The sequence below is a fragment of the Rhodovulum sp. PH10 genome, assembly GCF_000293785.1.
Taxonomy (GTDB): domain Bacteria; phylum Pseudomonadota; class Alphaproteobacteria; order Rhizobiales; family Xanthobacteraceae; genus Rhodoplanes.
In genome coordinates this window covers 1-52,246 of sequence record NZ_AKZI01000063.1, presented here as the reverse complement: position 1 = coordinate 52,246, position 52,246 = coordinate 1, and the positions used below count along the sequence as shown (strand labels likewise).

At 68.9% G+C, this 52,246-nt stretch carries 43 protein-coding genes; 33 read left to right on the top strand and 10 right to left on the bottom strand.

The window, feature by feature from the left end; all coding sequences use genetic code 11:
* Positions 1 to 184: 184 nt before the first annotated feature.
* The 6 genes from A33M_RS22940 (at position 185) to A33M_RS11550 (ending at position 6,714) form a co-directional block, all read left to right on the top strand.
* Positions 185 to 1,251 (top strand): IS630 family transposase gene (locus A33M_RS22940; protein ID WP_085977071.1). Its coding sequence is split into 2 segments (ribosomal slippage): positions 185 to 671 and positions 671 to 1,251, totalling 1,068 coding nucleotides; the frame shifts between segments, so codons are not numbered across the junction.
* Between the two features lie 934 nt (positions 1,252 to 2,185).
* Complete coding sequence (locus A33M_RS11570; RefSeq protein ID WP_008387236.1) at positions 2,186 to 3,046, top strand: fumarylacetoacetate hydrolase family protein; 861 nt, start codon at positions 2,186 to 2,188, stop codon at positions 3,044 to 3,046.
* Between the two features lie 6 nt (positions 3,047 to 3,052).
* Entirely contained in the window at positions 3,053 to 3,856 is an 804-nt protein-coding gene (gene hpaH / locus A33M_RS11565) for a 2-oxo-hept-4-ene-1,7-dioate hydratase (protein WP_008387234.1), read from the top strand.
* Positions 3,857 to 4,051: 195 nt separating this feature from the next.
* Positions 4,052 to 4,267: a hypothetical protein gene (locus A33M_RS11560; protein ID WP_008387229.1), complete on the top strand. Its 216-nt coding sequence runs from the start codon at positions 4,052 to 4,054 to the stop codon at positions 4,265 to 4,267.
* 5 nt (positions 4,268 to 4,272) lie between these two features.
* Positions 4,273 to 5,046 (top strand): HpcH/HpaI aldolase family protein, encoded by a 774-nt coding sequence (locus A33M_RS11555; RefSeq protein ID WP_008387227.1) that lies wholly within the window; start codon positions 4,273 to 4,275, stop codon positions 5,044 to 5,046.
* Positions 5,047 to 5,271: 225 nt separating this feature from the next.
* Complete coding sequence (locus A33M_RS11550; protein WP_008387225.1) at positions 5,272 to 6,714, top strand: aldehyde dehydrogenase family protein; 1,443 nt, start codon at positions 5,272 to 5,274, stop codon at positions 6,712 to 6,714.
* A gap of 125 nt (positions 6,715 to 6,839) precedes the next feature.
* On the opposite strand, the gene A33M_RS11545 is transcribed toward A33M_RS11550, so the two are convergent.
* Positions 6,840 to 7,667 carry an IclR family transcriptional regulator gene (locus A33M_RS11545; RefSeq protein WP_008387223.1) on the bottom strand — a complete coding sequence of 276 codons (828 nt, stop codon included), beginning with the start codon at positions 7,665 to 7,667 and terminating at the stop codon, positions 6,840 to 6,842.
* 232 nt (positions 7,668 to 7,899) lie between these two features.
* On the opposite strand from A33M_RS11545, the gene A33M_RS11540 reads away from it, so the two are divergent.
* From A33M_RS11540 to A33M_RS11525, 4 genes are all read left to right on the top strand, one after another.
* Positions 7,900 to 8,283: a RidA family protein gene (locus tag A33M_RS11540; protein WP_008387219.1), complete on the top strand. Its 384-nt coding sequence runs from the start codon at positions 7,900 to 7,902 to the stop codon at positions 8,281 to 8,283.
* 15 nt (positions 8,284 to 8,298) lie between these two features.
* Positions 8,299 to 9,174, top strand: coding sequence for an amidohydrolase family protein (locus tag A33M_RS11535; protein WP_008387217.1), 876 nt, complete (start codon positions 8,299 to 8,301; stop codon positions 9,172 to 9,174).
* Positions 9,175 to 9,400: 226 nt separating this feature from the next.
* Positions 9,401 to 10,702, top strand: a complete 1,302-nt coding sequence (locus tag A33M_RS11530; RefSeq protein WP_040620269.1) for an MFS transporter — start codon at positions 9,401 to 9,403, stop codon at positions 10,700 to 10,702.
* A 48-nt stretch (positions 10,703 to 10,750) separates the two neighbouring features.
* On the top strand, positions 10,751 to 12,748 hold the full coding sequence (locus A33M_RS11525; RefSeq protein ID WP_040620284.1) for an oxidoreductase: 1,998 nt from the start codon (positions 10,751 to 10,753) through the stop codon (positions 12,746 to 12,748).
* A 296-nt stretch (positions 12,749 to 13,044) separates the two neighbouring features.
* Here the strand turns inward: A33M_RS11525 and A33M_RS11520 are convergent, their stop codons facing one another.
* Both A33M_RS11520 and A33M_RS11515 read right to left on the bottom strand, forming a co-directional pair.
* Positions 13,045 to 14,313: an iron-containing alcohol dehydrogenase gene (locus A33M_RS11520; protein ID WP_202801863.1), complete on the bottom strand. Its 1,269-nt coding sequence runs from the start codon at positions 14,311 to 14,313 to the stop codon at positions 13,045 to 13,047.
* A gap of 140 nt (positions 14,314 to 14,453) precedes the next feature.
* Positions 14,454 to 15,323 (bottom strand): IclR family transcriptional regulator, encoded by an 870-nt coding sequence (locus A33M_RS11515; RefSeq protein WP_008387208.1) that lies wholly within the window; start codon positions 15,321 to 15,323, stop codon positions 14,454 to 14,456.
* 309 nt (positions 15,324 to 15,632) lie between these two features.
* On the opposite strand from A33M_RS11515, the gene A33M_RS11510 reads away from it, so the two are divergent.
* The 3 genes from A33M_RS11510 to A33M_RS11500 all read left to right on the top strand — a co-directional run bounded on the left by A33M_RS11510 (position 15,633) and on the right by A33M_RS11500 (position 19,735).
* Positions 15,633 to 17,807 carry a molybdopterin-containing oxidoreductase family protein gene (locus A33M_RS11510; protein WP_008387206.1) on the top strand — a complete coding sequence of 725 codons (2,175 nt, stop codon included), beginning with the start codon at positions 15,633 to 15,635 and terminating at the stop codon, positions 17,805 to 17,807.
* Positions 17,804 to 18,334, top strand: a complete 531-nt coding sequence (locus A33M_RS11505) for a 4Fe-4S dicluster domain-containing protein (protein ID WP_008387203.1) — start codon at positions 17,804 to 17,806, stop codon at positions 18,332 to 18,334. The genes A33M_RS11510 and A33M_RS11505 overlap by 4 nt, the downstream gene beginning before the upstream one ends.
* 81 nt (positions 18,335 to 18,415) lie before the next feature.
* Complete coding sequence (locus A33M_RS11500; RefSeq protein WP_202801862.1) at positions 18,416 to 19,735, top strand: cation:dicarboxylate symporter family transporter; 1,320 nt, start codon at positions 18,416 to 18,418, stop codon at positions 19,733 to 19,735.
* A gap of 258 nt (positions 19,736 to 19,993) precedes the next feature.
* On the opposite strand, the gene A33M_RS11495 is transcribed toward A33M_RS11500, so the two are convergent.
* Positions 19,994 to 20,812, bottom strand: coding sequence for an IclR family transcriptional regulator domain-containing protein (locus A33M_RS11495; RefSeq protein ID WP_008387199.1), 819 nt, complete (start codon positions 20,810 to 20,812; stop codon positions 19,994 to 19,996).
* A 302-nt stretch (positions 20,813 to 21,114) separates the two neighbouring features.
* Between A33M_RS11495 and A33M_RS11490 the strand changes: the two genes are divergently transcribed.
* The 16 genes from A33M_RS11490 to A33M_RS11415 all read left to right on the top strand — a co-directional run bounded on the left by A33M_RS11490 (position 21,115) and on the right by A33M_RS11415 (position 38,840).
* Complete coding sequence (locus A33M_RS11490; RefSeq protein WP_008387197.1) at positions 21,115 to 21,807, top strand: 3-oxoacid CoA-transferase subunit A; 693 nt, start codon at positions 21,115 to 21,117, stop codon at positions 21,805 to 21,807.
* On the top strand, positions 21,804 to 22,451 hold the full coding sequence (locus tag A33M_RS11485) for a 3-oxoacid CoA-transferase subunit B (RefSeq protein ID WP_008387195.1): 648 nt from the start codon (positions 21,804 to 21,806) through the stop codon (positions 22,449 to 22,451). The genes A33M_RS11490 and A33M_RS11485 overlap by 4 nt, the downstream gene beginning before the upstream one ends.
* Before the next feature lie 114 nt (positions 22,452 to 22,565).
* Complete coding sequence (locus A33M_RS11480) at positions 22,566 to 23,618, top strand: cyclase family protein (protein ID WP_008387193.1); 1,053 nt, start codon at positions 22,566 to 22,568, stop codon at positions 23,616 to 23,618.
* Between the two features lie 170 nt (positions 23,619 to 23,788).
* Positions 23,789 to 24,493 (top strand): SDR family NAD(P)-dependent oxidoreductase, encoded by a 705-nt coding sequence (locus tag A33M_RS11475; RefSeq protein ID WP_040620278.1) that lies wholly within the window; start codon positions 23,789 to 23,791, stop codon positions 24,491 to 24,493.
* 1 nt (position 24,494) lies between these two features.
* A complete protein-coding gene (locus A33M_RS11470; RefSeq protein WP_008387189.1) occupies positions 24,495 to 25,451 on the top strand; it encodes a 3-hydroxyacyl-CoA dehydrogenase in 957 nt (318 codons plus the stop codon).
* Between the two features lie 152 nt (positions 25,452 to 25,603).
* Positions 25,604 to 26,944, top strand: coding sequence for a short-chain fatty acid transporter (locus tag A33M_RS11465; RefSeq protein WP_008387187.1), 1,341 nt, complete (start codon positions 25,604 to 25,606; stop codon positions 26,942 to 26,944).
* A gap of 57 nt (positions 26,945 to 27,001) precedes the next feature.
* The gene (pcaF, locus tag A33M_RS11460; RefSeq protein ID WP_008387184.1) at positions 27,002 to 28,210 is read left to right on the top strand and encodes a 3-oxoadipyl-CoA thiolase; all 1,209 of its coding nucleotides are present in this window, start codon (positions 27,002 to 27,004) and stop codon (positions 28,208 to 28,210) included.
* A gap of 41 nt (positions 28,211 to 28,251) precedes the next feature.
* Positions 28,252 to 28,527, top strand: a complete 276-nt coding sequence (catC, locus tag A33M_RS11455; protein WP_008387182.1) for a muconolactone Delta-isomerase — start codon at positions 28,252 to 28,254, stop codon at positions 28,525 to 28,527.
* Positions 28,528 to 28,707: 180 nt separating this feature from the next.
* A complete protein-coding gene (locus tag A33M_RS11450; protein ID WP_008387180.1) occupies positions 28,708 to 29,004 on the top strand; it encodes a YciI family protein in 297 nt (98 codons plus the stop codon).
* Between the two features lie 19 nt (positions 29,005 to 29,023).
* On the top strand, positions 29,024 to 29,806 hold the full coding sequence (gene pcaD / locus A33M_RS11445; RefSeq protein WP_008387179.1) for a 3-oxoadipate enol-lactonase: 783 nt from the start codon (positions 29,024 to 29,026) through the stop codon (positions 29,804 to 29,806).
* A 278-nt stretch (positions 29,807 to 30,084) separates the two neighbouring features.
* Positions 30,085 to 31,170 (top strand): alpha/beta hydrolase, encoded by a 1,086-nt coding sequence (locus A33M_RS11440; RefSeq protein WP_157223442.1) that lies wholly within the window; start codon positions 30,085 to 30,087, stop codon positions 31,168 to 31,170.
* 135 nt (positions 31,171 to 31,305) lie between these two features.
* Positions 31,306 to 31,641 carry a hypothetical protein gene (locus tag A33M_RS11435; RefSeq protein ID WP_008387175.1) on the top strand — a complete coding sequence of 112 codons (336 nt, stop codon included), beginning with the start codon at positions 31,306 to 31,308 and terminating at the stop codon, positions 31,639 to 31,641.
* Positions 31,642 to 31,800: 159 nt separating this feature from the next.
* Positions 31,801 to 33,162 (top strand): nicotinate phosphoribosyltransferase, encoded by a 1,362-nt coding sequence (locus A33M_RS11430; protein ID WP_008387172.1) that lies wholly within the window; start codon positions 31,801 to 31,803, stop codon positions 33,160 to 33,162.
* A 335-nt stretch (positions 33,163 to 33,497) separates the two neighbouring features.
* Positions 33,498 to 36,611, top strand: coding sequence for a penicillin-binding protein 1A (locus A33M_RS11425; protein WP_040620277.1), 3,114 nt, complete (start codon positions 33,498 to 33,500; stop codon positions 36,609 to 36,611).
* Positions 36,612 to 36,615: 4 nt separating this feature from the next.
* Positions 36,616 to 37,668, top strand: coding sequence for a hypothetical protein (locus tag A33M_RS11420; protein WP_052027018.1), 1,053 nt, complete (start codon positions 36,616 to 36,618; stop codon positions 37,666 to 37,668).
* Between the two features lie 194 nt (positions 37,669 to 37,862).
* Positions 37,863 to 38,840: a S1C family serine protease gene (locus tag A33M_RS11415; RefSeq protein WP_008387166.1), complete on the top strand. Its 978-nt coding sequence runs from the start codon at positions 37,863 to 37,865 to the stop codon at positions 38,838 to 38,840.
* A 35-nt stretch (positions 38,841 to 38,875) separates the two neighbouring features.
* On the opposite strand, the gene pncA is transcribed toward A33M_RS11415, so the two are convergent.
* From pncA to hrpB, 4 genes are all read right to left on the bottom strand, one after another.
* The gene (gene pncA, locus A33M_RS11410) at positions 38,876 to 39,499 is read right to left on the bottom strand and encodes a bifunctional nicotinamidase/pyrazinamidase (RefSeq protein ID WP_008387163.1); all 624 of its coding nucleotides are present in this window, start codon (positions 39,497 to 39,499) and stop codon (positions 38,876 to 38,878) included.
* 156 nt (positions 39,500 to 39,655) lie between these two features.
* Positions 39,656 to 42,472 (bottom strand): [protein-PII] uridylyltransferase, encoded by a 2,817-nt coding sequence (locus A33M_RS11405; protein ID WP_008387158.1) that lies wholly within the window; start codon positions 42,470 to 42,472, stop codon positions 39,656 to 39,658.
* Between the two features lie 141 nt (positions 42,473 to 42,613).
* Positions 42,614 to 43,156, bottom strand: a complete 543-nt coding sequence (locus tag A33M_RS11400) for a retropepsin-like aspartic protease family protein (protein ID WP_008387157.1) — start codon at positions 43,154 to 43,156, stop codon at positions 42,614 to 42,616.
* A 173-nt stretch (positions 43,157 to 43,329) separates the two neighbouring features.
* On the bottom strand, positions 43,330 to 45,858 hold the full coding sequence (hrpB, locus tag A33M_RS11395) for an ATP-dependent helicase HrpB (RefSeq protein WP_008387152.1): 2,529 nt from the start codon (positions 45,856 to 45,858) through the stop codon (positions 43,330 to 43,332).
* A gap of 145 nt (positions 45,859 to 46,003) precedes the next feature.
* On the opposite strand from hrpB, the gene A33M_RS11390 reads away from it, so the two are divergent.
* The gene (locus tag A33M_RS11390) at positions 46,004 to 47,062 is read left to right on the top strand and encodes an acyltransferase family protein (protein ID WP_008387148.1); all 1,059 of its coding nucleotides are present in this window, start codon (positions 46,004 to 46,006) and stop codon (positions 47,060 to 47,062) included.
* 56 nt (positions 47,063 to 47,118) lie between these two features.
* On the opposite strand, the gene A33M_RS11385 is transcribed toward A33M_RS11390, so the two are convergent.
* Complete coding sequence (locus tag A33M_RS11385; protein ID WP_008387146.1) at positions 47,119 to 47,547, bottom strand: SufE family protein; 429 nt, start codon at positions 47,545 to 47,547, stop codon at positions 47,119 to 47,121.
* 198 nt (positions 47,548 to 47,745) lie between these two features.
* Positions 47,746 to 48,177 carry a DUF5330 domain-containing protein gene (locus A33M_RS11380; protein WP_008387144.1) on the bottom strand — a complete coding sequence of 144 codons (432 nt, stop codon included), beginning with the start codon at positions 48,175 to 48,177 and terminating at the stop codon, positions 47,746 to 47,748.
* Positions 48,178 to 48,799: 622 nt separating this feature from the next.
* Here A33M_RS11380 and A33M_RS11375 point away from each other — a divergent pair.
* From A33M_RS11375 to A33M_RS11365, 3 genes are read left to right on the top strand one after another with little or no spacing between them, the layout of a single operon-like run.
* On the top strand, positions 48,800 to 50,611 hold the full coding sequence (locus tag A33M_RS11375; protein ID WP_008387140.1) for a sensor histidine kinase: 1,812 nt from the start codon (positions 48,800 to 48,802) through the stop codon (positions 50,609 to 50,611).
* Entirely contained in the window at positions 50,604 to 51,656 is a 1,053-nt protein-coding gene (locus A33M_RS11370) for a peptidoglycan-binding domain-containing protein (RefSeq protein WP_008387139.1), read from the top strand. The genes A33M_RS11375 and A33M_RS11370 overlap by 8 nt, the downstream gene beginning before the upstream one ends.
* Positions 51,657 to 51,716: 60 nt before the next feature.
* A complete protein-coding gene (locus tag A33M_RS11365; RefSeq protein ID WP_008387137.1) occupies positions 51,717 to 52,064 on the top strand; it encodes a DUF1491 family protein in 348 nt (115 codons plus the stop codon).
* Positions 52,065 to 52,246: the final 182 nt, after the last annotated feature.

The following is a 52,246-nucleotide window of genomic DNA, read 5'->3' as shown; positions in this document are numbered from 1 at the left end:
CCGCCCTCACGACCATCCGCAGAAGGTGGGGCCAAAACGACGCTTACAAAACCGCCAAGAATCAGTCGATTCAACAACCCGCGCACAGGTCTCTTGATACCAAAGGCGTGAAACTGTGCCTCGGGTTTGCGCGGATCGCGCGGCGTGATTCCCTGAAGGCTTCCTGATTTGCGAGGAGGCTGGGATGGCAGGCGTCGCGATCACGCGGATGGACCTGACGGCGGGGCAACTGCGGCAGGCTTCGGTGCGCAGCCGCGACAGCAACGCGGCGCGGCGGATGCTCGCGCTGGCCCTGGTGATGGAGGGCAAGTCGCGCAGCGAGGCGGCGGCCTCGTGCGGGATGGACCGGCAGACGCTGCGCGACTGGGTGCATCGGTACAACGCCTTCGGGCTCGATGGGCTGATCGACCGCAAGGCGCCCGGCGCAGCGCCGCTGCTGTCGCCGTCGCAGATGCAGGAGGTGGCCGAGCTGGTCCGGCAAGGCCCCGATCCTACCGTCCACGGTGTGGTGCGTTGGCGTCGGATCGACCTGTCGCGCCTGATCGAGGAGCGCTGGGGCGTGCGGCTGGCCGAGCGCTCGGTCGGCGACCTGTTGCGGCGTCTCGGCTTCCGGCGGATGTCGGTGCGGCCGCGCTGTCCCGAGCAGGACGTCGCGGCCCAGGAGGCGCATAAAAAAACTTCGCCGACCTGGTCGCCGCCTGCCTGCCGGCCCGGGCGCGCGGCAAGTCGATCGAGCTCTGGTGGCAGGACGAAGCACGCGTCGGCCAGCAGGGCACGCTGACCCGCATCTGGGCCGAGCGCGGAACGGGGCCGCGTGCCCCACGCGACCAGCGCTACGACTGGGCCTATCTGTTCGGCGCGGTCTGCCCCGCCCGCGATTGCGGCGTCGCTCTCGTGCTGCCCAAGGCCGATGCCGAGACCATGACCCTGCACCTCGCCGAGATCGGCCGCGCCGTCACGCCCGGCTGCCACGCCGTCGTCGTCCTCGACGGCGCCGGCTTGCACAGGACCGGCGGACGCCTCCGCGTCCCCGACAATGTCAGCCTGCTGAAGCTGCCGCCTTACTCGCCCGAGCTGAACCCGGTCGAGAACGTCTGGCAGTTCCTGCGCCAGAACAAGCTCTCCAATCGCGTCTTCGAGAACTATCGCGCCATCGTCGATGCCTGCTGTGACGCCTGGAACGCCCTCCTCACCGAGCCCGGCCGTATCCACTCGATTGCCACACGAGCCTGGGCAGAGGTCAGTCTCTGACGCTGGTGGTACTATCGTGTTCCCATTCCGGGAACAAGAACGCTTGCGGTTCGTGCCTCCTTCGGAGAGCCGGCGGCGCGTCTCGAACGTAGTCGTCGGGTTTCGCTTGCGACGAAGCACCGCATCATAGCGGCATGGCGAAGCAATATTGCCCATCTTCGTCGACCGTGGCGCGCCACTTACACGTCCACCCCAGCTTCATTCGGTGCTCTCGTCGGGGCAGAGCGCGGTCGTGGCAGCCGCCGCGTGTAATTGGCGGTGTGATCGCAATTTCGGCTACACCTTCATAGCGCCACGGCGAAGCGACAGTGCCCCTCGTCGTCGACCGTGGCGGGCCAGGAAACCTCACGAAAATCAGTGGTTCGTGGTGCGCTGCCGGTACGGCGGGAAGCGCCTCGTTCCACCTGAGTCCCACGCGGCCGGCGCGCCTCGAGGGACGGGGCCGGCGAAGCTGCGCGGGCGATTCTCCGTAGCCGGCATATCGGTCCCGAAGCGGCCGTTCATGGAGGTGGAGGCCAGGTGGTCCGCCAGCGACCTCCGGGAGCGACGTCCGGGAGCGACGTCCGCGAAGGGTGCCCGCGAATTGCGTCCGCGAGCGGCGGCCGCGCCGGCGGCCCGTGGTGAATGTCCACATCGTGGACAGCGGGCGCGCGATTCGATCGACCCTGTGATCACGAAGGGCGACTATCCCCCCACGATCGAACGAGGCCGAAGTGAAGCTCGAACACCGAACAGGAGCGTCACGCTTCGTGTCTCCCGAGTCGACCTCGAGACGATCCCTAGGTGGCGCACCCGGAACCGACGTTCGACGTCCGATCGCCGGGGAGCGGGCGATCCGCGAACGGGATCGTCGATCCGACGCACGGCAAGCGTTTCCCGCGTCGGATCGGCGGCACGACTCTCTGCTCGATTCGATCGGACACGGGGGCATGGCATGCGACTGGCGAGTTATCTCGAGAATGGACGTGAGCGGTACGGCGCGGTCGTCGAGGGCGGCGTCGTCGACCTCGTCGCGCGGATCGGCGGCGACTATCCCGATCTGAAGACGCTGATCGCCCGTGGCGGGCTCGGCGTGGCGCAGGGAGCGGTGGCCGGTCGGTCGCCCGATCGCGAGCTGGCGTCCCTGACACTGCTTCCGCCGGTGACGGCGCCCGAAAAACTGTGGTGCATCGGCGTCAACTATCGCGACCGCAATGCCGAGTACAAGGACGGATCGGCGCTGCCGAAATATCCGAGCCTGTTCGCGCGCAGCGCCTCGTCCGTGGTCGGGGCCGGGCAGACGATCGAGAAGCCGAAAGTGTCCGAGCAGCTCGATTACGAAGGCGAGCTGGTGATCGTGATCGGCGAGAAGGGGCGTCACATCCCGCGCGAGCAGGCATGGCGGCACATCTTCGGCATGACGCTGTGCAACGAGGGCACGGTTCGCGACTGGCTGCACCACGGCAAGTTCAACGTCACGCAGGGCAAGAACTTCGATCGGTCGGGCAGCATCGGGCCGTGGATCGTCACCGCCGATCAGCTCGATCCGCGCGGGCCGCACGACATCGTCACCCGCGTCAACGGCGAGATCCGCCAGCAGGAAACGACGGAGCGCATGATGTTCCCGTTCGATTTCCTGATCTCCTATCTGTCGACCTTCGCGACCCTGATGCCGGGCGACATGATTGCCACCGGCACGCCGACCGGCGCCGGAGCGCGGTTCGACCCGCCGCGCTGGTTGAAGGCGGGCGACGTCGTCGAGGTCGAATCCAGTGGAATCGGTGTTCTCCGCAACACCGTCGTCGACGAGAAGTGACACGCGATGCTCGACAACGAGACGATTGAAGGCTTGGCACGCAAGCTCGACGAGGCGCAGCGGACCAAGTCGCTGTTGCGCGCGTTCACGCTGGAGCATCCCGGTCTCGCGATCGAGGATGCCTATGCGATCCAGCGCGCGTGGACCCGCCTCCAGATCGCCGGCGGACGCGTCGTCCGCGGGCACAAGATCGGCCTCACCTCGAGAGCGATGCAGAGCGCCGTCGGAATCGACGAGCCGGATTACGGTGTTCTGTTCGCGGACATGTTCTATCCGGAAGCGAGCGAGATTCCGTTCGACCGCTTCAACGGAGTGCGCATCGAGGTGGAGCTCGCCTTCGTGCTCGAGACGCCGCTCGCGGGCCCGGACTGCACGATCTTCGACGTTCTGAAGGCGACCGGCTACGTGACGCCGGCGCTGGAGATCCTGGAATCGCGCATGCACCGGATCGATCCCGAGACCAAGAAGACGCGCAAGGTGATGGACACGATCTCGGACAATGCGGCGAACGCCGCGCTGGTGCTGGGCGGCCGTCCGTTCCTGCCGAACCAGGCGGACCTGCGCTGGATCGGCGCGCTGCTGTTCCGCAACGGGCAGATCGAGGAGACGGGCGTCGCCGCCGGTGTCCTCAATCATCCCGCCAACGGCATCGCCTGGCTCGCCAACCGCCTCGCGCTGCACGGCGAGCATCTCGCCGCCGGGGAGGTGGTTCTGGCCGGCTCCTTCACGCGGCCGGTCGACGTCCACAAGGGCGACGTGATCCACGCCGACTACCGGGATTACGGCTCCGTGAGCTGCCGGTTCGTTTGAACGACGAGACCGGCGACGAGACGTGCCAGCATTCGGGTCGGCGGCGTCGAGCCCGCCGACCCGATCGCGAGCCGGATCGGCAATCCGGACGAGCGCCGTCGCCCGGCGCGGCACGCGCTGCAGATGAACATGGACGGCGGGGCGCTGGTTCGATGCGACTTCACCGCCGTGATCGGTCGAGGAGAGTGTGACATCATGCCCGACTATCTGGCGTTCGATCCGAACCCGCGGAGCCCGTCCGAGCCGCCGCCGCACACCTGCGACGCCCGGCTTCACGTGCTCGGCCCGCTGTCCGAATATCCGGTGCGGCCGGAAGCGGCTCATCGGGTGCCGACGGCGACGCCGGACGCCGAGGAGCGGCAGCGCATCCTCGTCACCAACCCCGCAAAATTCTTCGGCTTCGACGAGTGAGTGCGATGGAACTTCCGATCAATCATTTCAAGCGCGCGTTGACCGAACGTCAGCAGATCGGTCTGTGGTCGACGCTGCGGAGCAACATGCTCGCGGAGCTGTTCGCCTGCTGTGGGTACGACTGGATCCTGATCGACACCGAGCACTCTCCGAACGAGGTGCCGGACATCGTCGCCCAGCTGCAGGCGATGTCGGCATACCCGACGAGCGCGGTCGTCCGTCCGGCCTGGTCCGACATGATCCTGGTGAAGAGGCTGCTCGACGCCGGCGCGCAGACCTTGCTGTTCCCGTGCATCCAGTCGGCGCAGGAAGCGCGTGAAGCGGTGAGCTTCGTGCGCTACCCGCCGCGGGGTGTCCGCGGTGTGGCGGCCGGGACGCGCGCCGGATCGTTCGGCACCAACCCGCACTATCTGGCGAACGCCGAGAAGGAGCTGTGCGTGCTGGTGCAGATCGAGACGGGGGAGGGGTTGAAGAACCTCGAGGAGATCGCCGCCGTCGACGGCGTCGACGGGGTGTTCATCGGGCCGGCCGACCTCGGCGCCTCGCTCGGTCATCTCGGCGATTCTCAGCATCCCGACGTGCAGAGCGCGGTCGACGATGCGTTCGCGCGCCTGCGCCGGCTGAACAAGCCGGCCGGGTATCTCACGACGAACGCGCAGGAAGCCGCCCGCCGGGTCGCCGCGGGGGTCGAGTTCATCGCGGTCGCGACCGACACTTCGATCATCACCAAGGGCGCGGTGTCGGCCCTCGCCCAGGCCCGCGAGGCCGCTCGCGGCTAGATGATTGCCGGGCCGGTGGCGTGATCGGCGGGTGGTCGTGCGGCCGTGCGGTCTCGCCTCGATCGGCGATGCCGGTCCGTCGAACCCGGCGTCGCCATCGGCGGCGCGCGCAGCCGCAGCCGGGCCGGCGCTCGCCCCGAGCGTCGGCCCGGTGTCCCGCGATCGTCGCGCTCTTCGCGCGCCGTCACCGCGGCGGGGTCTCCCGCGTTCTCACGAGCGGGCGTCATGACGATCCATCGAAATTACATCGCCGGCGCGTGGGTGGAGGCGACCGACGCCGCCCCCGACCTCGATCCGTCCGATCTCGACGACGTGGTCGGCGACTATGCTCTCGCCTCGCGGCACGAGGCAGAGCAGGCGATCGCCGCGGCAAAGGCCGCGCTGATCGGCTGGGCGTGCGCGACGCCCGCAACGCGCGTCGACGTGTTGATGCGGATCGCGACCGAGCTCGTCGCCCGTCGGGCCGAACTCGGTCGGCTGCTGTCCCGGGAGCACGGCAAGCCGCTCCGCGACGGCGTTTGGGAGGTCGCGCATGCGGGGCGCATCTTCGCCTGGTTCGCCGGCGAGATCGTTCGGCCGCCGGGCGAGGGGACGGCGTGGCCCGGCGTCGGGAGCGGACGCGTTCACGGGCCGGCCGGCGTCGTGGCGCTGGTCACGCCGACGAGCTGTCCGATGTCGGTCGCGGCGTGGAAGATCGCCGGTGCGCTCGCCTGCGGCGACACGGTGGTGTTCAAGCCGGCCGGTCTCGTGCCGGGCTCCGCCTGGGCACTCACCGAGATCGTCGCCCGGGCGGGTCTGCCCCCCGGCGTGTTCAATTTGGTGATGGGCTCCGCCGCCGACATCGGGCCGACATTGCTCACCCATCGCGATGTCGACACGGTGTCCTTCACCGGGTCGGTCGCGACCGGACGTCGGGTGGCGAAGGCGGCGTCGGGTGCCTCGGTGATGAAGGCGGTCCGGATGGATTTGGGCGGCAACAGCCCGCTGGTCGTGGTCGACGACGCCGATCTCGAGGTCGCGACCGCCTGCGCGATCACCGGCGCGTTCCATCAGACCGGGCAGTGCTGCAATGCATCCACACGGCTGGTGGTGACGGAGGCGATCCACGATCGCTTCGTCCGTGCGTTGACGGAAAAGCTGAAGGCGCTGGTGGTGGACGGCGCGCTCGCGCCGGGCACACGGGTCGGGCCGGTGGTCGATCGGTGCCGGCTGGAGCAGACGCTGCGATCCATCGGGCTCGCCGAGCGCGAAGGCGCGCGGCTGCACTGGGGAGGAGCGCTTTTGCGACGGGAGCGGCGCGGCCATTATCTGCAGCCGGCGCTGCTCACCGACGTCGACAATGCGATGCGGGTCGCACGCGAGGAAATCTTCGGGCCGGTCGCCTGCGTGGTCCGCGTGAGGGATTACGAGGACGCGAAGGCGGTCGCGAACGATACGTGCTTTCGGCTGTCCGCCGGCATCTGCACCACCAATCCGGCATGTGCGCGCGACTTCAAGCGCAGTTCGGTGGCGAAGGTGGTGAGGGTGAACCTTCCGACTGCCGGTGCCCCCGTCGGTATCGATGTCGGTGTCGGTCTCGATGTCGATATCGGCGCCGACGACCACGTCATCGCGCAAGAGCATCTCGAGCTCGCCGCCCGGCAGCTGGACATCGCCTACGTCGTGTAGGGGAGCGACGAACGATCGTCGCGCGCACGTGCCTCGAAGCGGCAAATTCGCACGACCGGCAACACCGGTCACCTGCTTCCTTCGCACACGACGAGGCGGCTGCGGCCCTCGGCGCGATCCGCTCGTCACGTGGGCATCACCTTTTCGATGGCCCGCGCCGCGCTCTTCAAGGCCTCGCCGACCTCCATCTCACGTTTCGGTTGCAGCCGTGAGCGGATCGCCGCGATCGTGATCGCGGCACAGGGTTGCCCGTCGGGCATTCGAATGGCGGCGGATATCGCCTTGGTGCCGGGTACGATGCCGGTGTGCCGAACGGCATATCCGGTTCGCCGCGCGACGGCGACCTCCTCGAGCACGATCGCCGGGTTCACACGGTGAGCATCGAACCTGTTGGCATTGTGCGCGACGATCTCGCGCGCTTCCGCCGCCGGCAGACCGGCGAGCAACGCCATGCCGGCGCTGCTCACCCCGAGCGGTCGCCGCGCCCCGACCTCGATCGAGAGCACCTGAACCGGATAGGTGCCGATGACGCGGGCGACACACAACGCGTCCAGTCCGGTGCGCACCGTGAGAAACGTCGTGTCACCGATATCGTGGGCGATCTTCGACAAGAACGGATCCGCCGCCACCACCAGCCCCGAGCGGGATGGACGCGCCAGCGCGAGCTCCAGAACTTGATGTCCAATCGCGTACCGTTTGGTCCTGTGGCGTCGTTCGACGATGCCTTCCTCGACCAGCACTTCGACCAAACGGTACGCGGTCGGTCGCGACAGGCCGGTCGCCTTGACGACGTCGACGAGAGGTAGGCCGACGTCGCGTCCGGCCGCCAGGATGCGCAGCACGGCGATCGCGCGGCGGACGCTCTGAGCCCCCTCGCGCGGGTGCACCGCACCGTGTCGAGCGGATCCGCGGGCAGGCCCGGCCGGGCGATCGTCGTCGACGTCCTTGTCCATAATATGGACATGCAGAGCACAATCCGTTCGACCAGGCAATCACGAAGTGGAACCATCCATGCGCTGTCACACCGGCGCTGGAGGTACCGAAATCCCCAACGCAACGGGTCGCTCCCGAGGCCGAGCGTCGCGCAGGGTCGCAGACGAGATGACCGACCATGCAGCGAAGGTCGACGTGGACGACCGGGATTTCGGCTCCGTGAGCTGCCGGTTCGTTTGAAGGACGAGACCGATGACGAGACGTACCAGCATTCAAATCGGGGGCTTCAAGCACGCCAACCCGATCCCGAACGCGAGCCGGATCGGCAATCTCCTGATGTCCGGCGTCATTCTCGGGCGCGATCCGCAGACCGGGACGATGCCGGCCACGCTCGAGGAGCAGTGCGCCAACATGTTCGCTCACATGAAGGCGATCGTCGAGGCGGGCGGCGGCACCACCGACGACATCATCAAGATGACGGTGTGGCTGCAGGACCGCTCGCGGCGCGGCCCGGTGAACACCGAATGGCTGAAGATGTTCCCGGACGAGCGCTGCCGCCCGGCGCGGCACGCGCTGCAGATGAACATGGACGGCGGGGCGCTGGTTCAATGCGACTTCACCGCCGTGATCGATTGAGGAGAGTGTGACATCATGCCCGACTATCTGGCGTTCGATCCGAACCCGCGGCGCCCGTCCGAGCCGCCGCCGCCGCACACCTGCGACGCCCAGTTTCACGTGCTCGGCCCGCTGTCCAAATATCCGGTGCGGCCGGGAGCGGCTTATCAGATGCCGACGGCGACCTGGGAAGCGGCACGCCGCGTCCACCAGGCGCTCGGCATCGAGCGCGGCGTGATCGTGCAGACGACGACCTACGGCGCCGATCACGCGGTGGTGCTCGATGCGCTCGCCGCGATGGGACCGAACTATCGCGGCTGCGCGAACGCGCTGGTGTTCGCCGACGCGAACGACGCCTATCTCGACAAGCTGCATGCGGCGGGCGTGCGGGGCGCGCGGTTCAGCTTCCGGCAGGCGCTGGGCGCGGTTCTGAGCGACGCCGCCTATGCGCGGGCGATCGCGCGGATCCGCGAGCTCGGTTGGTATGCCAAGATCCAGCCGGAGAAGGACGGCATCGTCGGGCATGCCGAGAAGTTCGAGAATCTCGACATCCCGGTTCTGATCGACCACATGGGCCGGCCCGATCCGACCCGCGGGCGCGACGATCCGAGCCTGCGCAAGATGCTGGAGCTGCTCTCCAAGGGCAATTTCTGGGTTCAGCTGTCGCTCGGCGAGAAGACGTCGCGCGCCGGCCATCCGTGGGACGACGTGATCCCGATCGCGCGCGCCTATATCGAGGCGGCGCCCGAGCGCTGCGTGTGGGGCAGCGACTGGCCGCATCCGGTCTCGGTGGTGCAGCCGCCGAACGACGCCGAGCTTCTGGAACTGCTCTATCGCTACGCGCCGGACGCCGAGGAACGCCAGCGCATCCTGGTCACCAATCCCGCAAAACTCTTCGGCTTCGACGAGTGAGCGGGGAGAAATCCCCGCTCATCCGATCGGATACCCCCGCAGGTCGACGTCGGGCCGAACACCGAAGCGCGTAGGGCGACCTTTGCCGCAAGCCTCGATCGCCCTCGCCGTCTCGGACGAAAGACGACGTCGACCCCACGATCCGACGACTGAATTCAGAGGTAATACGGACAACAACTGATGTGCGGTCGCATCGTCGACCCGATGCGGAACGCGGAGGTGTAGGATGTCTACCGATAGCGTTGCCAATGTCGGCTCCGTCGCCGGTTCGGAAAAGCCGACCAGATACCGCTGGGTCATACCGAGTCTCCTGTTGGTGATCTGCACCGTCTCCTATTTCGACAGGCTCAACGTCTCGGTGCTGATCGCCGATCCGGTGTTTCTCGCATCGATGGGAATCCAGGGCGACACCGTGAAGATGGGGCTTCTGATGTCCGTCTTCACGATCGGATACGGACTGTCCAGCTTCGTGTTCAGCTCGTTCGGGGACATCTACGGACCGCGCAAGATGATCTGTGCGGCGATCCTGCTGTGGGCGCTCTCCATGCTGATCGGGCCGCTCGCCGGAACGTTCGCGGTCCTGCTCGGGTCCCGCGCGTTGCTGGGCGTCGGCGAGGGGCTGCACTGGCCGATGCAGGCGAAGTACGTCAGCAACTGGTTTCCCGCCACCGAGCAGGGACGGGCGAACGGAATCTGGCTGCTCGGTCCGAAGCTGGGGCCGGCGCTGTCTGTTCCTCTGTTCGCCTTCATCGTCACCCATTGGGGCTGGCAGGCGACGTTCTATACACTCGCCGCGGTGAGCGCGTTCATGGCCGTCGTGATCTGGCGGTTCGCTCCCGATACGCCCGATCGCGCGAAGTGGGTCAACAAGGCGGAGCTGGCGTTCATTCACGGCGGCCGCGACGAGGCCGAGCAGACCACCTCCGACAAGAAGAAGAGCTTCAAGCACGGCCTGAAAATGGTGCTGTCCGATCCGGACTACTGGATCCTGACGGTGTACTACTGCTGCCAGTGCGCCATCTTCTGGGGGCTGCTGACGTGGCTGCCGTCCTACCTCAAGGTCGCTCGTGGCTTCTCGTGGGCGGCGATGGGCAACTACACGGCGATGACCTGGGTCGGCGCCGCGGCGACCATCCTGGTGGTCGGCACCTGGTCCGACAAGGTCGGGCGCCGGGCACCGTTCCAGATGGTGGCCATGCTCGGCTACGGCGGCGGTATCTTTCTCAGCTCGCAGGTGGCCGACAACACCATCGCCGCTGTCGCGATCGCGGTTGCCGGTGCGGTCGGCGGCGGCTTCGGGATGCCGACGACATGGTCGCTGGTCGGCAAGATCGTGCCGCGGGACGCCGTGAGCGCCGGTTCCGGGTTCCTGAACGGAATATCGGTCGGCGTGGGCGCGTTGATGCCGACCGTCATCGGCTACCTGATTCATCTGACCGGACACTATACCGGCGGTCTGATGAGCATGGTCGGCTTCGCGGTTCTCGGCCTGATCTGCGCCCTGACGCTGACCATCAGGAAATACTGACGCTTGCGAAACGCCAACGTCAGAAATGATATGAATACGACGCATCCGATGACCAAATCGTTTCAGAAATTGTTCGAGCCGATCGCGATCGGGCAGTGCCTCGTCAAGAACCGCTTCGTCATGGCGCCGATGGGGCCTGCCGGATTGTGTGACGCCGACGGTGCGTTCACGGAACGCGGAATCGAGTTCTATGTGGAACGCGCCAGAGGTGGTGTCGGTCTGATCGTCACCGGCATGAACTTCGTGGAGAACGAGGTCGAGAAGCACACGAGAGGGGCGATGCCCTGTCCGACCGCCAATCCGATGCTCTTCATCAGGATGGCGCGAACGCTGACCGAGCGGGTGCACGCCTACGACGCCAAAATCTTCCTGCAGATTTCCGCCGGCTTCGGCCGCGTATCGAGCCGCGTCGCGCCGGGCGAGGCGCCCATCGGGCCATCGGTCGTTCCTCATCGATGGATCGATGGATTGATGTGTCGCGCGCTGAGCACGGACGAGGTCGAGCGGATCGTCGCCAAGACGATCGATGCCGCCGTCATCGCCCTACGCTCCGGATTCGACGGGGTGGAAATCCACGCGATGCACGAGGGGTATCTGATCGATCAGTTCGCGATGGCGCTGTTCAACGATCGCACCGACAAATACGGCGGAAGTCGCGAGAACAGGCTGCGCATGGCGGTGGAGATCGTCCAGGGAATCAAGAAGGCGTGCGGAAGTGCGTTTCCGGTCGTGATGCGATACAGCCCGAAGAGCTTCATCAAGCAGCTCGGCCACGGCGTCGTGCCGGGTGAGGAGTTCACCGAGCTGGGTCGTGACCTGCCCGAGGGACTCGACGTGGCGAGGCTGCTCGAGAAAGCGGGGTACGACGCGTTGGACTCCGACGTCGGCAGCTACGACTCCTGGTACTGGAGTCATCCGCCGATGTACCAGAAGAAGGGACTGCCGCTGCCGTTCAATGCGGAGGTCAAGGCGGTCGTGAGCATTCCGGTCATCACCGCCGGGCGGATGGACGATCCGGAGCTCGCCCGTGCGGCGATCGAGAACCGTCAGACCGACATGATCGGGCTCGCGCGCCCGCTGCTGGCCGATCCGCGGCTCGTCGAAAAGATCAGAACCGGGAAGCGCGAGACGATACGCCCCTGCCTGTCTTGTCACGAGGCGTGCATGGGACGGCTGAAGGCGTTCCTGACGATATCCTGTGCGGTCAATCCGAGCGCCGGAAGAGAGCGAGAATATGCGCTCACGCCCGCGGTGAAGAAAAAGAAGGTGATGGTGATCGGCGGTGGCGTCGCCGGGTGCGAGAGCGCCCGCGTTCTGGCGCTGCGGGGGCACGAGGTCGAGCTGCTCGAAAGGAGCGGGCGGCTGGGGGGACATCTGATCCCCGGCGGCGCTCCGGACTTCAAGGAGGACGACCGGGCCTTGGTCGCCTGGTACGAACAGGAGCTCGCCACGCTGAACGTGGCCGTGAGGCGCTCGACCGAGGCGACTGCGGACATGGTGCGGGCGGCGAAAGCCGATGCGGTGATCGTCGCGACCGGCTCCACGCCGAAGCGTTTCAGCCTGGGATGCGACGACAACGTGCATGTCGCGGCGGACGTGCTGACCGGAAGGGCCGAGGCCGGAGACGCCACCGTGATCATCGGCGGCGGGCTGGTCGGCTGCGAGACGGCGCTGATGCTCGTGAGACAGGGCAGGCGGGTGACGATCGTCGAGACGTTGAACGACATTCTGACGCTCGGTGGTCCGCTCTGTCACGCCAATCGCGACATGCTGGCCGATCTCCTGCGCTTCCACGGCGTCGATATTCGCACCGGCACCAAGGCGGTTCGCGTCGCCGGGCGCAACCTGATCGTGGCGAAGGACGGCGTGGAAGAGACGATCGCGACCGATTCGGTGATCCTCGCCGTGGGCTACGACGCGAACACGTCGCTGTTCGACGCGCTGCAGGACGACGGCCTGGAGCTCTATCGCATCGGCGACGCGAGGCGGGTGTCGAACATCATGTATGCGATCTGGGATGCCTTCGAGGTGGCGCGGGGCATTTAGGACGTGACGGTTTCGAGCGACGGCGAGAACGAGCTGGAGGCGCTGGCGCTCGGAACGCTGCGCGTTCTGCGCGGCGAAGAGTGTGCTCGCGCGTTCGTCGCGCCGTGACGTCGAAGACGTTTCCAAAAGGCTGAAGAACGGCGAGTGAGAACGGTCGGGTCGGTCGAGGTGCCGCCGCCGGCAGCGCCCCGCACGGCAGTCGTGCAGCGGCGCGGTTGGCAAAGCCGTTCACGGGCGAGCGACCGAGCGATCCGAGACCGTGGGCGGCGGCTCACGATCTCGGGTCGCGATCGTCGTCAGTAGGCGGCCTTCAGCACGGCGAGCATCTGTGCTTCGGCCGCGGGACGCGGGTTGAACCGCAATTGGATGCTCTTCAGCCCGTCTCTCGCCACCAAGGGCAGGATGTCTTCCTTCGCTCCGGCGTCGCGCAGACGGATCGGAGTGCCGATGTCCCGCTGCAGCGTGCGGACCGCGTCGATCAGCGTCTGGGCCGCCGCTCGGGGATGCGCGCCGGGCGGGCACAGGCCGGCCCCGACCGCGACGGCGGCATATTTGTCCATCGCGGCCGCGACGTTGAAGTCCATCACGTGCGGCAGGACGATGGCGTTGGCCAGCCCGTGCGGGATGTGAAAATGACCGCCCAGAGGGCTCGCCAGGGCATGACACACGCCGAGATAGGCGGAGTTGAAGGCGGCGCCGGCAAGGAACGCCGCCTGGAGCATGTTTTCCCGGTCCACGAGGCTGGTGCCGTCCTGGACCGCCTTGGCGAGCGACGTGAAGATCAGCCGGACGGCGGAGATCGCCAGAGCGTCGGTGACCGGCTGCGCGATTTTCGAGGACGCGGCTTCGACCGCGTGGGTCAACGCATCCATGCCGGTCATCGCGGTCACGCTCGGCGGCAGCTTCACCGTGCATTCGGGATCGAGGACGGCGATCCGTGGCGCGAGATGTCGGCTGGCGACGGTGAATTTCTCGTCGTGATCGGGATCACTCACGACGGAGAAGATCGTCACCTCGCTGCCGGTGCCGGCGGTCGTCGGCACGGCGATCACCGGCAGGATGGGGGCGGGCACCTTGTCCACGCCGGCGAAATCTCTCAGCTGGCCCGTGTGGGTGGCGAGAAGCGCGCCGGCCTTCGCCGCATCGATGGAGCTGCCGCCGCCGAGCCCGATCAGGGCTTTTGCGCCGGCGGACAGTGCCGCGTCGGCCACCGCGCGAGCGGTTCTGATGCTGGGGTCCGGCTCGACCGCGCCGTAGATCTCGACGCGCACACCGGCGGCGATCAGAACCTCGGCGATCCGGCCGGGGATTTCGGTCTTGGACAAGCCGGGGTCGGTGACGATCAGGACGCTGTCGGCATCGATGCCTTTCAGCTCCTTCGGGATGTCGTGGATGGTTCCTCTACCCGAGACAATCTTGGTGAATAGAGAAAAGCTCGTCGTCACGGGAAGCTCCCTCATCTCTGTCGAGGCAAGGCTCGAACGGCGCGGACAGGCCGCATGTCGGTTGACGAGGCTGTCCCCCGGTGAGGTGTCCTTCAATCGAATCCGGCGGACGACGTCCACATCATGGACGTCGTTGCGCGGAATTTCGGTGGTGGCGGATCGGGTCGCGGCGGTCGCACGCCATGCGCGGGGCAGCAGCGGGTCTCCGACCGAACGGTGTGCCCCGTCCGACCCTGCGGATTACGGCCGGGCTCGCGCTCTCACAAAATCTCCAGCCGGACGCTGCCCGACAGCTCCGCCCGCACGTGCTCGAGCGCGGTGATCGGCCACATGCGGGCGGCGCGGCCCGCGGCGTCCGTCACCAGCGGTGCGGCGGCGATCAAAGCCTCGCGGCCCATTCGGTGGGTCGGCGCGGCGAGGCTGACGATGCCGACGCAGCGCGGGCGGTGGTCGATGTCGTCGATCACGATCGGGGCTGCGACCGCGCTCACCCCCGACTCGCTCTCCTCGAGCGTGATGGCGAAGCCGCGCTTGCGCACCTCGGCGAGCTCCTCGAGCAAACGGTCGGGATCGGTGATGGTGTTCTTGGTCCAGGCCTTCAGCTTCGGCTCGGCCACCACCTCGCGCACCCGCGCGTCCGGCATGGTGGCGAGCCACGCCTTGCCGGTCGCGGTGCCGTGCAGCTTGATGCTCGGCGTGTAGAGCGGGTTGATCTGCAGCATCCGCTTGCCGCTCACCGCGGCGAGCACCCAGAACAGCGCGTCGTTCTCCACCACCGCGAGGCGGGCGAGCTCGCCCGAGGCGTCGGCGAGTGCGCGCAGCATGGCGCTGCACTGCTCGAGCAGCCGCGAGGTGTGCAGCATCCGCTCGCCGATGTTGCAGATGCGGTAGCTGAGAAACAGCTGGTCAGACGCCGGGTGGCGGAAGATGAAGCCGGCCACCTCGAGGCTTTCCGTGATGCGGGTCGCGACCTGCTTGTTGACGTCGAGCCGGCGGGCGATCTCCGACAGCGACAGGCCGCCGTTCTCCTCCGCGAGGATCTCGATCACCTGCAGCGCGCGGTGAATCGCGAGAATCCCGCCACCGCTCGCCGCCGCCTCGAGGTCGGGTGTTCTTGCCGGCGTGCTCATTCTCGTCTCCGCTCGACGTCCGTCCCGCGGGCTGTATCGCGCCCGGTGGATCTTGTCACGGCGGCGGCTTGACACCGCCTCTTCGGAAACATAGTAACGACGTTACCGTAACGCCGTTACTCCACTAGAGCGCGAGCGGTTCGACAGGTCAACGGGAAATCGTCGAAAGGCCGAAAAATCGGCTTCCGGCGCGGTCTTCGCCGCGCCCGGCGGACCCTTGCCTGCCGGCTCTCGTGCTCTCCCCCGAGCGGAGCGACGGGCCGACTTGGAGAGGCCGGCAGCCCTCGCGACCGGGCGCCGGAGACCGACATGACGAGCCCGACACGCCCGGACGCGCGCGCCGCGTTGGCCGCCGCCAAGATTCCCGGACCCGACACCGGCATCGTGATCAGAAAGACGCTGTGCTCGATCTGCGAGTACAAGTGCCTGGTCGACGCCCATGTGAAGGACGGCCGGCTGATCAAGGTCGAGGGCTCGCGCGGCAGCCCGATCAACGACGGGACGCTGTGCTCGAAGGGCGCGGCGAGCCGTCAGTGGGTCTACAACCCCGACCGCCTGCAGACGCCGCTGTTGCGGACCGGTGAGCGCGGCGAGGGGCGCTTCCGGCCGATCTCGTGGGACGAGGCGCTCGACCGCATCGCCGAGCGGCTCGCCGGCTTCAAGGCCGAGTCCGGGCCGGAGTCGGTCGTCTTCTTCGCCGGCTACCCCAAGGTGATGCGGCCCTTCCTCAAGCGGCTGACGCACGGCTTCGGCTCGCCGAACTACTGCACCGAATCGAGCACCTGCTTCGTCGGCGCCAATATGGGCGGCTACCTGAACTACGGCTATATGCTCGGCCAGCAGGGCGGCGCCGAGATCGACACCACGCGCTGCATCCTCAACTGGAGCACCAACCACTTCTACTCGCAGGCGCCGCTCGGCAACCGCACCTTCGATGCGCTCGATCGCGGCACCAAGCTGATCGATGTCGGCCCGATGTTGTCGCCGCCGGCCGAGCGCGCCGACATTCATCTGCGACTGCGGCCCGGCACCTGCGGCGCGCTCGCGCTGAGCATGGCGCACGTGATCATCGAGGAGAATCTCCACGACCGCGCGTTCGTGGAGAATTGGACGCACGGCTTCGACGATTATCGTGAGTATGCGAGCAAATTCCCGCCGGCGGTCGCGGAGCAAATCACCGGCGTGCCGAAGGAGAAGATCGTCGCGGCGGCGCGGCTCTATGCGACCACCAAGCCGGCGGCGATCGTCACCAGCGCCTGCACGACGATCCATCACACCAACGGCGTGCAGAACCACCGGGCGATCACCGCGCTGATCGGCCTCACCGGAAACTTCGACCGCCCGGGTGGCAACCATCCGGTGCCGACCAGCTACTACCGCCCGTCCGGCCTCGCGCATCGCGAGCACGCTTTCGAGCAGGTGAAGCCGTGGTCGGAGATGGCGCCGCGGGTCGGGCAGGATCGCTTTCCGGTGTGGAGCCGCATCATCCCGCAGGCGCAGGCGATGGCGCTGCCCGAGCAGATTTTGACCGGAAAACCCTATCCGATCCGCTCGGTCCTCGCCTTCGGCCTGAACCACCGGATGTGGCCGGCCCCGGAGGTGACGAAGCAGGCGCTGCTGGCGCTCGACTTCTTCGTCGACGTCGAGCTGTTCATGACCGAGACGGCGAAATTCGCCGACATCGTGCTGCCGGCCTGCTCCACCTTAGAGCGCAACGAGTTCTCGATCAGCCCGAGCCGCCACGCGATCTGGACCGAGCAGGCGGTGCCGCCGGTCGGCCAGTCGCGACCCGACATCGACATCATTCTCGATCTCGCGAAACGCCTGGTGCCGGAGGACGAGCTTCTGGCGCAGGGTCACGCCGCCTGCCTCGAATGGATCTTTCAGCCCGCCGGCCTGTCGATCGCCGAGCTCGCGGCGCATCCCGGCGGCATGGTGCTCGAAGGCCGCCCCGCCACGCCCTACGAGAAGTACAAAAAGAACGGGTTCCCGACGCCGACCAAGAAGATGGAGTTCTCCTCGACGATCCTCGCCGAGCTGGGGTTCGATGCGCTGCCGGTCTATCGCGAGCCCTTGCAGAGCCCGGTCGCGACGCCCGAACTCGCGAAAGAGTATCCGCTGGTGTTCACCACCGGCACGCGGCTGCCGATGTTCATTCACGCCCGCACGTTTCGCGTGCCGTGGCTGCGCAAGCTGCATCCCGAGCCGACTGCCGACATCAATCCGGTCGACGCCGGAGCGCGCGGCATCACGCACATGCAGTGGGTCGAGGTCTCGACCCCGCGCGGCGCGCTACGGGTGCGGGCGAACGTGACGGAATATGTGCCGCCCGGCGTCGTCAACATGATCCACGGCTATCCGGGCGCCGACGCCAACGAGTTGATCGACCCCGACTATCTCGACCCCGTCTCGGGGCATCCCGGCTACAAGTCGCTGTTGTGCGAGGTGTGGCCGCATCCCGATCAGGAGGGAGCCGCGCCATGACGCAATACGCCTTCTCGCTGGACGTCTCGCGCTGCACCGGCTGCCGCGCCTGCGTGGTCGCCTGCCAGGACCAGAACGACCTCGAGGGCGACGATCTCGCCGCCTTCCGGCACGTGACGACGATCGAGCGCGGCACCTTCCCCGACGTGCGCATCGCCCATGTGTCGCTCGCATGCCAGCATTGCGGCGACGCGCCGTGCATCGCCGTGTGCCCGACCCGTGCGATCGTGCGGCGCGGCGCCGAGGGCGCCGTGCTGGTCGACGAGAATCTCTGCATCGGCTGCCACAGCTGTGCGCTGGTCTGTCCGTTCGGGGCGCCGCAATTCTCCGCCGACGGGCCGATGGTGAAGTGCGACCTGTGCTGGGTCCGCCTCGAGGAGGGGCTGAAGCCCGCCTGCGTGCAGGTGTGCGCGACCCACGCGCTCGACTGCCGCCCGACCGAATCTCTCGGTGCGAAGAAGGCCGAGGCCGCCTCGCTCCGCATTCTCGAAACCCTCGTCCGTACCCTTCCCCCGGAACCCGCTTGAACCGCCCCGGCTGCGGGGCTCGAGGACAACGACGTCGTGGCGGCGGGGCAGACTGCCGGCACGCAAAAAAGTGAGGAAGAGATGGCCGACGTGACAATGGGAGCCGCCGCCGCACCGGCGAGCGGCAAGAAGACGAAGTCGCCGTTCTGGGCGGGGCTCGGGTTCCAGGTGCTGGTCAGCATGGTGCTGGGCATCGTGGTCGGCCTGCTGTGGCCCGACTTCGCCGTGTCGCTGAAGATTTTCGGCGACATCTTCATCCGGCTGATCAAGGCGGCGGTCGGCCCGCTGGTGTTTCTCACGGTGACGGTCGGCATTCTCGGTGCCGGCGACATCAAGAAGGTCGGCAAGATCGGGCTCGCCGGCATCGTCTATTTCGAGGTGGTGTCGACCTTCGCGCTGGCGTTCGGGATGATCGCGGCGAACCTGTTCGGCATCGGGCTCGGCGTCGGCAATGTCGAGGCGAGCTCCAACGCGGTGAAGGGCGCCGCCGCGGTGACCAAGAAGGCGGCCGAGGCGCACATCAATTTCACCAACTTCTTCACCCACATGACGCCCGACAGCTTCGTCGGCGCGTTCGCCGCCAACGAGCTTCTGCAGGTGCTGGTGCTGGCGCTCCTGTTCGGCTTCGGCCTTTTGAGCCTGTCGGCCGAGAAGCGGGCCGCCTGCGAGCGTGGGCTGCAGACCATCACCGCGGCGTTCTTCGCCTTCATCAACATCGTGATGCGGCTCGCGCCGATCGGCACCTTCGGTGCGGTCACCTATGCGGTCGGCGCCAACGGCTCGGCGATGGTGGTGTCGCTCGCCTACATGGTGGTGACCTTCTGGTTCACCATCGCGGTGTTCGTGCTGATCGTGCTCGGGGCGGTCAGCCTGATCTTCCGCTTCAGCCTGTTCGACCTCCTGATGTTCGTGAAGGACGAGCTGGTGATCGTGCTCGGCACCGCGTCGTCCGAGCCGGTGCTGCCGCGGCTTCTGGAGAAGCTGCCGCTCTACGGTGCCTCCAAGCAGGCGGTCGGCCTGATCCTGCCGACCGGCTACTCGTTCAATCTCGACGGCGCCTCGATCATGCTGTCGTTCTGCATCATCTTCATGGCCAACGCCTATCACGCGCCGCTCTCGTGGGAGCAGCAGCTCGGCGTGCTGGCGCTGATGATGATCTCGACCAAGGGCATCGCCACCGTCGCCGGCGGCCCGTTCGTGGTGCTCGCCGCGGTGGTCACCGCCACCCACATCGTGCCGCTCGAAGGGCTCGCGGTGATCTTCGGCGTGTGGCGCTTCATGTCGATGGCCGGCTCCTGCTGCAACGTGATCGGCAACGTGGTGGCGACCGTCGCGGTGGCGAAGTGCTGCGGCGAGTTCGATGCCGCGCGGAGAGACGACGAGGCCGCCGCCTCGATCTGATACCAACGGCGATAGAGTCCGACCTCGTCCTGAGGAGCACTCCGAAGGAGTGCGTCTCGAAGGGCGAGGCCACGGTGCGGGCCTCATCCTTCGAGATGTCGCCTTCGGCGACCCTCAGGATGAGGTCATAGTGTCCCGCCGGTGGTATGATTTCGGGGATTTCGGGCGGCGGCTCCCTCCGTCGCCCGCGGACCCGAACGAGAACGCCGGCGATCCGCGGATCGCCGGCGTCTCCATATTGCAGGAACCGCCGCGCCGTCAGGTGAGCCGCATCGCGCGCGAGATCGCCTCCGCCGCCCGCTGCAGCGCCGGCAGATATTCGCCGAGCAAGCGCTTCTGCGGCACCAGCGCGGCGTGGGTGCCGAGATTCATCGCCGCGACCACCGCGCCGTTCTGCCCGTGGATCGGCACCGCGACCGAGCGCAGGCCGTCCTCCAGCTCCTGATCGACCATCGCCCAGCCCTGCCGCGCGCAGTCGCGGATCTTCTGTCTCAGCGCGTCCGGCTCGAGGGCCGCGCGCCGCGTCGCGGTCGGCGCTGCGAGGTGGCTCCGCGAGGCGGCGATCGTGCGGTCGAGCTCGTCCTCGGGCAGGGCGGCGAGCAGCACCCGGCCCATCGATGTGGTGACCGCCGGCAGGCGGGTGCCGACGCCGATGTCGATCGACATGATGCGCTTGGCCGGCACGCGCGCGACATAGACGATCTCGGTGCCGTCCAGCACCGAGATCGAGCACGATTCGTGCACCGCCTCGACCAGCTCCTCCATATAGGGGCGGGCGAGGCTGGTCAGCGAGAACGACGAGACATAGGCGAGGCCGAGGCTCAAAACCTTCGGCCGCAGCGTGAACTCGCGCCCGATCTGGGCGGCGTAGCCGAGCGTCGTCAGCGTGTGCAGCAGGCGGCGGGCGGTGGCGCGGCTGACGCCGGTGCGGCGCGCGACCTCGGTCAGCGTGAGCCGCGAATGCTGCTGGTCGAACGCCTCGATCACCGCCAGCCCGCGGGCGAGCGCCCGCACGAATTCCCCCGATTCGCCGTCGCCCGCCTCGGGCCCGTCGTCCGTCTCGTCGTGCTGCGCCATGGCTCTCTCCGTCGGCCGTTTTCTCGATCGCGACGGTCGTCCGGCCCCGTCCCGCACACCTCTTGACGGCCTTCGACTTTGGTCGCAACATGTTCGTTGTACGGATTAAAGTTCGGTAGACGAACTTTGTGACGAGAGACCAACCGGCCACCGAAGGCGATCGCCCGATCGTCCCGGCCGTCGGGTGCCTGCTGCTCGAGACCCCCTTCATTGTTGCCAGGCGACGGAGCCTTCCGGCGCAGCGCGACCGCACGGTCGCGTGCGAGCGATCCGTCGCGGGACCGGGAAAGGAGACACCGCCCATGCTGTCGAAAGTCCGTTCCACGGCGCAGGAGTGCCTCGCCGACGTCCCCGATGGCGCGACCGTGCTGGTCGGCGGCTTCGGGATGGCGGGCATGCCGAGCGAGCTGATCGATGCGCTGATCGCACAGGGCGCAAAGGACCTCACGATCGTCAGCAACAATGCCGGCAACGGCACCGTCGGGCTGGCCGCGCTGCTGAAGGCGGGGCGGGTGCGCAAGGTGATCTGCTCGTTCCCGCGCCAGACCGACAGCTTCGTGTTCGACGAGCTGTTTCGCGCCGGCAGAATCGAGCTCGAGCTGGTGCCGCAGGGCAATCTCGCCGAGCGCATCCGGGCGGCGGGCGCCGGGCTCGGCGGATTCTTCACGCCGACCAGCTACGGCACGCCGCTCGCCGACGGCAAGGAGACCCGGGTGATCGACGGGCGCGGCTACGTGCTCGACTATCCGATCAAGGCCGACTACGCGCTGATCAAGGCGCATCTCGCCGACCGCTGGGGCAACCTCGTCTACCGCAAGACGGCGCGCAATTTCGGGCCGATCATGGCGATGGCGGCAAAAACCTCGGTGGTGCAGGTGGACCGCATCGTCGAACTCGGCGAGCTCGACCCGGAAGTCGTCGTGACACCCGGCATCTTCGTCTCGCGCGTCGTCGCGCTCGGTGCCGCACATCCCACCACGGAGGCCGCGGCATGACCTACGTTCCCTGGACCCGCGAAGAGATCGCAAAGACCATCGCCGACGACATCTGGGACGGCGCCATCGTCAATATCGGCATCGGTATGCCGGAGATGGTCGCGGGCTTCCTGCCCGCCGACAAGGAGATCATCCTGCATTCGGAGAACGGTCTGCTCGGCATGGGCCCGGCGCCGGCCGCGGACGCGGTCGATCCCGAGCTGATCAATGCCGGCAAGCAGCCGACCACCGTGCTGCCCGGCGCCTGCTTCTTCGATCACGCGACCTCGTTCGCGATGATGCGCTCCGGCCGGCTCGACATCGCGATCATGGGCGCGTTTCAGGTGTCCGAGCACGGCGACCTCGCCAATTGGTCGACCGGCAAGCCGGGCGCAATTCCCGCGGTCGGCGGCGCGATGGATCTCGCCGCCGGCGCGCGCCAGGTGTTCGTGATGATGGACTTGCTCACCAAGAAGGGCGAGAGCAAGCTGGTGCCCGAGTGCACCTATCCGCTCACCGGCCTCGCCTGCGTCACCCGCATCTACACCGACCTCGCCGTGTTCGACGTGACGCCGAAAGGCGTGTCGGTGCGCGCACGCGTCGAGGGGTTGTCTCTCGACGCGCTGCAGGGCCTGGTCCCGGTCCGTCTCGCCGAGGGGATCTGACGCTCGGCGTCCGCCGGAACGGCTTCGTCGGGCGCTTTCCATACCGGGTATTTCGAGGAGTGGTCCGCAAGACCGAACATCACGACAGAACAGGGCCACTCGGGGGAGAGACACATGGCCACGCAACGCTGGACGCGACGACCACCGGGCGCCAACTGGGGCGATTTCGGCCCCGACGACCAGGTGGGACGGCTCAATCTGCTGACTCCCGAAAAGGTGCGCCAGGGCGCCGCCGAGGTGACGGAAGGTCTTTCGTTCTGCCTCAGCCTGCCGCTCGATTATCCCGGCGGCTGCGGCCTCAATCCCAACCGCCATCCGCCGGTGACGCGGCCGACGCTGCGTCGCGGCACCGTCAACTACAACTGCCGCTTCGGCGCGCTCGAGCCCGGCCGCACCGATGTGCTGTGCGACGATCTCGTCATCCTGCACACCCAGTATTCCACCCAGTGGGACGGGCTCGCGCATGTCGGCAGCATGTTCGACGCCGATGGCGACGGTGAGCCCGAGCCGGTCTATTACAACGGCTTTCGTGCCGACAAGGAGATCGTCGGCCCCGAGGACGTGCACGATTGCGGCGTGCCGCAGGAGGTCGTGACGAAAAGCTCGTCGACCGCGGCAGCGCTCGGCATCGAGCAGATGGCGGCGACCTGCGTGCAGGGCCGCGGCGTGCTGGTCGACCTCGCGAAGCATTTCGGCACCGATCGCCCGCTGATCGGCTACGACGCGCTGATGCGGGCGTTCGAGGCCGACCGCGTCGAGGTCGAGAGCGGCGACATTCTCTGCCTGCACACCGGTTATGCCGAGCGCGTGCTGGAGATGAAACGCGAGCCCGACCCTTCGGTGCTGCACGGTTTTGGCGCGGTGCTGGACGGGCGTGACCAGCGCTTGCTGCAGTGGATTTCCGACAGCGGCATCGCCGCGCTCGCGGCCGACAATTACGCCGTCGAGGCGTTCCCGGCGCAGGACGGCGGTGACTGCTGTGCGGCGCTGCCGCTGCACGAGCACTGCCTGTTCAAGCTCGGGCTGCATCTCGGCGAGCTGTGGCGGCTGACGCCGCTCGCCGACTGGCTGCGGGCGCACGGCCGCAACCGCTTTCTTCTGACTGCTCCGCCACTCTTCCTGCCGGGCGCCATCGCCTCGCCCCTGACGCCCGTCGCCACCGTCTGAGATCCGCCCGGCGCCCGCCGGACGCGACACGTCGCTCACGTGACGGCCTTTCCATCCTCGCGACGGGGAGGCCGCTGCACGCCGAAACATTCCGGTTTTTCGGACGCGCATCCTTTTGCGCGCGTCGTCCGAAACATCCGGACGAGACGCGAAGAAAAACGGGGGAAATGATGACGACGAAAAACCGTGTGCTGATCACCGGCGGGGCAGGGGGCATCGGTCGTGCGACCGCCGAGCGTTGCCGCGCCGAAGGGTACGACGTGGTGACGATCGACGTCGCCGGCGACGGCATCCGCGCCGACCTGTCCGATCCGAAGGCGACCGCCGCTGCGCTCGACGAGGCGCTGGCAGGCGGGCCGATCACCCGCCTCGTCAACAATGTCGGCATCATCCGCCCGGCGCCGCTCGAGGAGCAGACGCTCGAGGATTTCGACGCGGTGGTGGCGCTCAATCTGCGCTGCACGCTCCAATGCACCAAGGCACTGGTGCCCGGAATGAAGGCGGCCGGGTTCGGGCGGATCGTCAACATGGCCTCGCGCGCGGCGCTCGGCAAGGAGCTGCGCAGCGCTTACGCCGCGACAAAGGCCGGGCTGATCGGCATGGCAAAGGTGTGGGCGCTCGAGCTCGGCGCGCACAGCGTCACGGTGAACGCAGTCGGTCCGGGCCCGATCCGCACCGATCTGTTCGAGCGCAACAACCCGCCCGACAGCCCGCGCACCAAGGCGATCATCGAGGCGGTGCCGGTCAAGCGCATGGGCACGCCCGAGGACGTCGCGCACGCGGTCGCCTTCCTGCTCGACGATCGCAGCGGCTTCGTCACCGGCCAGGTGCTCTATGTGTGCGGCGGCATGACCGTCGGCGCGGCGGGGGCGTGAGATGGCCGCCGAACGCGCGTCGCGCGGACCGGTCGGGATCGTCGGCGGCGGCAGCATCGGCGTCGCCTTCGCGATCGTGTTTTCGCGCGCGGGCTTCGTCACGCGGATCCAGGATCCCGATCCCGGGCGTCGCGCGGCGATCCCGGACGAGATCGCCCGCCGCCTCGCCGACCTCGCCTCGTTCGATCTGCTCGACGAGCCTGCGGCGCTGATCACGTCGCGCGTGAGCGTGGTCGAGACGATCGCCGAGGCGGCTGCCGATGCGGTGCTGGTGCAGGAATGTGCACCCGAGCAGCTTCCGCTCAAGCGCGAGCTGTTCTCGACCCTCGACAGCGTGGCACCGAAGACGGCGATCATCGCCAGCGCTTCCTCCGCTTTGCCGGCCTCGTCGTTCGCGGCCGAGTTGTCGGGCCGGGCGCGCTGCCTCGTCGCTCATCCCGGCAACCCGCCGTATCTGATTCCGGTGATCGAGATCGTGCCGGCGCCGTTCACGGCGCCCGACGTCGCGAATGCCTGCGTGGCGCTGTTCACCGATGCCGGCCTCGTGCCGGTGCGGGTGAACGCCGAGGTCGAGGGCTTCGTGTTCAATCGCCTGCAGGGCGCAGTGCTGCGCGAGGCCTATTGTTTGGTCCGCGACGGCGTCGCCTCGGTCGAGGACATCGACCGGGTGATGCGCGACGGGCTCGGACTGCGCTGGTCCGTCATCGGCCCGTTCGAGACCTCCGACCTCAACACCCGCGGTGGCATCGCCGCGCACGCGAAGAAGATGGGGCCGGCTTACGTCCGCATGGGCGCCGAGCGCGGCCAGCACGATCCCTGGACCGAAAATCTCGTCGCCGAGGTGACGCGCCAGCGACGTGAGAAGCTGCCGCTGGAAAACTGGGAGAGCCGGGTCGCCTGGCGCGACCGCATGCTGATGCGCCTCGTCGCCGAGCGGCGGCGCGCCGCCTCCTCGTGAGGTCCGTCCCACCCGCAACCGTCCACGCCTTTCATCACCTCGCACTCTCCACCCACCGACCAAGCAAATCACGACCACCGAAAGATCCGATCCGACCGACGATTCTCGAGCCCACGTCCACAACGCCGTCCATCATCAAAGGAAGCGGCCCAATGAACAAGCTGGCATCGTTTTTCACCGAGTTGATGCGGAAATATCTTCCCGATCCGTTCGTTTTCGCGATCGGCCTGACGCTGCTGACGGCGCTGCTCGCCTTCGGCGTGGAAGGCAAGAATCCCCTAGACATCACCACCATGTGGGGCAAGGGATTCTGGTCGCTGCTCGCCTTCACCACCCAGATGGCGGTCATTCTCGCGATGGGCTACGTGCTGGCGACCGCGCCGGTCACGGACCGTTTGCTGACCCGCATCGTCTCCGGCGTCCACTCGCCGACCGCGGCGATCATCGTCGCGACGCTGGTCGGCGGCGTCGGCAGCTGGCTCAATTGGGGCTTCGGCCTCGTCATCGGCGGCGTGGTGGCGAAGAAGCTCGCGCTCAAGGTGAAGGGCGTGCACTATCCGCTGATCATCGCCTCCGCCTATTCGGGCTTCACGCTGTACGGCCTCGGCCTGTCGTCGAGCATCCCGCTGCTGATCTCGACGCCCGGCCACCCGATGGCGAAGCAGATGGGCATCATCCCGCTCTCCGAGACGATCTTCTCGGTGCCGATGCTGCTCACCACGCTGGCGGTCGTGATCACGTTGCCGCTCCTGAACGCCTGGCTGCATCCGCGTCGCGGCGAGCACGTGGTCGAGCTCGATCCGGCGGTGGTCGAGGCCGAGCATGCGCGCAGTGGTGGGCCGGTTCATGTCGAGGAGGAGACGTTCGCGACCCGGATCAACAACAGCCGTATTCTCGGCCTGCTGATCGGCCTGTGCGGGCTCGCCTACATCGCCGTGTATTTCTATGGCGGCGGCAAGCTCGACCTCAACATGATCAACTTCATCATCCTGTTCCTCGGCATTTTGCTGCTCGGCACGCCGGCGGCCTATGTCGCCCGCGTCACCGACGGCATCAAGATGATCTCCGGCATCATCCTGCAATATCCGTTCTATGCCGGCATCATGGCGATCATGGCCGGCTCCGGCCTGGTGACCACCATCTCGAAGCTGTTCGTCGACGTGGCGACGCCCGAGACGCTGCCGTTCTGGGGACTGATCTCGTCCTTCGTGATCAACTTCTTCGCGCCGTCGGCCGGCGGCCACTGGGTGATCCAGGGTCCGTTCATGATCGACGCCGCCAAGGCGATCGGCAGTCCGCTGAGCCAGACCTCGATGTCGGTGATGCTCGGCAACGCCTGGAACGATCTGGTGCAGCCGTTCTGGATCCTTCCGGCGCTCGCGATCTCTAACCTGAAGCTGCGCGACATCATGGGCTACACCGTGATCATGATGGTGTGGGTCGGCCTGATCTACATCACCGCGGTGCTGGCCTGGGGCCATTTCGGCGCGTGATCTCACCCCTGATCCGGCGCGGCGCGCGCCGCGCCGAACGACACGAGGACACCTCTGATGCAAAGACCCGTTTTCATCTGCGACGCGGTGCGCACGCCGGTCGGGCGTTACGGCGGGGCGCTCGCCCGCCTGCGCGCCGACGATCTCGCCGCCGCGCCGATCGCCGCGCTGAAGGCGCGCCACGACGATCTCGATTGGGCGGCGGTCGACGAGGTCTTTTTCGGCTGCGCCACCCAGGCCGGTGAGGACAATCGCAACGTCGCCCGCATGGCGCTGCTGCTCGCGGGCCTGCCGGAGAGCGTGCCGGGCGTCACCGTCAATCGCCTGTGTGCCTCCGGGCTCGAGGCGATCGGCGAGGCGGCGCGTGCGATCACGTCGGGCGAGATGGAGCTCTGCATCGCCGGCGGCGTCGAGAGCATGACGCGTGCGCCGCTGGTGATGGGCAAGGCGCAGGACGCCTTTCAGCGCTCGGCCGAGATTTACGACACGACGATCGGCTGGCGCTTCGTCAATCCGGCGATGAAGGCGGCGTACGGCGTCGATTCGATGCCGCAGACCGGTGAGAACGTCGCGCAGGATCACGGCGTCTCGCGCGCCGATCAGGATGCTTTCGCGCTCCGGTCGCAGCAGCGCGCGGCGGCGGCGCAAGCGCGTGGTTATTTCGCCGAGGAGATCGTGCCGGTCTCGGTGCCGGCCGGAAAGGCCGGGCCGAAGCTGGTCGAGATCGACGAGCATCCGCGGCCCGGCACCACGCTCGAGCAGCTCGCCAAGCTGAAGCCGATCGTGCGGCCGGACGGCACCGTCACCGCCGGCAACGCGTCGGGCGTCAACGACGGCGCCGCCGCGTTGATCGTCGCCTCGGAACAGGCGGTGCGGAAACACGGCCTGACGCCTCGCGCAAGAGTGCTCGGGATGGCCTCGGCCGGCGTTGCGCCGCGGGTGATGGGCCTCGGCCCGATCCCGGCGACGCAAAAGCTGCTCGCCCGCCTAGGGCTCGCGATCGATGCGTTCGACGTGATCGAGCTCAACGAGGCCTTTGCGTCACAGGCGCTCGCCTGCCTGCGAAATCTCGGGGTCGCCGACGACGATCCGCGGGTCAATCCGAACGGCGGGGCGATCGCGCTCGGCCATCCGCTCGGCATGTCCGGCGCCCGCATCGCCCTCACCGCCGTGCATCAGGCGGAGGTGAGCGGCGCAAAGCGCGGCCTCGCCACCATGTGCGTCGGGGTCGGGCAGGGGGTCGCGCTCGCCTTCGAGCGGGTGTGAGGTTCGTCGTCACATCGTGTTCTCAGAACGGAGGATCGGACATGCTCTACATGGTTCACATGAACGTCGAGATCCCGGCCGACATGGACAAGGCGAAGGCCGACGAGATCAAGGCGACCGAGAAGGCCTATTCGCAAAAGCTGCAGCGCGACGGGCGCTGGAAGCATCTGTGGCGGATCGTCGGCGAGTACGCCAATGTCAGCATCTTCGACGTGGCGAGCAACGACGAGCTGCATCAGCTTTTGTCCGGCCTGCCGCTGTTTCCCTACATGACGATCACGGTGACGCCGCTGGCCACTCATCCCTCGGCGATCTGATACCGACGGCGACAGAGTCCGGCCTCGTCCTTCGAGACGGCCGCTTCGCGGTCCCTCAGGACGAGGTCATCGTTTCCCGCCGCGGCTATGATCATGTGAAGAGACCTCACGGCAGAACTCCGACGACGACACGGCCGGGCCACGGCCCGGCCGACCATGAACCCGATCGCGGAGGCATCCATGCCCTATCTGATCGAGACCTTCGACAAGCCGGGTCACCAGCACGTCCGGCGCGAGACCCGGCCGGCCCATCTGACGTTTCTCGAGGAGCACGGCGCGCTGCTGCTCGCCTGCGGCGCCAAGCTTTTCGACGGCGGCAGCGATGCCGGCGGCGGCATCTACATCGTCGATGTCGAGACGCGGGAGGAGGCGCAGGCCTTCATCGAGACCGATCCGTTCTTCCGCGCCGGCCTGTTCGCCTCGGTGAAGATCACCCGCTGGCGCAAGGCGTGGCTCGCCGGCCGCTGCTGCCTGTGACGCACGAGGAGGTTTTGCCATGCCCATCGCCGACGTGAACGGCGTCGCCTTGTCCTACACGGTCGACGGCGCGGCCGATCGGCCCGTGCTGCTGTTCTCCAACTCGCTCGGAACCAGTGCCGACATGTGGGCGTGGCAGCTTCCCGCGCTGCTGCCGCATTTCCGCATCGTGCGCTACGACACCCGCGGGCACGGCCGCTCGGCGGTGCCGGAGGGCGACTACGATTTCGACCTGCTCGCGCAGGACGCCGAGGCGCTGCTGACGCATCTCGGCGTGAGGAAGGCGCATGTGTGCGGCCTGTCGATGGGCGGCCCGACGGCGATGCGGCTCGCGCTGCGGCGGCCCGATCTGGTCGACCGGCTGGTGCTGTGCAACACCGCGGCGCGGATCGGCTCGGCGCAGGGCTGGTCGGACCGGATCGCGGCGGTCGCGGCGCGAGGGCTCGCCACCATGGCGCCGGAGCTGGTGGAGCGCTGGGTGAGCGACGGTTTTCGCGAGAAGAGCCCGGCGCTCGCGTGGATGCTGGTCGACATGCTGCGGCGGACGCCGGACGCGGGCTATGTGCGCAACTGCGCGGCGCTGCGCGACGGCGACCTCACCGCCGAGGTCCCGTCGATCTCCGCGCCGACGCTGGTGATCTCCGGCAGCCTCGATGCCGCGACGACCACCGCCCAGGCGGCCGAGCTCGCCGCGCGGCTGCCGAACGCCCGGCATATCGACCTCGTGTCGTCGCACATCTCGAACTGGGAGCAGCCCGAGGCGTTCTCGAACGCCTTGCTCCAGTTTCTGCGGCCGGATTGAGCCGCCGCCGGCGCGTGCCTGCCCGTGCGAAGCGGGTGACGGGTGCCCGACCGTCCGGCCCGTCCGCGGCCGCGTGCCGCCTCCTCATCGTACCGATCGTGCAATAATTTCGTCGCATGGCAGGTGCCGAGTGGCACCACCCGCGGGAGTCGTGCCTTTACCCTCCGAACGTCCTTTACCTCCGGACGTCGGCTTTCCCGCTCTATAGGAGGCGGAGGGGCAGCGCCTCGCGACGCGGTCGCGGGGCAGGCAGCCCGGTTCTCGAGGAGACATCGGCGTTGAGTCCGGTCGCGGAAGTGTTGACGGTGGCGGCAGCGGCCGGAAGCGTGTGGGGACTGCGGGCGCTCGCCCATCAGGCGATGCTGCACGGCATGCGGGCGCCGCGCGTGCCGCACGACTGCACGCCGGGCGATCTCGGCGTGCCGCCCGAGGATTTCTCGGAGGTGTCGATTCCGGGGCCCGGCGGCTGCCGGCTGTTCGGCTGGCTGGTGTGGCCGGCGGGTCCGCGCGCCCGTCCGGTGCCGGCGGTGATGGTGATGCACGGCTGGGGCTCCAACGCGGCGATGATGCTGCCGGTGGCGGGCCCCTTGCGGGAGGCGGGTTTTGCCACGCTCCTGATCGACGCACGCTGCCACGGCCGCAGCGACGACGAGCCGTTCACCTCGATGCCGCGCTTCGCCGAGGATATCTTTTCCGCGCTCTCCTGGCTGCGCGAGCAGCCGGGCATCGATCCGGGTCGCCTCGCGGTGCTCGGCCATTCGGTGGGTGCGGCAGCGGCGTTGCTGCACGCCTCGCGCCACCACGACGTGCGGGCGGTGATCAGCCTGTCGGCCTTCGCCCATCCGCGCGAGATCATGCAGCGCTGGCTGTCGGCGGCGCGGCTGCCGCCGCCGGTGATGTGGTACGTGCTGCGCCACGTGGAGCACGTGATCGGTGCCTCGTTCGACGAGATCGCGCCGCTCACCACGGTGACCAAGACCGCCTGCCCGGTGCTGCTGGTGCACGGGCGCGACGACGACACCGTGCCGTTCTCCGACGCCGAGCGCTTGCGCGACGCCGCCCCGCACGTGCGGCTGATGCCGGTCGCCGGCGACCACGATCTGCGCGAGACGCTGGCCCCCGAGGCGCCGAGGCTGATCGGCTTTCTCCGGGAGGCTTGCCGCGGGGAGACTCGTCTCGGGGAGACTCGTCTCGGGGAGGCTCGCCTCGGGGAGACACGCCTCGGGGAGGCTCGCCTCGAGGAGGCTCGCCTCGAGGAGACACGCCTCGAAGCCGGGCGTGAAAAAACCAGCGGCCCGGCGGAGCCGCTGCCCCACCCGACGATGGTACGTCCGCAGGGAACCATCGGCGCGTCCCGCGGTTGAGGTGGTGCCCGGCGCCCTGCCGGGATGGCTGTTTCGTACGAGATCCCCCGTGGTTTGCTGTGGAGTGGCTCGCGGTGGAGCGGCTCGCCAGAGCCGACCCGGCCGATCCTTTTCCTCACCCTTTCGGAGACCGACATGCGTTTGGTGAAGCTCTTGATTCCCGCCGCCTGCGTGCTCGCCTGGGCGATGCCGGCCTCGGCCGGCCCGGCGGGCGCCGCGAAAGCGCTCGGCGCCACTGCCGGCGCTGCGGGCGCTGCCGTGGTCGACGTGCAGTGGCGACCGGATCGCGACGGGCGCTACGACGGCCGCCGTGGCCCCGACCGCCGCGACTTCCGCCGTGATCATCGCCGCGGCCCGGTTTACCGCGGCCACCGTGGCCCGCCGCGCGGCTGGCACCGCTACTCGCGCCGTCCGGGCGACTGGCGCCGCCGCGGCTGCATGCAGGTCGGCCCGGTGTGGTTCTGCCCCTGATCGACACGACGACGCCCGGCGCGCGCCGTTCGCGCCGGGCGACGCCGCGGCCGTTCACCACGGGCACGCGGAGGTTGCGAAAATCCGCCGGCACGGTCGCTGCGCCGCGGCGAGTGTGGTAAGGACGTCGTGGAATCCAACACGACGGGCACGCACGCCATGACCATCGGCGCCAACGATATCGGCGACAGTCCGCTTCTGACGGACCTCTACCAGCTCAACATGATGCAGGCGTATCTCGCGAACGGGATGACCGAGAGCGCCTCCTTCGAGATGTTCGTGCGGCGGCTGCCGCCCGGCCGCTCCTTCCTGATGGCGGCGGGGCTCGAGCAGGTGGTCGACTATCTCGAGCAGCTCCATTTCTCCGACCAGGAGCTCGCCTATCTCGAGCGCAGCAAGCGGTTCGACCGCCGCATGCTCGACCATCTCGCGGATCTCCGCTTCACCGGCGACGTCGACGCCATGCCGGAAGGCACGGTGTTCTTCCCCGACGAGCCGTTGCTGCGCATCACCGCGCCGCTGCCGCTCGCGCAGCTGCTCGAATCGCGGCTGATCAACATCCTCCAGTTCCAGTCGCTGATCGCCACCAAGGCGGCCCGCGTGATGCTCGCCGCGCCCGGCAAGGCGTTGGTCGATTTCGGCTTGCGCCGCGCCCACGGGGCGGAGGCCGGACTGATGGCGGCGCGCGCGAGCTACGTCGCCGGCTTCGCCGGCACCGCGACGGTGCTCGCCGACATGCTGTGGGGCATCCCGGTCTACGGCACCATGGCGCATTCCTACGTGCAGGCGCACGAGGACGAGGTGACGGCCTTCACGAGCTTCGCCCGCGCCCGGCCGGACGGGCTCACGCTGCTGATCGACACCTACGACCCGCTCGCCGCCGCGCGGAAGGTCGTGCAGCTGGTGCCGCGGCTGAAGGCCGAGGGCATCACCGTGCAGTCGGTGCGGCTCGATTCCGGCGACCTCGTGCCGCTGTCGCAGGAGGTGCGGCACATCCTCGACGCCGGCGGCTGCGAGAGCGTGAAGATCTTCGTCAGCGGCGGGCTCGACGAGCTGTCCATTGCGGCGCTCCTGTCGGCCGGCGCGCCGATCGACGGCTTCGGGGTCGGCACCGCTCTGACCACCTCGCAGGACCAGCCGGTGCTCGATATCGTCTACAAGCTGCAGGAATATGCCGGGGTCGGCCGCCGCAAGCGCTCCGCCGCCAAGCAGACCTGGCCGGGCCGCAAGCAGGTGTGGCGCCGCCATCGCCCCGACGGCACGATGGCCGGCGACACGCTCTCGCTCGCCGGCGCCCGCGTCGACGGCGAGCCGTTGCTGGTGCCGGTGATGCGGAAGGGGCGCCGCGTCGCCGAACCGCCGCCGCTCGCGGCGCTGCGCACCCGCGCCGCCCGCGGCCTCGCCTCGCTGCCGGAAAACCTGCGCGACGTCGCGACCCCCGGCGGCTACCCGGTGACGATCGGCCCGGACCTCCTCGCCCTCACCGAAGAGGTCGACCGGCGCATCGCCGCGCACGGCTGAGAGGCCGGCGGGGCCGGGCCTCGCACGTCCGGCCGGACCTCGGACCTCGGACCTCGGAGACCTCGGACCTGGCCCCGCGCCGGGCCGGGCCTCCGGCGGGTCGAAAAAACGCGGCGAAAGCCTCCTTTAACATCCGGCCCGTAGCCTCGACGGCTCGGCGGAGGGGAGATGCACGACCGGCCCGGTCGAGTGGACCGTGGCGGATCGATCACGGGACGGACGGTCTCGTCAGAATGCCGTAATTTTGCACCGTCCGGGCGGAACGTCTCCGTAAAATCGCCGTTGTACGACGCCAATACCGCGCGGGGTGCGTGGTCCCAACCTTGGCCGGTGGCATGGATGTGATCCTCGTCAAGTTGCTCGCGGCGTTCCTGGCGCTCAGCCAGGTCGCGGTTCGTCCCGATGCCATCGTCACCCGGTTCGATCGCGACCGGGATCAGGCGCAGGTGGTGCAAATTCTCCGCGAAGGTTGTGCGCACATGCGCAAGGCCTTCGACATCGAGTCGATCGACATCGACGGCCTGCTGGAAACCGCGCTCGACGACCCGAAGGCCTTCACCGGCGACATCAAGGCGTTTCGCGGGCTGAATTTTTCCGACCTGCCGCCGCTCTATCGACAGTTCTGCAAGAACGAGGACGTCGCCAACTCGCCGGCCGACATCGGTGCGGTGATCGACTGGTACGACCACGCGGTCGCCGATCTGCCCGACGCCGGCAAGCTGAAGGGCATGCGGCTGCCGGGCATGAGCACCGTGCTCGACGCCAAGGGCGAGCGCTTCGCCGAGGTGTTTCAGCCGGAGAACCGCCGTGTGTGGGTGCCGCTCGCAAAGATCCCCGAGCACGTGCGCAAGGCGTTCGTCGCCGCCGAGGACAAGCGCTTCTACGAGCACCACGGCATCGACGAGCGCGGGCTGATCCGGGCGATGGTCGGCAATCTCGCCCGCGCCGGCCGGCCGCAGGGCGGCTCGACGATCACCCAGCAGGTGGCGAAGAACCTTCTGGTCGGCGACGATCTCACCTACGAGCGAAAGATCCGCGAGATGATCGTCGCGGCGCGGATCGAGCAGACGCTGACAAAAGACGAGATCCTCGAGCTCTATCTCAACACGATCTATCTCGGCCGCGGCGCCTGGGGCGTCGAGCTGGCCGCCGAGAGCTATTTCGGCAAGCCGGCCGCGCAGCTCTCGATTGCCGAAGGGGCGATGCTCGCGGGCCTCACCAAGGGGCCGAGCTACTACAATCCCGACCGCCATCCCGAGCGGGTGCGCGGACGCCTCGCTTACGTGCTCGGGCGGATGCAGGAGAACGACGCGATCACCGCGGCGCAGGCGGCCGAGGCGCGCGAGGCGGTGCTCGACTTCGTGCCTTACCATCGCATCACGGGCAACAGCGGCTTCTACATGCTCGACCAGATCGAGCGCGAGGCGCGCGGGCTTCCCGGCGTGGAGTCGCTGACCGCGGCCTCCGCGACGGTGAAGTCGACCATCCGTCCGGCCTTGCAGGAGGCGACCGAGACGGCGCTGCAGGACGGCCTCGCCCGCTACGAGAGCCGCACCGGCCGCGCGAAGTTCGAGGGGCCGGAGACCAATCTCGCCGAGGCGATCGCCAAGCTCGCCAAGGCCGACGCCAAGGAGGCGGACGACGCCGATGCCGCACCGGCCGCGTCCGACGCTGCGGCGAAGCTTTCGGTCGACGCCAAGGCCGACACGACCGCCGACAAGTCGACCGCCGGCGAGCCGGCCGGAAAGCCGGCCGACAAGGCGGTGGCCCAAAAACCTCTGCCGCGGCCCGATCCGCGGCCCGACCCCGCCTGGCAGCGGGCGCTCGAGGAGGCACGGCTGCCGCTCTACGACGTGCACTGGGTGCCGGCGGTGGTGGTCGAGACCGGCGGCCAGAAGGGCGGGCCGAAGGTCGGGCTCGCCGACGGGCGGGTGATGCCGCTGTCGGTGCCGTCCGCCGCGATCCGCCGGGCGCTGTCGCAGTGGGACGTGGTCTATGTCGACGTCGCCGAGCGCCGGGGCAAGGCGGCGCGGGCGAGCCTGCGCATCCGGCCGAGCGTGCAGGGCGGCGTCGTCGTGCTGGAGAACAAGACCGGCCGCATTCTCGCGATGGCCGGCGGCTTCTCCTATCCCCTGAGCCAGCTCAACCGCACCACCCAGACCCGCCGGCAGCCCGGCTCCTCGCTGAAGCCGTTCACCTATCTCGCCGCGCTCCACAAGGGCCTGCAGCCGAACACGCTGGTGCGCGACCAGCCGATCACGCTGCCGCCGATCGACAATACGAGCTCGATGCGCGAGAGCGACTACTGGACGCCGAAGAATTATTCGGGCGGCTCGTCCGGCATCCTGACGCTGCGGCTCGGCCTCGAATACTCCAAGAACCAGGTGACCGCGCAACTGCTCGACGGCGCCATCGAGAGCGACCCGAAAAAGAGCCTCGCCGACGTCTGCGCGCTGACCAAGGAGGCCGGCGTCTACGACGACTGCATCAACTACTATCCGTTCGTGCTCGGCGCCCAGCCGGCCCGGCTGATCGACCTCGCCGCCTTCTATGCCGCGATCGCCAACGAGGGGCAGAAGCCCACCCCCTATGCGGTCGAGAGCATCGAGGAGCAGGGCAGGGAGGTGTTTCGCCGCACGCCGACCTTCACCACGCTCGCCGGCGGCGATCGCGTGGCCTTCGTGCAGCTGCGCAGCATGCTGCAAGGGGTGGTCGCGCGCGGCACCGCCAACGCGATCTCCAAGCTCTCGCCCTATGTCGCCGGCAAGACCGGCACCAGCGACGGCGAGAACGACGCGTGGTTCGTCGGCTTCTCGAACGACGTCACGGTGGCGGTGTGGGTCGGCTACGACAATGCCGACGGCAAGCGACGCACGCTCGGCAACGGCCAGACCGGCGGCTCGGTCGCGGTGCCGATCTTTGCCGACGTGATGGAGGCGGCGTGGCGCACGGTCGCGGCCAAGGCGCCGTTCGCGCCGCCGTCCGCCCAGGCGCAGCGCCGGCTGGTGCAGCTGCCGATCGATCTGCGCAGCGGCACCCGGCTGAGCGAGCGCTCGTCCGGCGCCTTCATGGAGTATTTCCGGGTCGACGGCAGCGACCAGGTGGTCGACACCCGCAACGAGCTGGTCTCGGAATCCGACACCTATGCCTATGGCGAGCCGACCGACGGCGAGTCGTACGGCTATGGTTACGGCACCTACGGCCAGGAATATCCGATCTACCAGTACCGCTACCGGTCGAGCCCCTACGCCCAGGGCCAGACCTACGGCAACGGCTACCAGTACCAGCAGGGCTGGTCGTCGGGCGGCGGGATCTTCGGCGAGCTCGGGCGGATGTTCGGCGGCGAGCCGTCTCGCGGCTACCAGCAGCAGCAGCGGCAGCGCGAGGCGCATCCTTCACGCCGCGTCGATCCGCAGTATCCTTACGCGGAACGCGAACGATTCTGGTGAGCCGATGAGAGTGAAGCGAGCGATGGCCCGAGCCGTGCTGGTGGCCGCCTTGTGTGCCGCCGCGCCCTACGCCTCGGTGACGGCATCCGCCCGCGACTTCACGCTTCAGGATGTGCCGTCGCTCTCGGCGGCGACGCCGGCGGTGCCCAAGCCCGGCACCATCCTGTTCACCGACCACCACGACGACGAGATCGCCGACCCGAAAACCGGGCTGATCAAGTTCAGCGACTGGGCGCGCGCCCGGCCGGTGCAGAAGCGGCTGTTGTCGCCGTTTCCCGGCTACGAGGAGCCGATCCTGCGGATGACGGTGAACGGCGTCACCCGCTCCTACAAGCGCAAGCTGCACATGTACGTCGCCGAGGCGCGCTTCGCGCTCGACCGCCCGCCCGCGGCGATCGATCTCGCCCGCTTCGTCGATCTCGGCACGCTGAAGCGGATGGACCCGGCGATCGAGCATCGGGCGATCTCGCCCGACGACGTGGTGCCGAACAAGGACCCGAAGCTGTCCGCCCACAATCCGAACCGGCGCTGGTGCGAGAGCCCGACCCCGGTCGTGTGCATCCAGTCGCGCTACCGCTTCGAGGGCAAGCTGCCCTCCGCCATCATGCTGCTGAACAAGCTGCGCGACAGCGGCAAGCAGATCGCCGACCACATCGCGTTCCAGAGCGAGCTGCGGGTGGTGCCGCCGGAGGACATCGACCAGGCGGCCTATGCCGAGCTGACCGGGATATCGACCCCGGTCGCCGCCGCGCTCGAGCAGAACATCGTGCACGTCAACCAGGTGATGCAGTTCGGCAAGCTGCTCGCCGTGCTGCAGCCGGCGCCGGACGACGCGAACAGGACCGTGGTCGGCGTGTTCGTCGCACTCGCGGTCGAGAGCGACCTGTTCGAGAAGCGCAAGGAGCTGGAGAACGTGCCGGTGCTGCGGAACATGGTTCCCGCGCAGGTCTTGGCCGGCAACTCCTCCTTCAACACCGGCGACTCGATCAGCGCCGGCCTGCCGAGCTATGCGCGCAACCGCATGAAGGCGCTCGCGGCGATGCTCGCCGCCGACTGACCGGCGGTCGGCCGGGCGGGTGCGCGGCACCGGCCGGGCGGCTGCGTGGTGGTCGTGCGCCCAGGCGCAGGCTGCGCGCGGGGGCGCCGCCCGTGTTGTCCTTGCGGCGAATTCTCTCTACATCTCGGCGAGGCGACGATCGGCCCGGCGGCGTGCCGCCGTCCGGGCGCGGCGTGCCCCGCAGGGAGACGAGGATGCCGTCCACCGGCGATTGGAAGGTGCCGCCGATCGCACAGCCGAAGGCGGAGGGCTACAAGTTCGATCTCGATCGCGCGCTCGGCGCCGTGGTGGCGCTGACCGCGCAAGTGCCGGACGACGCCTTCACCGCGGAAACGCTCGGCACCGAGCGGGTCGGCCACGGCGTGGTGATCCGCGAGAGCGGCCTCGTCCTCACCATCGGCTACCTGATTACCGAGGCCGAGCAGGTGTGGCTGCGGCTGTCCGACGGCAAGGTGGTGCCGGGCCATGCGCTCGCCTACGACCACGAGAGCGGCTTCGGGCTCGTCCAGGCGCTCGGCCGGCTCGACGTGACGCCGCTGCCGCTCGGCCGCGCCGCCGACGCGCTGGTCGGCGAGCACGCGATCGTCGCCGCCGCCGGCGGCCGCCACCGCTCGGTCGCGGCGCGGATCGTCGCCCGCCAGGAATTCGCCGGCTACTGGGAGTATCTGCTCGACGACGCGCTGTTCACCGCGCCGGCGCACCCGAATTGGGGCGGCACCGGGCTGATCAACGCCGCCGGCGAGCTGATCGGCATCGGCTCGCTCCATCTCGAGCAGCGCCAGGACCCCGACACCGTCTTTCACGTCAACATGATGGTGCCGATCGACCGGCTTCTGCCGGTGCTCGACGACCTGCTCGCCTATGGCCGGCCGAACCGGCCGCCGCGACCCTGGCTCGGCCTCTATGCGACCGAGCTCGACGACCAGCTCGCGGTGGTCGGCGTCGCCGCCGGCGGACCCGCCCAGATCGCCGACGTGCAGGCGGGCGACGTCGTGCTGACGGTCGCCGGCCAGCCGGTGACGTCGCTCGCCGAGCTGTTTCGCGCGGTGTGGGCGCTCGGCGACGCCGGCGTCGAGGTGCCGCTGACGGTTTTGCGCGAAGGACGCATGCTGGCGCTGCGGGTCGTCTCCGGCGACCGGATGAAGTTCCTGAAGTCGCCCCGGCTGCATTGAGGCGCGAAGTACGGATCGGCCGGGCCGGACCGGGTTCACGCCGCGTCGAGCAAAACCACGCCGCGCGAGAAAAGCTCGCGGCGGGTGGCGTCGACCGAGCCGTCCATGTCGATGCCGCGGCAGGCTTCCTCGATCACCACCACGTCGAAGCCGCAGGCGCGCGCGTCCTCGGCGGAGAAGCGGACGCAGAAGTCGAGCGCCAGCCCGACGATCACCACCCGCGCAAAGCCGCGCTCGCGGAGATAGCCGGCGAGGCCGGTCGGCGTCTCGTGGTCGTTCTCGAAGAAGGCCGAGTAGGAGTCGATCTCGCGCCGAAATCCCTTGCGCAGCACCAGCTCGGCGTGGGGGATCGCGAGGCCCGGATGGAAGGTCGCCCCCGGCGTCTCCTGCACGCAGTGGTCCGGCCACAGGATCTGCGGGCCGTAAGGCGCGGTCACCTGCTCGAACGGGCTTTTTCCGGGATGCGCCGAGGCGAACGAGGCGTGGTCGGCCGGATGCCAGTCCTGGGTCAGCACGACGTGGCGGAATTTTTCCGCGAGCCGGTTCACCACCGGCACCACGGCGTCGCCATCGGCGACCGGCAGCGCGCCGCCGGGGCAAAAGTCGTTCTGGACGTCGACGACCAGCAGAATGTCGCTTTCACCGATGGCGAGTGTCATCGCCGGTCCTCCGCCTTGTTCGCATCCGCGCACCGCACGATGGTAGTGCATCGCGCCGTGCGGCGGTAGGGGCGGAGGTTGTGACGTTCTCCCGCCTCACGGAAAATGCGCAAAGTGGTCGGTCTGCCCGGTCGGCGGCCGGGTCGGGCGGCCGGGTCAGCCGACCGCGGCGGCGTTGCCGGCCGCCGCCTTTTCCGGGCGCGGCGCGAACGGCAGCAGAAGCGCGCGCTTGATGGTGGCGATGCGGGTCGGCGAGGTGATGCGCGCGCCCATCAGGTCGGTGATGTAGAACACGTCGACCGCGCGCTCGCCGAAGGTCGCGACGTGCGCCGAGGTGATGTTGAGATTGAGCTTGGAGAGCGTCGAGGTCAGCTCGTAGAGCAGGCCCGGCCGGTCGAGCCCGGACACCTCGACCACCGTGTAGCGGTGCGACCACTGATTGTTGACCGACACCTCCGGCTCCACCCGGAACGGCCGGGTGCGCCCTTTGGCGTTGCGCTTGGCCGCCATCATCTCCGGCAGCCGCATCTCTCCGCGCAAGGCCCGTTCGAGCGCGTCGACCACCCGGCCGGCGCGGCGGCCCTCGTCGTCGTCGCGTTCGAACTCGCGCGATACCGAGATGGTGTCGAGCGCCAGCCCGTCGGTGGTGGTGTAGATCTGCGCATCGACGATGTTGGCGCCGGCCGAGGCGCAGGCGCCGGCGATCACCGACAACAGCCACGGATGGTCGGGCGCGAGCACCGTCAGCACGGTGACGCCGCGGGCGGGATCGAACGAGTAGCGGGTGGCGAGCGGGTCGCCGCCCTTCGCCTCGGTCTCGCGCACGAAGCGGGCGTGGCCGAGCTGGGCCGGAAGGTCGACCTTGAGCCAGTAGGCCGGGTAGTGGCGGGCGACGTAGCGGTCGATCTCCTCCTCGCTCCACTCGGCGGCGAGCTCGTGGCGGAACTGCGCCTGGGAGGCGGCGACGCGCTGGGCGCGGTTGACCTCGGAGAAGCCGCCGGTCAGCGCCGGCTCCGCCTCGTAATAGAGCGCGCGCAGCAGCTGGGCCTTCCACGAGTTCCACACGCCGGGGCCGACCGCGCGGATGTCGGCGGTGGTGAGGATGGTCAGAAGCTTCATGCGCTCGAGCGACTGCACGATCTGCACGAAGTTCTCGATGGTGCGGCGGTCCGACAGGTCGCGCGACTGGGCGATCGCCGACATCACCAGATGCACCTCGATCAGCCAGGCGACGGTCTCGGTGTCGGCGGCCGACAGGCCGAAGCGCGGGCACAGATGCCGCGCGATTTTTGCGCCGGCGAGGGAGTGGTCTTCGGGGCGGCCCTTGGCGATATCGTGCAGAAAAAGCGCGACATAGAGCAGGTCGCGGTGCTCCGGCTGGATGGTGCGCATCAGCTCGCTGGAGAGCGGGTACTCGTCGGAATGCCCGGCCTCGATCTCGGCGAGCGCGCCGATGCAGCGCAGCAGATGCTCGTCCACCGTGAAGTGGTGGTACATGTTGAACTGCATCATCGAGACGACGCGGCCGAAGTCCGGCACGAAGCGGCCGAGCACGCCGACCTCGTTCATCCGCCGCAGCACGATCTCGACGTCGTTTCGCGCGGTCAAGACCTCGAGAAAGAGCCGGTTGGCCTCCGGATCGGCGCGCAAATGCTTGTCGATCAGCTTGAGCGAGCGGGTCGCGGTGCGCATCGCATCCGGATGGAAGGCGAGCCCGTGCTTCTGCGCGAGGCGGAAGATGCGGATCAAATTCTTCGGGTCGCGCCGGAAGGCGTCCGGGTCGGCGATGTTGATGCGGTTGTTGTCGACGACGAAATCGTCGCTTTCCTGCAGCGTGCGCTGGTGGCGCGGGCGCAGCCGGGCGACGAACCGGTTGAGCATCGGCACGTCCTTCTGGTGCCGGCTCTCGAGGCCGGCACAGAGGATCGCGGTGAGGTCGCCGACGTCCTTGGCGATCAGGAAGTAGTGCTTCATGAAGCGCTCGACGTCCTGCATGCCGGGGTGCTCGGTATAGCCGAGCCGCACCGCCAGATCGCGCTGGATGTCGAACGACAGCCGCTCCTCGGCGCGGCCTGTGACGAAATGCATGTGGCAGCGCACCGACCACAGAAAGTCCTCGCAGCGCTGGAACAGCTTGTACTCGTCGCGATCGAACACGCCGCGCTCGATCAGCTCCTCCTGCCGGTGCACCCGGTAGACGTATTTGGCGATCCAGAACAGCGTGTGCAGGTCGCGCAGGCCGCCCTTGCCGTCCTTGACGTTGGGCTCGACCAGGTAGCGCGACTGGCCGACCCGGCGCAGCCGCTCCTCGCGCTCGGCGAGCTTGGAGGCGACGAACTCCGGTCCGGTGCCCTGCACCACCTGGCGGTCGAAGCGGTCGATCAGCTCGTCGTAGAGGCTCTTCTCGCCGAGCAGGAAGCGCGCCTCGAGGATCGCGGTGCGGATCGTCATGTCGGCCTTGGCCTGGCGCACGCACTCGTCGATCGAGCGGGTGGCGTGGCCGACCTTCAGCCCCATGTCCCACAGGCAATAGAGGATCGCCTCGGCGATCGACTCGCCCCAGGCGGTCTGCTTGTAGGGCAGCAGGAACAGGAGATCGATGTCGGAGCCCGGCGCCATCAGGCCGCGGCCGTAGCCGCCGGTCGCCACCACCGCCATGTGCTCGGCCTCGGAGGGATTTTGGGCCGGGTAGAGGTGGGTGACCGAGAAATCGTAGAGCAGGCCGATGATGGCGTCCTGCATGTCGCACAGCCGCTCGGCGCAGCGCCGGCCGTGCCGGTCGGCCAGCAGCAGCTCCTCCGCCTTGGCGCGGCCCTCGGTGACGGCGGTCTTCAGCCGCTGCGCCACCGCGATGCGCAGCTCGCGCTCCTGCCGGGGATTTTCGCGGACGAGCGCCTCGAGGTCGGCGGCGGCGGCCTCGAGGTCGAACAGATCGGATGCGGCGCGGCGCGGCGTGTCGAGAAGAATGGCCATCCGCCCTGATTAGCCGACCGCGCCGGCACTGTCACGAGCGGGCGAGCGTTTGCACGTCCGCCGTGCGGCGTTTTGCACGGCAGGTGTCGCCCTGTTGCGCCGGCCGGGGCGCGAACGGCGGGTCGAAAGGGCGGCTGCAGGCTACTGCTCGAGCACCAGCTTGCCGTCGCGGTGCTCGAACCGCACCCGCGAGAGAAAGGACATGCCGAGCAAATTCTGGCCGAGCGCGGTGTCGGGCAGCACCAGGGCGGCGACGTCCTGCGCCATCAGGCTGCCCACCTCGATGCGGCGAATGTTTGCCGGGGCGGCCATCACCGTGCCGTTGGCGGTCGCGACCCGGGCGGTGTAGTCGCGCGGCATCGGCCGGATGCCGAGCCGGGCGGCGTCGCTCTCGCGCAATGCCACCACCGAGGCGCCGGTGTCGATCAGGAACGCCATCTGCCGGCCGTTCAGCATCGCGTCGACGTGGAAATGACCGTTGCGGCCGCGCTGCAGCGTCATGCTGCGATAGCCGCCGGCGGCGACGGGGGCCGGCGGATAGGGCGAAGGCAGGTCGGGCGAGGGTGGGGCGTCGGCGGCCTCGCTCGCGGTCCGGCCGGTGTGCTCGGAGATGTCCATGAGGAGCGGCGGCACCAGCGCGGCCACCACCAATGTCAGCAGGGCGAACGCAATCAGGTTGCGCATCGGAAAGGCTCCTCGCGGATGCGCCATCCGATCACGTGCGCTCGAGCACCGGCTTAACGGGGATGCGGAGTTTTGCCGCGATCGCCACCGTGGCCACGGGTGACTTGGACGACGGTAAAATTTTGCGGAACGGTTTGCGCACCCGCCTCACGTCCCCGCCTCACGTGCCCGCCTCACGTCCCCTTCGGTTTTGCGCGGCGGGTGGCGGGGGCGGTGGTCGGGTCCTCCGGCCACGGGTGCTTGGGATAGCGGCCGCGCATCTCGGTTCGCACGGCGGCGTAGGAACCTTGCCAGAAAGCGGGCAGATCGGTGGTGATCTGCACCGGCCGCTGGGCGGGCGACAACAGCTCGACGATCAGCGGTACCCGTCCGCCGGCGATCGACGGATGCTCGGCGAGGCCAAAAAGCTCCTGCACCCGGATCGACAGTTTCGGCCCTTCCTCGGTGTACTCGATCGGCACACGCGAGCCGGACGGCGCCTCGAAATGGGTCGGCGCCTCGTGCTCCAGTTTCTTGTGCAGGTTCCAGGGCAAGAGGCTTCGCACGGCATTCGAGAAGGCATCGGTGCCGAGATCGCCGAGCGAAATTCTTCCGGCGAGCGCCGGGGCGAGCCAGTCGCCGAGCGTCGCGCCGAGCGTGGCGTCGGAGAGGTCCGGCCAGTCGTCACCCTCGTTCCGGCGAAGAAAAGTCACCCGGTCGCGCCACTGCGCCAAAGCCGGGCTCCAGGGCAGCCGGTCGAGCCCGAGGCGGCCGATGCCGTCTGCGAGCTTGCGGGCGGTCTCGTCGCTCGGCACCACCGGAACCGGCTTCTCGGCGAGCGCGATCGCCCCGAGCCGCCGGCTCCAGCGCGCCCGCAAGGACGCCGAGGCGGGGTCGAACACCACCTCCTCGCCCTCGACGACGTTTTGCGCGAACAGCGCCTCGACGTCCTCCGGGGCGATCGGGGCCGCGAGCAGCACCCGGCTCGCCGCCGCCGTGCCGGCGAGGTCGGCGACCACCAGAAACGGCTCGCGGGCGAGCGGGGAGGCGGGGTCGACCACCGCGCCGCGGCCGTTCGCCAGCAGCACGCCGCTCCCACCGCCCGCGCCGCCACCGCGGGCCTTCGCCACCCGGTCCGGATAGGCGAGCGCGAGCAGCGTGCCCGGCAGCCGGTCGGCCGCGGCCGACACGCGGCCTGCGCCGGCCGGTGCGATCGCGCCGGCGGCGCGCTGGCCGGCGACCGAGATCTCGGCCCAGCGGGCGGCCATCCGGCGGGCCTCCTCGGCGCGGCGCGAGCGGTCGCGGCGCAGCCCGTCGAGCCGGTGGCGCAGGTCGATGTCGGTGCCGCCGAGCCCGCGCTCGGTGAGCACCAGGGCGATCTCGGCACCGAGCGGCGCCGCCCCGAAGGCGGCCGCCGCCGTCACCATGCGGGCGAGCCGTGGCGGCAGTGGCAGCGCGCGCAGGCGGCGGCCGGCGTCGGTGATGCGGCCGTCGGCGTCGATGGCGCCGAGATTCTGCAACAAGACCTTCGCCTCGGCGAGCGCGGGGGCGGGCGGGGCATCGAGAAAGGTCAGCGTCGCCGGGTCGGTGACGCCCCAATGCGCGAGATCGAGCACCAGCGCGGAAAGATCGGCCGCGAGGATTTCGGCTTGCGCGAACGGCTCGAGCGAAACCGTCTCGCGCTCGTCCCACAGGCGCCAGCACACGCCGGGCTCCGTGCGGCCGGCGCGGCCGCGGCGCTGGTCGGCGGCCGCCCGCGACACCCGCACCGTCTCGAGCCGCGTCAGCGCGAGGTCGGGCTCGTGGCGCGGCACCCGCGCGAGCCCGGAATCGATCACCACCCGCACGCCCTCGATGGTGAGCGAGGTTTCGGCGATCGAGGTCGCCAGCACCACCTTGCGCCGGCCGGGCGCCGCCGGCGAGATCGCCCGGTCCTGCACGTCGGCATCGAGCGCGCCATAGAGCGGCACGACGTCGACCATCGGATCGGCGAGCTTTTCGGCGAGCAGCGCCTCGGTGCGGCGGATTTCTCCCGCACCCGGCAGAAACACCAGCATCGAGCCTTTTTCCGCCCGGAGTGCCCGCAGCACTGCGTCCGCCACCTGGGGCTCCAGCCGCTGTGCGGAATCGCGTGCAAAATGCTTGGTCTCGACCGGAAACGCCCGGCCGAGGCTCTCCACCACCGGCGCCCCCCCGAGCTTTTCCGCGATCCTCGCCCCGTCGATGGTGGCCGACATCACCAGAATCTTCAGGTCCTCGCGAAATCCCTGCTGGGTGTCGCGGGCGAGCGCGAGGCCGAGATCGGCGTCGAGCGAGCGCTCGTGGAACTCGTCGAGCAGCACGGCCGCCACGTCCTCGAGTGTCGGGTCGTCGAGGATCATCCGGGTGAAGACGCCCTCGGTGACCACCTCGATGCGGGTCTTTCCGGAAATCTTCGAGCCGAACCGCACCCGGTAGCCGACCGTCTGGCCGACCGACTCGCCGAGCGTCGCCGCCATCCGCGCCGCCGCAGCGCGTGCCGCCAGCCGCCGCGGCTCCAGCACGAGGATTTTCTTGCCCGCCGCCCACGGCTCACGGATCAGCACCAGCGGAACCCGCGTGGTCTTGCCGGCGCCGGGCGGCGCCACCAGCACCGCGGCGTCGTGCCCGGCGAGCGCGGCGGTGAGCGCCGGCAAGGCATCGTCGATCGGCAGCGGCTCGGCAAAAGGAAGGTTCTGGTTCATGCTACCTCGTGGGTCCGCCACCGCCGCATTAACCGCGTCCCGATCCGCCCCTTGCGGAGCGGCCCGCGGCTTGCACCGATGCAGGCGGGCGTCGGCTTTCGTCCCGGTGTGGGACGATGGCGCCAGAAACAGGCGAGGACGGACGATGGCAACCCCCACCACCGCTGCCGCCCCGGGCCACCGGGTCGATTGGGTCGATTACGCCAAGGGTTTCTGCATCATCATGGTGGTGATGCTGCACTCGACCTTCGGGGTGGAGCTCGCGGCCGGCCACGAGGGTTTCCTGCACCCCTTCGTGATGTTCGCCAAGCCCTTCCGCATGCCGGACTTCTTCCTGATCTCGGGGCTCTTCCTCGCCCGCACGATCGACCGCGACTGGCGCACCTTCACCGACAAGAAGGTGGTGCATTTCGCCTATTTCTACTTCCTGTGGATGACGCTCCAGGTCGCCGTGAAGGCCCCGGTGTTCGCCGCCGAGCAGGGCTGGCTCGGCGCGCTCCACATCTATGCGCTGTCCTTCGTCGATCCGTTCGGTGCGCTGTGGTTCATCTACATGCTGCCGATCTTCTTCGTGGTCACCAAAGGGGCGCGCCAGCTCGGCATTCCGGTGATTGCGGTGTGGCTGGTCGCGGCGGCGCTGGAGACCGCCCATGTCGAGACCGGCTGGATGGTGATCGACGAGTTCGCCTCGCGCTTCGTGTATTTCTACACGGGCTACCTGATCGCCCCGAAAGTCTTCGCCTTCGCCGCCTTCGTGATGCGCCGGCCGGGCGTGGCGCTGGCCGGGCTTCTGGCCTGGGCACTGGCGAACGGCGGCGTGGTCTATGCGGGCTTCTCGGAGTGGCCGCTGGTCTCGCTGGTGCTCGGCTTTGCCGGCGCCTTCGCGGTGATCACCGTCTCGGCGCTGATGGCAAGGAGCCGGCTGTTCGAGGCCGTGCGCTACTGCGGGCGGAACTCGATCGTGATCTATTTCGCCTTCTTCCTGCCGATGGCGGCGACCCGCGTGGTGCTGATGAAGGCCGGCGTCATCGAGTCGGTCGGCGCGATCTCGCTGATCGTCACCGCGGTCGCCATCATGGGTTCGCTCGCGCTGTGGTGGGCGACCCGCGGCGGCCGCTTCGATTTTCTCTTCGAGCGACCGGCCTGGGCGCACATCGTGCCGCCACGCACTGCCGCGCGCCTCGCGCCCCAGCCGGCGGAGTAGGGGACTCGTCCCTGGGACTCGTCCCGGATGCGGGGCATGTCGCCTCCCGCGTTTCGTCACCCCACCGCGGCGAGGGCGGCCTCGGCCTCGCGGCGGATGCGGGCGACCATCGACTTCAGCCCGTTGGAGCGCTGCGGCGTGAGGTGGTCGCCGAGCCCGAGCCGGTCGAACACGGTCGACGGCTCGATCTCGAGAATCTGCTTGGCGGGCTTGCCGGAGTAGAGGGCGAACAAAATTGCGATCAGCCCGCGCACGATGTGGGCGTCGCTGTCGCCCTTGAACGACAGCACCGGGCCGTTCGCGCCGTTCGGCTGCACCTTGGTGGTGAGCCACACCTGGCTCGCGCAGCCCTGCACCTTGTGCGCGTCGTTGTGGTCCGCGTCGGGCAGCGGCTCCAGCGTGCGGCCGAGCTCGATGATGTAGCGGTAGCGGTCGTCCCAGTCGTCCAGCAGCGAAAAATTGTCGGTGATCTCGTCGAGTGTCATTGGCCCGCCTCGCGGGCGCCGCCGATGGCGCCCGACCGGCCGAACATAGGAGCGTTCGCTGCGGATTGGAATGCGTGGCGGGCTTTTCCGGCAACCGCCGGTGCCCTCCGCCGGTGCCTCGCCGGCACGGCGCGCGCCCGAACGTCGTGTCGGTCGCGTCGTGCCGGTCGCGGCGTGCCGAAAACCGGCGAAGCGGGATCAGCCCTGCGGGCGCCGCGCCTCGATGCCGGCGGTCGGGCCGCGCCACTGGGGCCCGAGATCGTCGATCGTCAACGTGTTCTGCGAGGTGGTCGGCCGCGCGGTGTCGGGCCGCCCGGTCGCCCCGGTGACCGGCGTGCCGGAGGCCGCGCCGTCGCCGGAGCCGGACATCTGCGCGCTGACGATGTCGTAGAGCATGCGCGCGCCGGCCTGTGCCGTCTGGCCGAGCGCGGCAAAGACCCGGCCGCCGACCGCGCAGGCGTCCGGCTGGCGCGTGCAGAACTGGCGCATGTCCGACACCACCGCCGAGGCGGCAGTCGCGGCGTCGAAGGCGCTCACCGGCGGGGCGGCGCCCTGGCCGTCGGTCGGCCCGCGGGTGAGCATCGGCAGCAGTGCCGCGATCACCCCGAGCCAGAAGATGGAGCGTATCAAGAACCTCATCGTCCCGTTCCCGTCGTCCTGTTCGTCCCCGTCTCCCTCGTCCCCATCGCGTCCCCGAATCCTTCGGTCCCGATCTTTCGTTCCGGGCTTTTCGTTCCCGGTTTTCGGTCCCGATCTTTCGTTCCCCGGGGGCAAACGCTAACAGTGCCGTTTTGATGCGCCGTTCGAATGCGTCGTCGAATTCGACGTGAATTTTCCGACAATTCGAGCGATCGCCTTTACCCTCTCGTCGCACCCGCGGCGCTATTGCGACAGCGCGCGGGCTTTGTGATTCTTCACTGATCCGGCGCGCGAGACATGGGGCCTCGGCCGCCCGCCGCGCCGGCGTTCACCGGTCGTGGCGGACGGATGCAAGGTTTCGTTCACCAAACAAGAAAGCGTTCACCATTCAACCCGCCGTTCACCATGGCGCCAGAATGGGGTGTGTGGTTCCGGCCATTTCCGTGAGCGATGCAGGAAGCGGCGGGCCGGATGCACCGCCCTTAGTGTTCGTTTAATGGGCGTCTGACACGATCTCGGTCGGCGCGAGGGGAGCGTCGTGACAAGACGTGTGGGCGACGTGGGTGTTCTCAAACCAGTCGGGGATTACGTGGGTGCACTCGTGCATCCCTCCGTGCATGGCGATCCTCTGATCAGTGCGCGTCATCGCGCGTTCATCGCGCCGCGGCTGGTCGGCAGCCTGGTCGCGCTCAGTGCGTTTCCGGCCTACATCGCGTTGCGCGGCGCGCCGAGCGCGCTCGAGGTGGTCGTGTTCGGCTGGCTGATCGTGCCGATCCTCATCGCTTATTATCTGTCGCGCACCGGCCGCTACGAGAGCGCGCACACGATGTCGTCGCTCGCGCTCGCGGGCCTCGTCACGACGGTTGCGGTGAAGACCGGCGGCATCGGCTCGTTCGCCGCGATCTGGCTCGTGGTGGTGCCGCTCGAGGCGGCGCTGTCGGCCTCGCGCCGGGTGGTGACGATCGCCTCGCTGGTCGCGCTCGGCGCGGCGGGCCTGCTGGTCGCCGCCGGCACGCTCGATCTGTTGCCGACGCCGCTCGCCGGCGATCAGCGCACCGGCGCGCTCGCCGCGCTCGGCATCATCTCCGCCGCGCTCTATGCGACCGGGCTCGCGCTCGGCGCCGAATCGCTCACCCGCACCAGCAACTGGCTGCTCGGCGCGGAGGAGGATCGTTATCGTCTGCTCGCCTGCAACATGACCGACGTGATCACGCGGCACGGCCTCAACGGCGCGGTGCTGTTCGTCTCGCCGGCGGCCGAGCGTCTGTTCGGCGCGCGCGCCCGCGAGCTGCACGGCCACGGCCTGTTCGACCGCGTGCACATCTCCGACCGGCCGGCCTATCTCTCCGCGCTGTCTGATGCAGCCTCGAACGGCGAGACCCGCTCGGTCGAGTTCCGCGTGCGCCGCGATGCCGAGACGCCGGGCGAGCCCGCGCGCTTCATCTGGATCGAGATGCGCTGCCGTCCGCTCGATGCCGTCGTCACCGGCGCCGGGCACGAGCAGCACGAGGTCGTCGCGGTGATGCGCGAGGTGACCGAGCGCAAGGAGCAGGAGCGCGCGCTCGACAACGCCCGCACCGAGGCGGAGCGCGCCAACTCGGCCAAGAGCCGCTTCCTCGCTACCATGAGCCACGAGCTGCGCACGCCGCTCAACGCCATCATCGGCTTCTCCGACATGCTGGTGAACGAGACCGCGCTGAACCTGACGGCCGAGCGGCGGCGCGAGTACGCGCAGCTGATCAACGATTCGGGCAATCATCTGCTCGCCGTGGTCAACGACCTGCTCGACATGTCGAAGCTCGAGACCGGCGAGTTCGAGATCCATCCCGAGCCGTTCGCGCTGGCGCCGGTGATCGCCTCGTGCCGCGACCTCTTGGCGCTCAAGGCGGCCGAGCTCGACGTCACGCTCGCCACCGTGATCGATCCGGCGGTCGGCGAGATCGTCGCCGACAAGCGCGCGCTCAAGCAGATCCTTCTCAACCTCCTGTCGAACGCGGTGAAGTTCACCGACCGCGGCGGACGAATCACCGTGCGTGCGGTGGCCGACGGCGGCCGCCTCGTGCTGTCGGTCGAGGACACCGGAATCGGCATCTGCGAGGAGGACTTGAAGCGCTGCGGCAACCCCTTCTTCCAGTCGCGCGACTCCTACGACCGGCCGCATGCCGGCACCGGGCTCGGCCTGTCGATCGTCAAGGGGCTGATCGGGCTGCACGGGGGTGATATGACGATGCGGAGCCGGGTCGGCACCGGCACCACCGTGACGGTGCGTCTGCCGCTCGACTGCGAGGCGGGTCGTGGCGGCGCCGCGGCACGGTCGGCGCAGGCGGCGGAGACGTCGACGGTGCGGCGGCTGCCGGTTCAGGGCCAGACCAACGACACGAACGAGACGAACGAGGCGACTGTTGCGGTCAAGAAGCGTGCGTGAGCCGATCGACGACGACGAGGACGAGGTGCGTCCGGTGCGGCGCGGCGCCAAGCCGGCCAAACGGTCGGTGGTGGCGCGCGTGCTGCTGCACCGGCCGAGCGACACGCTCGCCTCGCTCGCCGGCCTCGCCGCGCTCGCCACCGTGGTGATCAACGCCCTCTACATGCAGCCCGGGCCACACCCGGCGCCGATCTTCGCGCTCCAGCCGGTGCACACGGCAGCGACCCGCCTGCCGCCGTCGCGCCCGGCGACCGGCGCCGAATCGACCGGCGCGCTCACCGGCGCCGGCGTTCTGTCGGTGCTGCCGCGGCCGCGGCCGCAGGCGGCCTCCGGCACGCCGCGGGGCGAGCCCGCGCCGGCTCCGGCGCCACAGGGCGAGCTTTCGCCGCCCCGCAATCACGCCGATCTGGTGACCGACCTGCAGCGCGAGCTGTCGCGCCGCGGCTATTACGACGGGGCGATCGACGGCATCTCCGGCAGCCGCACCGAGGCGGCGCTGCGCGCCTTCGAGCACGACGCCGGCCTCCCGGTCACCGGCACGCCGAGCGAATCGGTTCTGAAGGCGCTGTCGCGCGCCCCGGCCCGTGGACGCGCCGCGGCCGCCGCGGCGGCGAGGCCCGACCCGATCGCCGGCCTCCTGCTGCAGTCGAGCGGCCAGCCGAAGCCGACCCCGGCGTCGCTCTCCGGCACCGGCGCCGCCGCTCCGCGGGCGGCGGCCGAGCCGCGGGCGACCACCGGCTCGGCTCCCCCGGTGGTGGCGCGCGACGCGCCGATGGCGCCGCCGCCCTCCAACGTGCCGCCCGGCCGGGCGATGGCGCCGGCTCCGGTGCCGCCCGCCGAGGTCGCCTCGCCGCGGCTGCGTGCCGTGCAGCGCGCGCTGTCGGATTTCGGCTACGGCCAGGTGAAGCCGACCGGCGTCTACGACGAGAAGACCCACGCGGCGATCTCGGCCTTCGAGGAATCGCGACGGCTGCCGGTCACCGGCGAGGTGAGCGAGCGGCTGACCCGCGAGCTCGCCGATCTCACCGGACGCCCGATCGAGTGAGCTCGCGCCGCGGCTTGCGTCGCGTCTTGCGCGGCGGCCGCGCGCGGGCGATACCGAGCCATGCGCCTGAAATCCGCCCTGTGGGTCGCCGCCTATATCCGCCGCTGCGGCGTCGAAGGCGTATTTGCCGCCGTGCGCCGGCGCGGCGCCGAGGAGGCCGGGGCGATCTTCGTCGTGGTCAACCGGCTCGACGGCACCGCCGACCTCTATTCCCCGGCCCCGCAGACCGCGTTCGACGAGGAAAAGCCCTACGATCGCGCGTTCGCGCCGGCGCTGAAGACGCTGCCCGCGCCCGAGAGCGAGGTCGAGGCGTTCATCGCGCGCGAGACGCGGTTCGATCCCGATGTCTGGGTGGTCGAGATCGAGGAGCGCTCAGGACGCCACTTTCTCGACCGGATCGTCCGGTGAGCGGTCGTCCGCCGCCGTGCGGGCGGGGTCCGTCGCCGGCCGCTGTGGCCGGCCGAGCGGCATCGTCCCCGGCGCGCCGAGCCGGCGGGGGGTGCCGGGGCGGGGGGCGGAGCCCGGCGCCGGCGCGGCCTTGCGGGAGCCCGCCATCGGCTCCGCCCCGCGCCCGCCGGCGGGGGGGCGCG

Excerpts from the sequence above, each read along its gene's own strand:
- A33M_RS11475 (WP_040620278.1), top strand. The coding sequence starts at position 23,789 with ATGACGACGAAAAACCGTGTGCTGATCACCGGCGGGGCAGGGGGCATC.
- A33M_RS11420 (WP_052027018.1), top strand. The coding sequence starts at position 36,616 with ATGAGAGTGAAGCGAGCGATGGCCCGAGCCGTGCTGGTGGCCGCCTTG.
- A33M_RS11490 (WP_008387197.1), top strand. The coding sequence starts at position 21,115 with ATGCTGTCGAAAGTCCGTTCCACGGCGCAGGAGTGCCTCGCCGACGTC.
- pncA (WP_008387163.1), bottom strand. The coding sequence starts at position 39,499 with ATGACACTCGCCATCGGTGAAAGCGACATTCTGCTGGTCGTCGACGTC.
- A33M_RS11465 (WP_008387187.1), top strand. The coding sequence starts at position 25,604 with ATGAACAAGCTGGCATCGTTTTTCACCGAGTTGATGCGGAAATATCTT.
- A33M_RS11530 (WP_040620269.1), top strand. The coding sequence starts at position 9,401 with ATGTCTACCGATAGCGTTGCCAATGTCGGCTCCGTCGCCGGTTCGGAA.
- A33M_RS11430 (WP_008387172.1), top strand. The coding sequence starts at position 31,801 with ATGACCATCGGCGCCAACGATATCGGCGACAGTCCGCTTCTGACGGAC.
- A33M_RS11485 (WP_008387195.1), top strand. The coding sequence starts at position 21,804 with ATGACCTACGTTCCCTGGACCCGCGAAGAGATCGCAAAGACCATCGCC.
- A33M_RS11500 (WP_202801862.1), top strand. The coding sequence starts at position 18,416 with ATGGCCGACGTGACAATGGGAGCCGCCGCCGCACCGGCGAGCGGCAAG.
- A33M_RS11435 (WP_008387175.1), top strand. The coding sequence starts at position 31,306 with ATGCGTTTGGTGAAGCTCTTGATTCCCGCCGCCTGCGTGCTCGCCTGG.
- pcaD (WP_008387179.1), top strand. The coding sequence starts at position 29,024 with ATGCCCATCGCCGACGTGAACGGCGTCGCCTTGTCCTACACGGTCGAC.
- A33M_RS11550 (WP_008387225.1), top strand. The coding sequence starts at position 5,272 with ATGACGATCCATCGAAATTACATCGCCGGCGCGTGGGTGGAGGCGACC.
- A33M_RS11365 (WP_008387137.1), top strand. The coding sequence starts at position 51,717 with ATGCGCCTGAAATCCGCCCTGTGGGTCGCCGCCTATATCCGCCGCTGC.
- catC (WP_008387182.1), top strand. The coding sequence starts at position 28,252 with ATGCTCTACATGGTTCACATGAACGTCGAGATCCCGGCCGACATGGAC.
- A33M_RS11495 (WP_008387199.1), bottom strand. The coding sequence starts at position 20,812 with ATGGCGCAGCACGACGAGACGGACGACGGGCCCGAGGCGGGCGACGGC.
- A33M_RS11535 (WP_008387217.1), top strand. The coding sequence starts at position 8,299 with ATGCCCGACTATCTGGCGTTCGATCCGAACCCGCGGCGCCCGTCCGAG.
- A33M_RS11560 (WP_008387229.1), top strand. The coding sequence starts at position 4,052 with ATGCCCGACTATCTGGCGTTCGATCCGAACCCGCGGAGCCCGTCCGAG.
- A33M_RS11545 (WP_008387223.1), bottom strand. The coding sequence starts at position 7,667 with ATGGACAAGGACGTCGACGACGATCGCCCGGCCGGGCCTGCCCGCGGA.
- A33M_RS11515 (WP_008387208.1), bottom strand. The coding sequence starts at position 15,323 with ATGAGCACGCCGGCAAGAACACCCGACCTCGAGGCGGCGGCGAGCGGT.
- A33M_RS11405 (WP_008387158.1), bottom strand. The coding sequence starts at position 42,472 with ATGGCCATTCTTCTCGACACGCCGCGCCGCGCCGCATCCGATCTGTTC.
- A33M_RS11570 (WP_008387236.1), top strand. The coding sequence starts at position 2,186 with ATGCGACTGGCGAGTTATCTCGAGAATGGACGTGAGCGGTACGGCGCG.
- A33M_RS11385 (WP_008387146.1), bottom strand. The coding sequence starts at position 47,547 with ATGACACTCGACGAGATCACCGACAATTTTTCGCTGCTGGACGACTGG.
- A33M_RS11555 (WP_008387227.1), top strand. The coding sequence starts at position 4,273 with ATGGAACTTCCGATCAATCATTTCAAGCGCGCGTTGACCGAACGTCAG.
- hpaH (WP_008387234.1), top strand. The coding sequence starts at position 3,053 with ATGCTCGACAACGAGACGATTGAAGGCTTGGCACGCAAGCTCGACGAG.
- A33M_RS11510 (WP_008387206.1), top strand. The coding sequence starts at position 15,633 with ATGACGAGCCCGACACGCCCGGACGCGCGCGCCGCGTTGGCCGCCGCC.
- A33M_RS11450 (WP_008387180.1), top strand. The coding sequence starts at position 28,708 with ATGCCCTATCTGATCGAGACCTTCGACAAGCCGGGTCACCAGCACGTC.
- hrpB (WP_008387152.1), bottom strand. The coding sequence starts at position 45,858 with ATGAACCAGAACCTTCCTTTTGCCGAGCCGCTGCCGATCGACGATGCC.
- A33M_RS11480 (WP_008387193.1), top strand. The coding sequence starts at position 22,566 with ATGGCCACGCAACGCTGGACGCGACGACCACCGGGCGCCAACTGGGGC.
- pcaF (WP_008387184.1), top strand. The coding sequence starts at position 27,002 with ATGCAAAGACCCGTTTTCATCTGCGACGCGGTGCGCACGCCGGTCGGG.
- A33M_RS11390 (WP_008387148.1), top strand. The coding sequence starts at position 46,004 with ATGGCAACCCCCACCACCGCTGCCGCCCCGGGCCACCGGGTCGATTGG.
- A33M_RS11505 (WP_008387203.1), top strand. The coding sequence starts at position 17,804 with ATGACGCAATACGCCTTCTCGCTGGACGTCTCGCGCTGCACCGGCTGC.
- A33M_RS11425 (WP_040620277.1), top strand. The coding sequence starts at position 33,498 with ATGGATGTGATCCTCGTCAAGTTGCTCGCGGCGTTCCTGGCGCTCAGC.
- A33M_RS11415 (WP_008387166.1), top strand. The coding sequence starts at position 37,863 with ATGCCGTCCACCGGCGATTGGAAGGTGCCGCCGATCGCACAGCCGAAG.
- A33M_RS11525 (WP_040620284.1), top strand. The coding sequence starts at position 10,751 with ATGACCAAATCGTTTCAGAAATTGTTCGAGCCGATCGCGATCGGGCAG.
- A33M_RS11540 (WP_008387219.1), top strand. The coding sequence starts at position 7,900 with ATGACGAGACGTACCAGCATTCAAATCGGGGGCTTCAAGCACGCCAAC.
- A33M_RS11470 (WP_008387189.1), top strand. The coding sequence starts at position 24,495 with ATGGCCGCCGAACGCGCGTCGCGCGGACCGGTCGGGATCGTCGGCGGC.
- A33M_RS11400 (WP_008387157.1), bottom strand. The coding sequence starts at position 43,156 with ATGCGCAACCTGATTGCGTTCGCCCTGCTGACATTGGTGGTGGCCGCG.